The organism is Rathayibacter sp. AY1E3 (genome assembly GCF_002932235.1).
GTDB lineage: Bacteria > Actinomycetota > Actinomycetes > Actinomycetales > Microbacteriaceae > Rathayibacter.
In genome coordinates this window covers 1-52,875 of sequence record NZ_PSVN01000019.1, presented here as the reverse complement: position 1 = coordinate 52,875, position 52,875 = coordinate 1, and the positions used below count along the sequence as shown (strand labels likewise).

Here is a 52,875-nt window from a genome sequence, read left to right as displayed (position 1 = left end):
AGGCCGGGGTATAAAATTGGCATTGAACATAGTGCACGCTGTTGAGTTCTCAAGAATCGGACACATCCCGCCTCCACACCAGAACGGTGCTTCACAACGGAAGTGATCGAAGAATTTGTTGCTTGCGTCATACGCGTCTTCTCGGTAGACTAGGAGAAGTTTCTTTCTCCCTGTCGCCGTGGCAACTTGTATAACTTAGCACATCCGCAGGCCGTGTCAAGTCCGGCTTCTTCGCGATGCCGTCACGCTCATAGGCGCTCCGACGTTGCTCGGTTCAGGACCTGAGTCCTGCGCCGGGCGGCGAAGTTGCTGGATCCGAGGGATCCTGCGAAGGCTTTACATCCGTGCGGCAGACCTGCTCCGAAAAGCTGTCTTGCCGAGTGGATGGTCCCGATTGAGGCCGGGACGTAGGAGCTGCTGCTCTTTCCGTTTCCCTGCGGCCTTTGTGGCGACTCGGAATAAGTTACGCAGCGATCGCGGTGCTGTCAAACGACGGGCCGAAATCGCACATCCCGGGCGTGTCGGGATCAGGGGTCCTCCCCGTCGGCGCCCGGTTCCGCGGGCGGATCCGGGCGCCGAGCCGGCTGCATCGGACCGACGCGGGCACCCGCGCGCGCGGGATCCGACTCCACCGAGTGGAAGGACCCTCCCTGGAAACGACGAGGAGCGCGCGACCGGGATCGCTCCGGTACCGCGCGCTCCTCGAGGGGATGCCGGGACTACGCCCCGATGCCGACCGCCTCGGGGGAGACGTCCGCACCGGGAGCCGAGGGCTCGAGCGCCTCGGCGACGCGCTGCGAGAGCGACGAGTCGACGTTCGCCCAGTACTGGAGCACGCGCTGCCGTAGCTCCGGACGGGTGACCTTCGACACGTGGCCGGCGATGTTCGCGACCAGGCGGGCGCGCGCGTCGTCGTCGAGGACCTCGCGGTAGAGCGTCCCCGCCTGACCGAAGTCGTCGTCCTCCGGGTGGAGGGTCGCCACGGCGCGCGTCAGCTCGCCGTCGGTCTCCCAGCCGGCCGACTCCGCCGCCCGGGCGGGATCGGCGTGGGCGCCGCCCATCGTGTTCGGCGCGTAGACGGGCACCTCGGACTTCTGGAAGTCGAACCGCATGGGGCCGTCCTTCGAGTACGAGTGCACCGGCGACTTCGGCGCGTTCACCGGCAGCTGCGCGTGGTTGGTCCCCACGCGGTAGCGGTGCGCGTCGGCGTAGCTGAAGATGCGCGCGAGGAGCATCTTGTCGGGGCTGGCCGCGATCCCGGGCACGAAGTTCGAGGGGGCGAACGCCGCCTGCTCGATCTGCGCGAAGTAGTTCTCGGGGTTCCTGTCGAGCGTCATGGTGCCGACCTCGATCAGCGGGTAGTCCGCGTGCGGCCAGACCTTGGTGAGGTCGAACGGGTTGAACCGGTAGCTCTTCGCGTCCTCGTACGGCATGACCTGCACGGACAGCGTCCACGAGGGGAAGTCGCCGCGGTCGATGGCGGAGGACAGGTCGCGGAGGTGGAAGTCCGCGTCCTCACCGGCGATCTGGTCGGCCTGCTCCTGGCTCAGGATCTCGACGCCCTGATCGGTCTTGAAGTGGTACTTGACCCAGAAGCGCTCGCCGGCGGCGTTGATCCACTGGTAGGTGTGCGAGCCGAAGCCGTCCATGTGCCGCCACGAGGAGGGGAGGCCGCGGTCGCCCATGAGCCATGTGACCTGGTGGGCCGACTCGGGCGAGAGGGTCCAGAAGTCCCACTGCATGTCGTGGTCGCGCAGGTGGTTGCCGGGCAGGCGCTTCTGCGAGCGGATGAAGTCGGGGAACTTGATGCCGTCGCGGATGAAGAAGACGGGGGTGTTATTGCCGACGAGGTCGTAGTTGCCCTCGCTCGTGTAGAACTTCAGCGCGAAGCCGCGGGGGTCGCGCCAGGTGTCGGGCGAGCCCTGCTCGCCGGCGACCGTGGAGAACCGCGCGAGCATCTCGGTCTCGACTCCGGGCTGGAAGAGCGCGGCACGCGTGTAGGCGCTGACGTCGGCGGTGGTGGTGAAGCGTCCGAAGGCTCCGCCGCCCTTGGCGTGGACGACCCGCTCCGGGATGCGCTCGCGGTTGAACTGGGCCAGCTTCTCGACGAGGTAGTGGTCGTGGAGCGCGAGGGGTCCGTCGGCTCCGACGCTCAGCGAGTGGTCGTCACTCGCGACCGGTGCTCCGGAGTTCGTGGTGGTGAATCGTTCCTCGGTCATGTTCCTCCTGTCGGCGAGGGGCACGGAGCCCGCCGCTGCGGTGTAGCGGATGTCGGTCAGTGGGCCAGGGCCAGGCAGTCGGGGCAGGTGCCCCAGAACGTGACGTCGGCGGTGTCCACGGCGAAGCCGCTCGCGGTCTGCGGATGCAGGCACGGCGCCTCCCCGACGACGCAGTCGACGTCGGCCACGGCCCCGCAGCGCCGGCACACCACGTGGTGGTGGTTGTCGCCGACCCGCAGCTCGAACCGGCGGGGGTGGCCCTCCGGCTCGATGCGGCGGACGATCCCGGCGTCGGTGAACGCCGAGAGCACTCCGTAGACGGCCTGGGCCGAGGCCTCGGGGAGGCCCTCGCGCACTCGGGCCAGGACCGCGTCGACCCCGGAGTGCGGGTGCTCCTCGAGAGCGAGGAGCACCGCGCGCCGGGTGGCGGTGACCTTGAGCCCGGAGGCTCGGAGCCGCTCGTCCACTGTCGTCATGCCGAGGACACTACCCGAGTTGTCTTGAGCGGATCAAAACAACGGGCGGCGTGGCGCGCTCGTCCGGGTGAACGGCCGGGAACGCTCCGGCGGCCACGCGGAGGCTCCGATCAGGCGACCGGACCCTCGACCAGCACGACCTGGGCGGAGCGGGCGGCGCCCGCGGAGTCGGTCCACGAGATCGTCACCGACTCCCCGGGCTCGCGCTGCGCGAGCGAGGCGGACAGCTGGTCGGCCGAGGCGACGGCGACCCCGTCGACCGCGGTGACGACGTCCCCCGCCTCGAGGCCCGCCTGCGCGGCCGGCCCGCCCTCGACGACTCCGCCGATCACGGCGCCGGACTCGGTGGTCGCGAGCGCGCGCGAGGTCGGCGACGCGGTGCCGGAGGAGAGGGAGACGCCGAGGAAGGCCGGATAGCCGATCTCGACGGTGGCCGTGTCGGCGCCCGCCTCGATGGTGGCCACGATGTCCAGGGCCTTCGAGATCGGGATCGCGAAGCCGGTGATGTCGGCCGTTCCGCTGGAGGCGGCGGTGTCCATCCCCACGACGCGGCCGGCGGAGTCGACGAGCGGGCCGCCGGAGTCGCCGGAGACGATGTCTGCGTCCGTCTGGATCAGCCCGGTCAGCGTCTCGGCGGAGATCCCCGACTCGGAGCGGGTGGTGATCTGCTGATCGAGACCGGTGACCGTGCCGGTGGCGGCGACCAGGTCGCCCGTCCCTCCCGCGTTGCCGACGGCGGTCACGGTGTCGCCCACAGCGACCCCGTCCGTGTCGAGCGAGGCGGGGGTGAGGCCGGAGGCGTCCTCCAGCTGCAGGACGGCGACGTCGTTCGTCGCGTCAGTGCCGACGACGCGGGCGGTGTAGCTGCGGCCCGTCGACTCCACCGTGACCGAGATCGCGGTGGCGCCCTCGACGACGTGGTTGTTGGTGAGGATCATGCCGTCCGAGGTGAGGATCATGCCGGTGCCGGCCGAGCGGGCGCCCTGGTAGGTGAGCTCGGAGGTGATCGTGACGACGCCGGCGGTCTGCGCGGTGCTCGCGGCCACGGCGTCGGTCGCGCCGGTGGCCGGCTCGGCGGCGGAGGAGCCGCCCTGCGTCGAGCCGTACGGGGAGGAGCCGCCCTGCGTCGAGCCGCCCTGCGTCGATCCGCCCCAGGAGGGGACGATCACGTACCCGCCGCCGAAGGATCCCCGCGAGCCGCCGGGGTAGACGATCGTGGCGGCGCCGGCCGAGGCGGAGGAGGCCGCCTCGGTGCGGCCGGCGGTGGCGACTCCGCCTGCTGTCACTCCGATCAGCACGGCGAGGCCGAGGCCGCCGGCGATCAGCGCCCGACGACGACGACGACGGTCGTCCGCGCGCAGCGCGCGCACCTCGTCGGCGCCCGTCGCCTCGGTGATGGCGGGCTGGTCGGTGAGCTCTCGCTCGTCGGATTCGTGTCGCTCGTTCATGGTGTCGTCCTCGTGCCGGGGCCGCCCCTGACGGCGACCGGTTCCCATTCCACGCCCGGCCTCCCCGCGCAGCCTGGACGCTGCTTATGCGGTTCCTATGAGCGCTCGCCCCTCTGAATGGTTGTAGCTTCAACCAAAAGCGGGTAGCGTCTCCGCCGTGACCACCTCCTCCCCCGACCTGCTCGCTCCCGACACCGCGATGGGCGCGGTGACCCTCCGCGTCGCCGACCTCGACGGGATGATCGCCTACTACCGCGACGCCGTGACGCTCGAGCTGCTCTCGCACGACGGACCGGTCGCGGTGCTCGGCCGCGGCGGAGTGCCGGCCGTGATCCTCCAGCACGCGCCCGAGCTGGTGCACGCCTCGCCGCGCAGCGCCGGCCTCTTCCACACGGCGATCCTCTTCGAATCGGAGGCGGCGCTCGCCGCGGCCGTGTACAGCGTCGCGACCCGGCACCCCGGCTCGTTCACCGGCAGCTCCGACCACCTGGTCAGCAAGGCCTTCTACTTCGACGACCCCGAGCACAACGGCGTCGAGCTCTACTGGGACCGCGACCGCACGCAGTGGTCGTGGACGCACGGGCGGATCGAGATGAGCACGCTCTTCCTCGACCCGAACGCGTTCCTGCAGGAGCACCTCACCGAGGAGTCGATCGCGCAGCCGCGCCTCGGCGGCGCCTCCGTCGGCCACGTGCACCTGAGCGTGGGCGACGTCGCCACCGCGAAGGAGTTCTACGTCGACCGGCTCGGCTTCGAGACGACGATCGCGTACGGCGGGCAGGCGCTCTTCGTCTCGGCGGGCGGCTACCACCACCACATGGCGATGAACACCTGGAACTCTGCGGGCGCCGGACGCCGGCAGCAGGCCCTCGGCCTCGGACAGGTCGAGATCGTGGTTCCCGGCGCCGACGATCTCGGCGCGCTCGGCGAGCGGCTGACCCGCTCCGGAGTCGCCACCCGCGACGACGGCCGCACCCTCGCCTTCGAGGACCCCTGGGCGAACGCGATCCGCGTCACGACCTCCTGAGCGCCGCCGATCGCGGGGGACCCCCGCGGGTACGATGGTCGCGCGGAAGACCGCACTCCCCCGAGACTCCGGAGAACACGGTGCCCACGATCGTCGTTGAAGTCATGCCCAAGGCCGAGCTGCTCGACCCGCAGGGGAAGGCCGTCGCCGGCGCGCTCGCGCGGCTGGGCCACTCCGCCATCCACGGCGTGCGGGTGGGCAAGCGCTTCGAGATCACCGTCGACGAGGTGACCGACGAGGTGCGCGCCTCGGTGCAGCGCATCGCCGACGAGATGCTCTCGAACTCGGTGATCGAGGACGTCGTCGGGATCCACTACCCGGCGGAGGCCGCCCGATGAGGATCGGCGTCATCACCTTCCCCGGCTCGCTCGACGACCGCGACGCCCAGCGCGCCGTCCGGTTCGCGGGTGCGGAGCCGGTCGCGCTGTGGCACGGCGACCACGACCTCGACGGCGTCGACGCGATCGTCCTGCCCGGCGGCTTCTCCTACGGCGACTACCTGCGCTGCGGCGCCATCGCCTCCCACTCCCCGATCATGCGCGAGGTCGTCGACGCGGCGAACGCCGGGACCCCGGTCCTCGGCATCTGCAACGGCTTCCAGATGCTCACCGAGGCGCACCTGCTGCCCGGCGGCCTGATCGCGAACGACATCGGATCCTTCGTCTGCCGCGACCAGCGCCTGATGGTCGCGAGCACCGAGACCGCCTGGACGAACGGCTTCGAGCCCGGCCAGGAGATCACGATCCCGCTGAAGAACGGCGAGGGCGGCTACATCGCCTCGGCCGACACGCTGCTCGAGCTCGAGGCGGAGGGACGCGTCGTCGTCCGCTACCTCGGCCACAACCCGAACGGCTCCATGAACGACATCGCCGGCATCAGCAACCGCCGCGGCAATGTGGTGGGGCTCATGCCGCACCCGGAGCACGCCGTCGAGGAGGGCTTCGGGCCCGACACGGCCGCCGCGATGCGCTCGGGTGTGGACGGGCTGACCTTCTTCACGTCGGCGCTGAAGTCGCTGCTCGCCTCCGCCTGACGCATCCGGTCCGGCCGGCTCCGCCCGCCCGCGACGCACGAGACCCCCGGTTCCGGCCGGGGGTCTCGTGCGTGATGGGCGATGTTCGCGGGGCCGCTCAGGGACCGGTCAGGACCTCGGGCTCGGGGGTCATCGAGATGGTGGGGATCGAGGCGGTGATCACGGTGCCGTCGGAGCGGCGGGTGCCCTCGATGTCGGACGTGGTCGGCGCGCCGTGCAGGCGGCGGCCCTGGTGCGTGAGCGGGACGCGCACGGGGCTGCCGGCAGCGACGTGCACGCGCTCGTCGCGGACGGTGATCGCGGCGGAGTCGCCGGTCTCGACCGTCAACAGGACCTCGGTCTGCGTCACCTCGACGCGCACGCGCGTGCCGTGGAGGGTGATGCGGAAGGCGAGGCGGTCCCAGTCGTCGGGCAGGCGCGGGTCGAGCGTGATCCGCCCACCGTGGTCGCGCATCCCGCCGAAGCCGTAGACGAGGGCGCTCCAGACGCCGCCCGTCGAGGCGACGTGGATGCCGTCCGCGGTGTTGCGGTGCAGGTCGGCGAGGTCGACGAAGAGCGCCGACAGGAAGTAGTGGCGGGCCAGGTCGCTGTAGCCGACCTCGGCGGCGATGATCGACTGCACGACGGCCGAGAGGGTCGAGTCACCGGTGGTCAGCGCGTCGTAGTACTCGAAGTCGGCGCGCTTCTGCTCGGCGGTGAACTCGTTGCCCTGCAGCAGCAGCGCGAGCACGACGTCGGCCTGCTTGAGCACCTGGAAGCGGTAGATCACCAGCGGGTGGAAGTGCAGCAGCAGCGGGCGCTTGCTCGCGGGGGTGTTCTCGAGGTCCCACAGCTCCTTCTCGAGGAAGGCCGCGTCCTGCGGGTGGATGCCCGCCCGCGCGTCGAAGGGGATGTGCATCTTCTCGGCGGCGCGCGCCCACTCGAGCACCTCGCCCTCGTCGAGAGCGAGGCGGTCGGCCATCCGCTCGTACGCGGCGGGCTCGACGGCCTTCAGCAGCTCGACGGCGCGGGCGGCCGAGCGGAGGTTCGCCCGGGCCATGACGTTCGTGTACAGGTTGTCGTTGACGACGGTCGTGTACTCGTCCGGCCCCGTCACTCCGTGGATGTGGAAGTGGTCGTCGCCGTTGCTGCGCCAGAAGCCCAGATCGGCCCACATCCGCGCGGTCTCGACGAGGATGTCGATCGCTCCGCGGGCGAGGAAGTCGTCGTCGCCCGTGGCACCCACGTACTGCATGAGCGCGTAGGAGATGTCGGCGTCGATGTGGTACTGAGCGGTGCCGGCGGCGTAGTACGCCGACGACTCCTGCCCGTTGATGGTGCGCCAGGGGAACAGCGCGCCGCGCTGGTTGAGCTCGGAGGCGCGCGCGCGGGCCGCCTCGAGCATGTTCTGCCGGAAGCGCAGGGCGTTCCGGGCGACGAGGGGCGCCGTGTAGCTGAGGAACGGGAGGACGTAGACCTCGGTGTCCCAGAAGTAGTGGCCGCCGTAGCCGGAGCCCGAGACGCCCTTGGCCGCGACTCCGCCGCCGTCGGTGCGGGCGGTGGACTGGGCGAGCTGGAAGAGGTTCCAGCGGGTGGCCTGCTGGATCGCGGGCTGGCCGTCCAGCTGCACGTCGGAGCGGGTCCAGAAGTCGTCGAGCCACTCGCGCTGCTTGACGAACTGCTCCTCGACCGGCGTCTCGCGGGCGCGGTCGAGCGTGCGGTCGCAGCGGTCGGCGAGCTCGCGCACGGGCACGCCGCGGGAGGTGTGGTAGGTCAGCGTCTTGACCAGGCGGACCGGCCGGCCGGCCTTGGCCTTCACGCGGTAGACGTGCTTGGCGAGGTCGTCGTCGATCTGGGAGGTCTGGTCCCACTCGTTCTCGGTCTCGAGCTGGTGCTCGGCGCCGCAGGCGACGGTCATCTGGGAGTTGGTGGTCCGGTAGCCGAGGAGGTAGCGGGTGCCGCTGACGCGCTTGAGGCGCGGCTGGAGCACGCGGTCCTCGAACGACTCCGCCTTGCGCGGGTCGAAGCCGGCCCCCTCGCTGCCGGAGGGGGCGTGGTACTCGTCGACGCCGTCCTGGCGGTTGAGGATCTGGCTCGAGATCAGCACGGACGCGTCGTGGTCGAGCATCTCGACCTCGTAGTCGAGGATCGCGAGGTGCCGGTCGGTGAAGGAGACGAGGCGGCGCGAGCGGATCAGGACGCGCTTGCCGGAGGGGGTGCGCCACTCCAGCTCGCGGGTGAGCACGCCGTTCGCGAAGTCGAGGCGGCGCGAGTAGGCGAGGACGTCGGCCTCGCTCAGCACGAAGGGCTCGTCGTCGACGTAGAGGCGGATGATCTTGGCATCCGGCACGTTGACGATGGTCTGGCCGACGCGGGCGAAGCCGAACGCCTCCTCCGCGTGGCGGATGGGCCAGGTCTCGTGGAACCCGTTGATGAAGGTGCCGTAGGCGTAGCCGTCACGCCCCTCCTCCACGTTGCCGCGGAGGCCGAGGTAGCCGTTGCCGGTGGCGAAGAGCGTCTCGGTGCGGCCCTGCAGCTCGGAGGCGAACTCGGTCTCGACGAGGGCCCACTCGTCGATCGGGAAGCGGTTCCGGTCGAGCGGGTCGGAGGTGATGGGGTTCATGCGGCGTCCTCGGGGGCGGGAGCGGTGGGGAGGAAGGGGAGCAGCTCGGCCAGGTCGTCCACGACCAGGTCGGCGCCGTGCTCGAGCAGGGTGTCGGCCCCGACTCCGCGGTCGACGCCGACGACGAGGCCGAATCCGCCCGCGCGGCCTGCCGCGACTCCGGAGTGCGCGTCCTCGAGGACGGCGCACTCGGCGGCCGGGAGGCCGAGGAGCTCGGCCGCGTAGAGGTAGGTGTCGGGCGCGGGCTTGCCGGCGATCGAGCGCTCGGCGGCGAGGAGCCCGTCCACGACGACCTCGAAGCGGTCGCGGAGGCCGGCCGCCTCGAGCACCGGCACGCCGTTGCGGGAGGAGGTGACGACGGCGACCTGCACGCCCGCGGCGATCGCGGCGTCGACGAAGCGGAGCGAGCCCGGGTAGGGAGCGACGCCGGTCTCGGCGAGGGTGCGGTTGAAGGCGTCGTTCTTGCGGTTGCCGAGCCCGCAGACGGTCTCGAGCGACGGGTCGTCCTCGGGCGCGCCCTCGGGGAGGGTGATGCCGCGCGAGGCGAGGAGCGCCCGGACGCCGTCGTACCGCGGGCGTCCGTCGATGTACCGGAAGTAGTCGGCGTCGGTGTAGCCCTCGGCGATCCCGCGCGAGGAGAGGTACTCCGTGAACAGCCGCGACCAGGCCTGCATGTGGACGTCGGCGGTCGGCGTGAGCACGCCGTCGAGGTCGAACAGGAGCGCGCGGACGCCGCGGAGGGCGGAGGCGTCGGGGCGCGTCGGGGATGCAGTCACGGCGGGGAGGACCTCTGATCGGGGGCAGGCGTTCGGCGGTTCCGCCGATGACGGTCGTCCGCCGCGGACTGCAGGTATCGTATACGCCCCCCGGCCGCCGTGTGGAACCGTTTACACGTCCGTCATCTGCGCGCCGCCGGGGGCGTCGATCCGCTCGGGGGCGAGGCGGTGCCGCCCGAGGGGGAGCATGAGCGGAGTGCCCGAGGTCGGGTCGGTGATGATGCGGCTGTCGAGGCCGAACACGGCGAGCACCGTCTCCTCGGTGAGCACCGCGGCCGGGCTGCCGGAGGCGTGCACCGCGCCGTGCGCGATCGCCACGAGGTGGTCGGCGTAGCGGGCGGCCATGTTGAGGTCGTGCAGCACCATCACCACCGTCGTCCCGCGGGTGCGGTTGAGGTCGACAAGCAGGTCGAGCACCTCGATCTGGTGGCTGACGTCGAGGAAGGTGGTCGGCTCGTCCAGCAGCAGCACGTCGGTCTCCTGCGCGAGGGCCATCGCGATCCAGACGCGCTGGCGCTGCCCGCCGCTGAGCTCGTCGACGGAGCGGTCGGCCAGGGCGGCGGTGTCGGTCGCGTCGAGCGCGGTCGCGACGGCCTCGTCGTCGTGCGCGCTCCAGCGGCTCAGCATCCCCTGGTGCGGATGGCGGCCTCGGCCGACGAGATCCGCGACGGTGATGCCCTCCGGGGCGATCGGCGACTGCGGGAGGAGGCCGAGCGTGCGGGCGAGCTGCTTCGCCGGCGTCCGGTGCACGGCCCTGCCGTCGAGCAGCACGGCGCCGGAGCGGGGCGCGAGCAGGCGCGACATCGAGCGCAGGAGCGTCGACTTGCCGCAGGCGTTCGCTCCGACGATCGCGGTGATGCGGCCGGGCGGGACGACGAGGTCGAGGCCGTCGACGACCGTCCGGTCGCCGTAGCCGAGGGTGACCCCCTCGGCCGTCAGGGTGTGCGCGGTGGTCACAGTGAGCCTCCCGCTCTGTTGCTGCGGACGATGAGGTAGACGAGGTACGGCGCCCCGAGGACGCCGGTGACCACTCCGACCGGATAGCGCAGGCCCAGCCCGAACTGCCCGACGAAGTCGGCGACGAGCACGAGCAGCGCGCCGACGAGGGCCGAGGGGATGAGGAGCGACGCGCCGGGCCCGATCAGGCGGGCGGCGATCGGGCCGGAGAGGAAGGCCACGAACGCGATCGGGCCGGCGGCGGCGGTCGCGAAGGCGATCAGCCCGACCGCCGCGACGATCACGACGAGGCGGGTGGCGTTCACGCGGATGCCGAGCGCGGAGGCGGTGTCGTCGCCGAGCTGCGTGGCGGAGAGATCGCGCGAGCGCGAGAGCAGGACGGGAGTGAGGACGACGACCGCGGCGAGGACCGGCACGACCTCGCTCCAGCTCGCGCCGTTGAGGCTCCCGGTGAGCCAGCGGGACGCCTCCTGCAGGTCCCACGCGGCGGCCTGCGAGAGCACGTAGGCGGTGAGGGAGTCGAGCATCGCGGCGACCCCGATGCCGATCAGGATCAGCCGGGTGCCGGCGACTCCGCTGCGGTAGGACAGGGCGTAGACGAGCAGGGCGACCACGAGTCCAGAGACGATCGCGAGGGCCGAGACCTGCGCGGCCCCGAGCGAGAGCGTCACGATCGCGAAGGCCGCGGCGGCGCTCGCCCCGGCGCTGATCCCGATGATGTCGGGGCTGGCGAGCGGGTTGCGGAGCATGGTCTGGAAGCTCACTCCGCCGAGCCCGAAGCACAGGCCCACCAGCAGGGCGAGGACGGCGCGCGGGAGGCGGAGGCGCCCGACGGTGAAGCTCGCGCCCGGCACCTGCTCGCCGAGGATCACGCGCAGCACCTCGTCGGGCGAGTAGACGGTCTGGCCGACCAGCAGGGAGACGGCGAGGACGGCCGCGATCAGGACAGCGAGCACGGCGACGACGACCCGGCGGCGGGCCCCGCGGCGGCGGCGGCCGGCCGCGACGGCGCGGGCGGTGGCGGAGGGCGCCTCGAGCAGCGCGGTCACAGCTCGCGCACCTTCTGGCGGCGGACGATCGCGATGAACACCGGGGCTCCGACCAGCGCGGTGACGATGCCCACGTCGATCTCGCTCGGGCGCGCGACGACGCGGCCGACGATGTCCGCCGCGATCAGGAGCACGGCGCCGGTCACCGCCGAGAACGGCAGCAGCCAGCGGTGGTCCACGCCGACGAGGAGGCGGCAGGCGTGCGGGACGACCAGGCCGACGAAGCCGATGGGCCCGGTGACCGCGGTCGTCGCTCCGCAGAGCACGACCGCGCCCAGGGCGGCCCCGCCGCGCGCGAGGGCGACCCGCTCCCCCAGGCCCGCGGCGAGCTCGTCGCCGAGCGCGAGGGTGTTGAGGCTCTTGGCCGAGAGAACGCAGAGGACGAGGCCGGCCAGGAGGAAGGGGAGCACCTGCGCGATGCTCGCGGACGTGGCGCCGCCCACTCCGCCGATCTGCCAGGAGCGGATGCCGCCCGCGATGTCGGCGCGCGGCAGGACGATCGCGCTGATGACCGAGACGAGCGCGGCCGAGGTGGCGGCGCCGGCCAGGGCGAGCTTGAGCGGAGTCGCGCCGCCGCGCCCGAGCGAACCGACCGTGTAGACGAAGACCGCGGCGACCGCGGCCCCGCCGATCGCGACCCAGACGTAGGCGGCGGAGCTCGTCAGCCCGAAGAAGACGATGCCCGTCACGACCGCGAGCGAGGCTCCGGTGTTCACCCCGAGGATGCCGGGGTCGGCCAGCGGATTGCGGGTCACCCCCTGCATCAGCACGCCGGCGACGCCGAGGGCCGCGCCCGCGATCGCGGCGAGCACGGTGCGCGGGATGCGCTTGGCGACCGCGGCCTGCGCGAATCCGTCCGTGGACCCGCCGAACGCGGCGACCACGTCGCTCCACGCCACCTCCCGCGACCCCACCAGCACCGAGACCACGGCGGCGGCGAGCAGCACGGCCACGGCCGCGACCAGCCAGAGGGCGCGCAGCCGCCTCGGGCGGCGCACGGCGGCGACGCCCGAGGCGGCGGGAGGAGCGGCGAGGGTCACGCGGGTCGGGTCCCGGCTCAGGCGGCCGGAGTGCTCTGCGCGGCCTTGGCGGCGGCCTCGTCGAGCAGGTCCAGGTAGTCGTCGAGGACCCACGAGATCGAGAGCGGCGTCGGGTTGGCGGCGGTGCCGAGCGGGGTGGAGGGCAGGCGCACGATGGCGTCGTCGGCGACCGCGGGGATCTGCGAGAGCAGCGGGTCGGCCTTGAGGGTGCTCACGAGCTCGTCGTCGCCGTAGGTGACGATCACGTCGACGTCGCTGAAGGCGTCGGCCTGCTCGGCGCTCTGCGTGAGCGAGAACTTGTCGGTCGCGGCGGAGGCGGTGGCGATGCTGCCCGGGGTGGCCATGCCGAGATCCTCGAAGAACGCGGGGCGGGTGTCGTGCGAGGTGTAGAAGCTGACCTGGCTGAGGTCCGTCGGGTCGACGTGGGTGAGGAACATCGCCGAGGTGCCGGCCAGCTGCGGGTGCGCGGCGACCTTCTCCTCGATCTCGCCCTCGAGCTCGGTGATCAGGGCGGCGCCCTCGTCGGCCCTGCCCATCGCCTCGCTGTTCAGCGTGATCATGTCGCGCCAGGAGGTGCCCCAGGCGGTCTCGGGGTAGGCGACGACGGGGGCGATCTCGCTCAGGGTGTCGTAGTCCTCCTGCGTGAGGCCGGAGTAGGCGGCGAGGATGACGTCCGGGTCGGTGTCCGAGACGGCCTCGAAGTCGATGCCGTCGGTCTCATCGAAGAGGACGGGGGTCTCGGCGCCGAGCTCGTCGAGCTTCTCGCTCACCCAGGGGAGGAGCCCGTCGCCGTCGTCGTCGCCGAAGTTGGCGGCGGCCATGCCCACGGGGACCACGCCCAGCGCGAGCGGGACCTCGTGGTTGGCCCAGTTGACGGTCGCCACGCGCTCGGGCGCCGACTCGATGGTGGTGGTGCCGAGAGCGTGCTCGATCGTGATCGGCGTGAAGCCGCTGTCTGCGGCGGCGTCGTCTCCGGCGGCCGAGCCGCTGCAGCCGGCGAGGCCGATCGTCAGCGCGGTGGCGGCGAGCAGGGCGAGGGGCGTGGTGGCGCGGAGCATGGGTCCCTTTCGAGAGGCTGTGCGGGAGGCGGCGCAGGGTCCGAGTGGACCGGCACTAAGGACAGCCTAACCAAAGAATGTGCGTGCTCTCAGCCCCGATTCCTCGCCTCCCGAGGTCGGAGGCGCCCCGAGGTGCCGCTCGCGGAGCCCGGAGGCGGCCCCGCCACGGCCGCGGACGTCACGCCGTCGCGAGCCTCTCGACGGTGCGCAGGTTCCGGGTCGTCGTGGTGGAGCGGTAGGCGGATCGGGCGAGGATCCGTGCGACCGGCGTGTCCGTCGAGGAGCCGCGCGGGCAGCGCCAGTAGAGGACACCGGCGCCCCGGGCGACGAGCTCGACCGCCGGATCCGGCTCGCCGATCGCGGCCTGCGCGGCGTCGAGCGCCTCCTCGTCCGAGCCGAAGACGACGTACGGATGCGCCTCCTCGTCGATCCGCGGGAACGGGTAGGCGGCGAGCACCGCGGCGAGCGCCTCCTGCGTCACGAGCACGATCCAGGCGTCGTAGCCGAACCGCTCGGCGAGCGCCGCCTCGAGCGCGGGCTTCAGCTCGGCGGCCGGGCGGTCGGAGTCGAAGGCCGCGTTGCCGCTCGCGAGGACCGTCCGCACCCGGTCCACGCCGATCCCGGCGACCGTCTCGGCGAGCTCGGCGCTGCGGACGGTGCGGCCGTTGACGTTCACTCCGCGGAGGAGGGCGAGGAACCGGGTCATGCGGCCGACGGTAGCGTGACGGCATGGCGCGCGGAAGCGGACGACGACGACCCCGGCGGACCCTCGAGGAGGAGATCCTGCGGGCGAGCGAGCGCGGACCCGGGGCGAGGACGCGGGCGGAGACCGTCCCTCCCTCCGGACGCCGGCTGGTGGCGCCGCCCGCCTCGGGCACCCTGCTCCACGTCGACGTGGACGCGCTGGTGGCGCTCGCCGCGCGGGAGGACCTGCTGATCGCGCTGGAGCGGCGGATCGGCGAGCACGCGGTGGCCGCGACTCCGGTGCTCTCGTGGTGGTCGGCGACTCCGTCGGTCCCGGGCGAGGAGGAGGAGCGCCGGCTCGACGCGCTCGTGCTGCGGACGGTGGAGCTCGGGGCGGGGCCGGCCGAGGACGTGGACTCGCGGCTGGGGGAGCTGGCGCACGAGGGCGGTCTGGACGAGCTGGGCGCCGCGCTGGCGCTGCTCGCCCGGATCCCGGATCCGCCGGCGGCGTTCCAGGATCCGGACGGGTTCCTGCGCGTGACGGTCCCGGAGTCGCCGTTCGAGCGGCGGCTCGAGGTCCTCGCGGAGGCGCAGGGCCGGGCGGGCGAGCTGCTGGTTCTGCTGCGCGACTGCGCGTTCACCGCGACCCTGCCGCGGCGGCGCTCGGCGATCGCGGCGATGAGCGGGCGGATCAGGGCGGCCGCGGACCCGGGGCGCCTCGACTCCCGGCGGCTGGACGAGCTCGCGGAGGCGGTGGACGCGGCGCTCGAGAAGCGGTGGACCGTGCTCTGACGGCGGTCCGCGTTACGGGCGCGCCCGTCGCGGTGACCGTTCGCGCACCGGTTCAGCCCCCGCGCACCCCGGGTGAATAGGCTGGACGGATGCCTCTCACCGGTCTCGACCTCCGCCGCTTCCCCGCCGCCCTGAACGACGAGGGCGGTCCCGATGCCGCCACCACCGCGTGGGCCACCGCGATCAACGCGGGCTTCCACGAGAAGGAGTTCACGCCGGAGAAGCTGCGCGACTGGGCCGAGCACATGGTCGCCGACCAGCGCGTGCTCACCGCGGTCGTCGACTCCTCCGCCCCCGAGGGGCTCGACGGCGCGGGCGTGCCGGTCGGCACCTACGCGGCGTTCCCCGGGGCCCTGCAGGTCGGCGGCGGACGCGAGCTGCCGGCGCACCTCGTCTCGCAGGTGACCGTGCGGCCCACGCACCGGCGCCGCGGCATCCTGCGCGCGATGATCACCGAGGACCTGCGCCTGGCGAAGGAGGCCGGCACCCCGGTCGCCGCGCTCACGGCGAGCGAGGCCTCCATCTACCGCCGGTTCGGCTTCGGCCGCTCGGCCTTCACCCGCTCGATCCGCGTCGACACCGGGCCGCGCTTCGGCCTGCAGACCGAGCCCGCCGGCCGCGTCGAGGTGGTCGCGACGAGCTGGCTGCAGCCGCGCATCCCCGCGGTGTTCGCCGCGTTCCAGGCGTCGACCCCCGGCTCGCTGACCCGCCAGTCGCGCTACGAGGCGAACTCCGTCGGCACCGCGTCCGGCGAGACCACGCCCGGCCTCGACGTCCGCTCGGCCGTCCACCTCGACGAGGAGGGGACGCTCGACGGCTTCGTGACCTACCGCGCGGTCGGGCCCGAGGACGACAAGACCCTCGAGATCGTCGACCTCGTCGCCCCCGGCGCCGACGCCTATCTCGCGCTCTGGGGCTACCTCGGCGCGGTCGACCTCGCCTCCGCGGTGACCTGGGACATGGCGCCGGTGGACGATCCGCTGACCTGGGCGCTCCGCGACGCGCGCGTGGTGCAGGTGAGCCACGTGGGCGACCTGATCTGGTTGCGGATCCTCGACGTCGCCGCCGCGTTCTCGGCCCGGCCGTGGACCGCTGACGGCTCGGTCGTGGTCGAGGTGGCCGACGGGCTCGGGCTCGCCGACGGCCGCTACCGCCTCACCGCCTCGGGCGGCTCCGCCACCGTGGAGCGCACCGGGGACGAGGCCGAGCTCGCGCTGGACGTGGCCGACCTGGGCTCGCTGCTGCTGGGCTCGGTGCGGCCGTCGATCCTGGCGAAGGCCGGGCTGGCGCGCGTCACGGGCGAGGCGGGGCGGATGGACCGCCTGTTCGCGCCGATCGCGACGCCGTACTGCATCTCGTTCTTCTAGGGGGCACCGCCCGCTCGGCTGCAGCGCCCGCCCGGAGGCGTCCGGCTCCCGCGCCGCCGCCGTCCCGCGCACCTCAGCCGCCGCGGACTGCCAGCCGCCTCCGGGCGTCCGCGCATCCCGCGTCGGTCATGCTGGAGGACCCGTCCCCGACACCGGCAGGAGTTCCGCGTGGGTGTATCCGTGATCGTCGACGTCATCGTCGTGCTGAGCCTCATCGGCGCGCTCGTCGACGGTCTGCGGCGCGGCCTGCTCCGGACCCTCGGCGGTCTCGCCGGGATCGTCGCGGGCGCGATCGGCGCCTCGTTCGCCGTGCCCGCCGTCTCGTCGTGGACGGCCGGCAGCGAGTGGCGCCTGCTCGCCGTGATCGGCACCGCCGTGCTGCTGCTGGGCGTCGGCTACGCGATCGGAGCGACGCTCGGCGCGGTCATCGGCCGCGGAGCCGACCGCGTGAAGCTCGGCCTGCTCGACCGGCTCGCGGGCGGCGTCGCCGGCGTCGCGATCTCCGGCCTGGTCTGGATCGCCGTCACCTCGGCCGTCTCCCTCCTCGGCGTCCCCCTCGTCACGACCTCGGTCGCCGGATCGACGGTCATCCGCACGATCGACGACCTCACCCCCTCCCCCGTCCGCGCCTTCCTCGCCCAGCTGCAGTCGACCGTGGTCGACGAGGGCACGTCGTGGGTCGTCGAGGCGCTCGACGCTCCCACCCAGGCGCCCGCGATCCCGGAAGTCTCGACCGACGACCCGGAGGTCGCCGCCGCCACCCGCTCGGTCGTGCGCGTCTCCGGCACGGCCTGGGCCTGTGACGTCGGAGTGACGGGCAGCGGCTTCGTCGTCTCGGACGACCGCGTGATCACCAACGCGCACGTGGTCGGCGGAGTCTCGCAGCCGGTCGTCGAGGCGCCGGGCGAGGCCCCGCGCACCGGCCGGGTCGTCTACCTGGACCCGGCCGCCGACCTCGCCGTGATCGCCGTCGACGGGCTCGACGCCTCTCCGCTCCCGCTCGACGACGCCGTCGCCGCCGGGGACGACGCGGTGGTCGCGGGCTACCCCTTCGGCGGCCCGCTGACCCTCGGCTCGGCCGAGATCTCCTCCGACGCCACGGTCTCGCTGATGGTCGACGGAGCACCGACCTCACGGGAGGTGCTGACCCTCGCCGCCGTCGTCAATCAGGGCAACTCGGGCGGCCCGCTGCTCTCTCTCGAGGGCACCGTGTCGGGCGTCGTCTTCGGCAAGGCCGCCTCCGTCGACAACGTCGGCTACGCCATCCCGCTCTCGGTCCTCACTCCCGTGGTCGAGCAGGCCGCCTCGCTGACGGACGCCGTGGATCCGGGGGCCTGCCGCTCGAAGTGAGCGGTCACGGCAGCGGTCCGTCGACCAGCACGAGGGTGAGGTCGTCGAGCCGCACCGTCTCGGGCCGCGCCGTCTCGAGGTAGGCGGACACGCGCGGATCGACGGGGAAGCGCGCCGACCGCTCGATCGCGATGGCGACGATCCCGGCGGACGACGGATCGGTCGTCACCCGGTCGCCGATGTAGGGCACGTAGACGCCCGAGGACATGCCCTGCGCGAGGACCAGGCCGCCGTCGAGGCCGCGCTCGCGCAGCACGTCGGCCACCCGCGCGATCCCGGTCGGCCGCTCCTGGGCGATCCCCGCCGTGGTGGCGATCGCGATCACGAGGGAGGCGGCCAGCAGCACCGCGCCGGCGCCGCGGGCGAGGGGTGCGGGCAGCACGATCCCGCCGCGCAGCGCCTCCGCGATGCCGATGCCCGCCAGCGCGCAGAGGAGCCACGCCCACGCCGCGTAGTAGTGCGGCAGCGCGACCGAGCTGATCGCCAGGTGGAACACGAGGAGGAGCAGCGTCGCGGCGCCCAGGTAGAGCACCAGCGCGCGGCGCCGCGGAGCGAGCAGGGCCAGCAGGGTCCCGAGGAGCAGCACGGCGAGCGCCGCCGGCCCGATGCCGACGAGCATGAACCAGAGGTTCGCCCACCACGGAGGGAAGACGTACGCGGTCCCGGCGACCTCGATCAGATGGCCGTCGGCGTTGTGCTCGGACTGGAACTCGAGCAGGTACCGGACCGCCTCGACCGGGTGCACCGGCAGGTAGGCGAGCACCCCGGTGACGACGAACGCGACGGAGAGGGCGAGGCCGCCCCGCAGAGCCCGGGCCCTGCTCCCCGACCACAGCAGCGGCAGCAGGAGCACGGGCGCGAGGACCGCGGTGGTCAGCTTCGAGGTGACCGACAGCGCCAGCAGCGCACCGGCCAGTGCGATCAGCCAGCCGCTCCGCCTACCCGGCGAGGCGCGCGACCAGGTCCACGCCGCCGCCATCGCCGCGACGGCGAAGAGCACCATGAACGGCTCCAGGAGCGCGAGGCGGTCGATCCGGGTGCCGGCGCCCACGGCGGTGCGCGGGAGGAGGAGGAACAGGCCGGCCGGGACGAGCGCGAGCGTCGGGCCGAGCTCGCGCCGGAACCAGAGCCAGAGCGCCACCCCGGTGAGGAACGCGGCCGCGCCGGCGGCGATCCTGCCCGCGAGCAGCCCCTCGCCGAGCAGCACCTGCGCGAGCCCGATCAGGTACTTCGCCGTCGGCGGATGCTCGAGGTTCGCGCTCACGTCGCCGTGCAGGTAGTCCCACCCCGCGGCGAGGTACACGGGCTCGTCCGACGAGATGTTCGCCGCTCCGAGGTTCCCGAAGCACTGGTAGAGCCCCCACAGCACGGTCCCGATCAGAGCCGCCCGCTTCACCCGCCCGATCCTAGGCGCCGGTGCCCGCACCGCTCCACCGGAGGGCCCGGGCCGCGGCGACCGCGGCGGGTAGGATCGACGCGCATCCCGTCCCCCTCCCCTGGAGCCTCCAGCACATGGCAGACAGCCGCACCGCCGTTCCCGACACCACTGCGAACGCGGAGGCGACGCCCGAGCGGGAGCAGCCCTACGCGGCCCTCGGACTCAAGCCCGACGAGTACGCGGGCATCCGCGAGATCCTCGGCCGCCGCCCCACGAGCGGCGAGCTCGCGATGTACTCGGTGATGTGGAGCGAGCACTGCTCCTACAAGTCGTCGAAGATGTACCTCCGCCAGTTCGGGCAGAAGGTCTCCCCCGCCATGAAGAAGAACCTCATGGTCGGCATGGGCGAGAACGCCGGAGTGGTCGACGTCGGCGAGGGCTGGGCCGTCACCTTCAAGATCGAGAGCCACAACCACCCGAGCTACATCGAGCCCTTCCAGGGTGCGGCGACGGGGGTCGGCGGCATCGTCCGCGACATCATCTCGATGGGCGCCCGGCCGGTCGCGGTCATGGACGCGCTGCGCTTCGGGGCGATCGACGACCCCGACACCGCGCGCGTGGTGCACGGCGTCGTGGCCGGCATCTCCTTCTACGGCAACTGCCTCGGCCTGCCGAACATCGGCGGCGAGACCTACTTCGACTCGGTCTACCAGGGCAACCCGCTCGTCAACGCGCTGGGCGTCGGCGTCCTCCGCCACGAGGACCTGCACCTCGCGAACGCCCGCGGCGTCGGCAACAAGGTCGTGCTGTTCGGGGCGCGCACCGGAGGCGACGGCATCGGCGGCGCGTCGATCCTCGCCTCCGACACCTTCGCCGACGGCGGACCGACCAAGCGCCCCGCGGTGCAGGTCGGCGACCCGTTCGCCGAGAAGGTGCTCATCGAGTGCTGCCTCGAGCTGTTCCGCAAGGACCTCGTCGAGGGCATCCAGGACCTGGGCGCCGCGGGCATCTCGTGCGCCACGTCGGAGCTGGCCTCCAACGGCGACGGCGGCATGTTCATCGAGCTCGACTCGGTGCTGCTGCGCGACCCGTCGCTCACGGCGGAGGAGATCCTCATGTCGGAGTCGCAGGAGCGGATGATGGCCGTCGTCACGCCCGAGAAGCTCGACGCGTTCCTCGAGGTCGTCGGCAAGTGGGACGTCGAGACCAGCGTGCTCGGCGAGGTCACCGACTCCGGCCGCCTCATCATCAACTGGCACGGCGAGGAGATCGTCAACGTCGACCCGCGCACCGTCGCGGTCGACGGCCCGGTCTACGAGCGCCCGATCGAGTACCCCTCCTGGCTCGACGCGCTGCAGGCCGACTCCTCCTCCCGCCTGCCCCGCTCGACCGGCGGCGACGCGCTGCGAGCCGAGACCCTGGCGCTGCTGGGCTCGGCGAACCTCGCCGACAAGAGCTGGATCACCTCGCAGTACGACCGCTACGTGCTCGGCAACACCGCGCTCAGCTACCCCGACGACGGCGGCATGGTCCGCGTCGACGAGGAGTCGGGCCTCGGCTTCGCGGTCGCGACCGACGCGAACGGGCGCTGGTGCCAGCTCGACCCGGCGCAGGGCGCCCGCCTGGCGCTGGCCGAGGCGTTCCGCAACGTCGCCGTCACTGGAGCGACCCCGGTCGCCGTCTCGGACTGCCTCAACTTCGGCAGCCCCGAGAACCCCGAGGTGATGTGGCAGTTCCGCGAGGCCGTGGGCGCGCTCGCCGACGCCTGCCTCGAGCTCGAGATCCCCGTCACCGGCGGCAACGTCTCGTTCTACAACCAGACCGGCGACGTGCCGATCTTCCCGACCCCGGTCGTCGGCGTCCTCGGCGTGATCGACGACGTCGCGCGCCGCATCCCCTCCGGCTGGCAGGACGAGGGCGACAACCTCTACCTCCTCGGCACCACCCGCGACGAGCTCGACGGCTCCGCGTGGGCCGGCACCATCCACGACCACCTCGGCGGGCTGCCCCCGCAGCTCGACCTGGCCGCCGAGCGCGCGCTGGCCGAGCTGATCTCGGCGGGCGCGAAGGAGTCGCTCATCGCCTCCGCCCACGACCTCGCCGACGGCGGGCTCGTGGTGGCGCTGGCCGAGTCGGCGCTGCGCTTCGGCGTCGGGGCGCGCATCTGGCTCGACGAGCTGATGGAGCGCGACGGCGTCGACGCGACGGCCGCGCTGTTCTCGGAGTCGACCGGCCGCGTGCTCGTGTCGGTGCCGCGCGAGGACGACGTGAAGTTCCGCGGGCTCTGCGAGGGCCGGGGCTACCCGGTGCTGCGCATCGGCGTGACCGACGCGGCGACCCCCGCGGTCGAGGTGCAGGGTCTCTTCACGCTGCCGCTGGACGAGCTGCGCTCGGTGAACGGCGCTGTACTGCCGCGCCACTTCGGCTGAGCCTCCGGGCGATCCGAGTCCGCAGGAGTCGCGGTGGTCGAGCTGGACCACCGCGACTTCTGCGGTACCGGCTCCGCTCCGGAGTTACGTGATTACGGAATCTTTGCAATAGTGGAGGCATGACCTCCTCCCGAGACCTCGCCGGCGAGGTCGACGAGCTCCGAGCGCGGCTGGACCGCCTCGAGCGCGCCGACACCCCCGCCGCGCCCGCCGCCGACGATCCGCTCTGGGCCCTGACCGCTCTCCGCGAGCGCCTGCCCTCTCCCGGCGGAGTCGTCTTCGCCGGCTCGGTCGCCACTCCGGCCGGCCCCGTCGAGTGGCAGTACGGCCTCAGCACCGACGCGTTCTTCGAGCGCGACTGGGGAGCGAGCCCTGGGCCGACCGCGCTCGCCGCGCTGGGCAGCCCCGTGCGCCTGCGGTTCCTGCAGGCGGTGGCCGGCGGAGTCGAGACCGTCGCGCAGCTCGCCGAGAGCGAGGGCGCGGGTACCACCGGACAGATCTACCACCACGTCAACCAGCTGGTCGCCGCCGGCTGGCTGGAGGCGCGCGGCCGCGGCCGCTACGGCGTTCCGCCGGAGCGGCTCGTCCCCCTGCTCGTGATCCTGCTCGCCTCCGGAGGACCCCGATGACCCGCCGCCGCCTCGCCCTCGCCGCCGCCTCCGCCGCGGCCGTCGTCCTGCTCGGCGGAGTGCTGCTCCGCCCCTCCGCTCCCACCCTCTCGACCGAGGCGACGGGCGACGCCGAGATCGCCGAGTGGCTCCGGACCGACGTCGGAGACGGGGCGCGGAACCACCTCGTCGCCGCCGTGATCACGCCCGACGGCGTGCGCTACGGCGGACTCGGAGCCGACGAGCGGACCGAGGTCGAGATCGGATCGGTCACCAAGACGATGACCGCGCTCCTCCTCGCCCGGAGCGTCGCCGACGGGACCGTCGGGCTCGAGGACCCCGCCGCCGAGCACGCCGACGTCGGCGGCTTCACCGGGACGCTCGAGGAGCTGGCGACCCACCGCTCCGGCCTGCCGCGCCTCCCCACCGGTGTCGGCGACCTCGCCTCGACGCTGTTCGCCCAGCTGCGCGGCACGGACCCCTACGCGGGCTGGTCGGCCGACGACGTCCTCCGGCAGGCCGCCGAGGCGGACCAGGGCGAGCACGTGCACGCCTACTCGAACCTCGGTGCGGCGGTGCTGGGCCAGACGCTCGCCCGCGCCGAGGGCCGCGACTACGCCGACCTCCTCCGCGAGCGCGTCCTCGATCCGCTCGGGATGACCGCGACCTCCGTCCCGGAGACCGCTGACGCCCTCCCCGCCGACGCGCCGACCGGCTTCTCGGCGAGCGGGCGGTCCGTCGACGCGTGGACGATGGCGGGCTACGCGCCGGCGGGCGGCGTCCGCTCCACGGCGGCGGACATGGCCCGCTACGCGCAGGCCCTCCTCACCGACGACCCCGCGCTGGGCGTGCCCGCCGCGAGCGTCCTGGATCCCCGGTTCGACGCCGACGGGGCGCGGATCGGCCTCGGCTGGTTCACCTCGGAGTCGGAGGACGGCGGATCCGTCACCTGGCACAACGGAGGGACCTCCGGCTACTCGACGATGCTCGCGATGGACCGGGAGCGCGGCGTTGCCGTGTTCGTCAACGGGGACACGGCGAGCTCGGTCGACGAGCTCGGCCTGCGCCTGCTGGAGCGCGCCGGGGAGGAGTCGTGATGATCGCTTCGATCCTCGTCCTGCTCGTCGTCGCGTTCACCGTCGGCCGCTTCGCCCTGGGGAGCATCCCCCGGCGCCGGGCGGCCGGGCTCCTCGACCGCGACCGCGTCCGGACGCTCGCCCGTGGCGTCGAGGCCGTCGCCGTGCTGCTGCTCGGGCGGGCGCTCGTCGACTGGTCGGCGCTGACGCTGCTCCCCTGGGCCGCGCTGGTGGCTCTCACCGCGGCCGGGGCGGCCGGCGCCGTGCTGCGCTGGGGCGGGCTGCCGTGGTTCGAGGACCCGGCGCGCCGCCGCTCGCGGACGACCGGGCTCGCGGCGACCGTCGCCGTGTCGGCGGTCCTGATCGGCGTCCTGGGCTGAGCGCCGCGCACGTGCCGTCGGATCCGCGCCTTCCGCGGTGGTCGCGTGCTGCTGCGAGGCGGGAGGAGTGGCGGCGGCGGAAGCGGCGTCAGCCGGTCTGCGCGGGGAGGTCGTCGGGCTCGGCGTTGTCGAGGACGCGGCCGTTCTGGTCGCCGACGCTCAGGACGGTCGCCGGGCGGAGGTTGAGGGTGTCGCCGCCGTAGAGGCTGTCGATGTCGACGCCGTCGCGGCGCACCGAGTTCAGCGCGGAGAGGTAGTCGGAGCTGATGCAGAACCGGTCCGCGATCCGCTCGCTGATGTCGCCCGCTGCCACCAGGTAGGAGGCCGGGGCGCCGTCGGAGGCGGTGCTCGCCGTCCCGGTCGCGCCGACGCGGGTGCCGCGGTCGCGCACGCGCTCGAGGTCGACGCCGTCGAGCGTCCCCTCGTCGAGCGCCTGGACGACGCACTCGCCCGAGACGTCCTCGACGGGTGCGGGAGTGGTCGAGACGCTCGGCACCGGCCGCGGCGTGGACTCGGCTCCGGCGGCGGGCGGTGCGGTGGAGGCGGTCGGCTCGGCGGGTGGGGCGGCGGGGCTCGTCGCCTCCGCCGTGCAGCCGGCGAGCAGGACCACGGCGGAGAGGGCGATCACGAGGCGCTGCGTCGTCCGGACCATTCCGCGACTCTAACCCGGCACCCGGGCGGCCGGGCGCCACCGCGCCCAGCGGGCTGCGGGCGATCCGGTCGAGGCCGCTGGACCCGGCCGACGCGCAGGCCCGAGGCGGGGCGCGGGGTGGCCCCTGGACGGCGCGCCCCCGATTGACCTCCCCCGTCGATCGCACCCATGCCGAGCACCTGTTGGACACGCGGCCCGAACCGGAGTCGACTGGGACCATGCAGTACACGCACCTCGGCCGCACCGGCCTGTCCGTCTCCCGCACCGTCCTCGGCACCATGAACTTCGGCATGCAGACCGAGGAGTCCGACTCGTTCGCGATCATGGACCGCGCGCACGAGCTCGGCGTCAACTTCTTCGACACGGCCAACGTGTACGGAGGCGAGGCCGGCCGCGGTGCCACCGAGGAGATCGTGGGCCGCTGGTTCGCGCAGGGCGGCGAGCGCCGCGAGCGCACCGTCCTCGCGACCAAGGTCTTCGGCGACATGGGCGAGTTCGCCGCTCCCGGAGCCGAGCGCGGCCGCGACTCCTGGCCCAACGGCGGCCGCCTCTCGGCGCTCACCCTGCGCCGCGCGCTCGACGAGAGCCTCCGCCGCCTGCAGACGGACCACATCGACCTCTACCAGTTCCACCACGTCGACCGGACGACGCCCTGGGACGAGATCTGGCAGGCGATGGAGGTCGCCGTCCAGCAGGGCAAGGTCCTCTACGTCGGCTCCAGCAACTTCGCCGGCTGGCACCTCGCCCAGGCGCAGGAGGCGGCGCGCGCCCGCCGCTTCACCGGCCTCGCCTCCGAGCAGTCGATCTACAACCTGCTCGTCCGCGACGTCGAGCGCGAGGTCCTGCCCGCCGCGCTGCACTACGGGCTCGGCGTCATCCCCTGGTCGCCGCTGCAGGGCGGACTGCTGGGCGGCGTGCTCGAGAAGACCGCGGAGGGCGGGCGCCGCTCCTCCGAGCGCACCCTCGCCGCGATCGAGGAGCACCGCCCCGCCCTGGAGCAGTGGGAGGCGTTCGCCCGCGAGCGCGGCGAGGCGCCCGGCGAGCTGGCGCTGGCGTGGCTCCTCCACCAGCCCGCCGTCACCGGTCCGATCACCGGGCCGCGGACGCTCGAGCAGCTCGAGAGCGCCGTCGCCGCCGTCGACATCACCCTCGACTCGGAGGCCCTCGCGCGCCTCGACGAGATCTTCCCCGGCCACCGGACCGCCCCCGAGGACTACGCCTGGTGACCACCCACCCCACTGCGAAGGAGCATTCATGAAGCAGCGCACTCTCGGCGACGTCCAGGTCGGCGCGATCGGACTCGGCGGCATGCCGATGTCGATCGAGGGCCGCCCGGACCGCGAGCGCTCGATCGCCACGATCCACGCCGCCCTCGACGCCGGCGTGACCCTGATCGACACGGCCGACGCCTACCACCTCGCCACCCAGGACGACCTCGGCCACAACGAGCTGCTGATCGCGGAGGCGCTGCGCAGCTACGGCGGCGACACCTCCGCCGTGCTCGTCGCCACCAAGGGCGGCCACCTGCGCCGCGAGCCCGGCCCCTGGGACCAGGACGGCCGCCCCGAGTACCTCAAGGAGGCGGCTCGCGCGTCCGCGAAGCGCCTCGGCGTCGACGCCATCGGCCTCTACCAGTACCACCGGCCCGACCCGGCGGTCCCCTACGCCGACTCGATCGGAGCGCTGGCCGAGCTGCTCGACGAGGGCGTCGTCCTCCGCGCGGGCATCTCGAACGCCGACCCGGACCAGATCCGCGAGGCGCACGGCATCCTCGGCGAGCGCCTGGTCTCGGTGCAGAACCAGTTCTCGCCGTCGTTCCGCTCCAGCGAGCCGGAGCTCGAGCTCTGCGCCGAGCTGGGACTGGCGTTCCTGCCGTGGAGCCCGCTCGGCGGCATCTCCTCGGCGGGCGAGCTCGGCTCGCGCTACTCCGCGTTCGCGGCGGTCGCCGAGGCCCGCGGCGTGACGCCGCAGGTCGTCTGCCTCGCCTGGGAGCTGGCGAAGGCCCCGGTCGTGCTGCCGATCCCGGGCGCCTCCCGCCCCGAGAGCATCCGCGACTCCGCCACGGCGGCCGACCTGGAGCTCACGGCCGAGGAGCTGGCGTCGCTCGACTGAGCCCGTTCATGACGGAGGAGGGATCCGGTCGAGGCACCGGTCCGACGCGGATCGCGGGATCTCGGCGCTGGTCCCTCCTCCGTCGCGAGCACGATCCCGCTCAGACCGCGTCCTGCAGCGGCTGCGGGAGGGCCGAGACGAACGCGCGGGCCGCGGCGCTCGGCCGCTCCGGCACCGCCACCATCGTCCGCCACACCAGGAGCGGATCGGCGAGCGCCACCGCCCGCAGCCCGGCCGGGCGCTTCTCGGCGAAGTGCGCCGGCACGACCGCGATCCCCATGCCGTACTCGACCAGGTCGAGCAGCGTGTGCACGTCGTTCACCTCGAGCTCGACCTCGAACGCGAGGCCGTGCGCCGCGAACGCCCGCGCCGCGAGGTGACTCGCCGCCCAGTGCTCCTGCAGCCCCACGATCGTCTCGCCCGCCAGGTCCGGGATGCGGCAGCCGATGCGGCTCGCGAGCGGGTGACCCGGGCGCACGAGCACCGCGAAGCCCTCGCTCGCCAGCGGCATCGTCCGCACGCCGCCCGGCACGGCTCCGATGTCGGCGACCAGCGCCAGGTCGAGGCGGCCGGCGGCGACGGAGTCGAGCAGCGTGCCGGACCCCTCGTGGATCAGCCGGAGCGCGACTCCCGGGTGCTGCTCGCGGAAGGTCGCGAGCTCGCGCGGCAGATGCACGCCGCCGAGGCACTCCTCCGTGCCGACCGCGAGGCTCCCGCGGAGCACCCCCTGCACGGCGAGAACCGCGTCGCGGGCGGCGAGCGCGCTGGCGACCGATCGCTCCGACTCCGCGAGCATCGCCCGACCGGCCGGCGTCAGCTCGACCCGGCGCGTGCTGCGGGTGAAGAGGGGGCTGCCCAGCTCGCTCTCGAGCGCGCGGATCGACGCCGAGAGGCCCGACTGCGAGATCTGCAGGGCGCTCGCGGCGCGGGTGAAGTGCTGCTCCTTCGCGACGGCGAGGAAGTGTTCGAGCTGACGCAGTTCCATGGGTCCATCCTCGTCGCGCGGGCGGAGGAGCGGGGACCGGACCAGACACTCTCCAGCGGCCGCTCGGCCTGCCTGTGCGGAGCCGGCCGTCGGGTACGGCGGCGGCCGTCGCGAGAGCCGGCCCGGCTCAGGCGTCGGCGGACGAGATCGCGAGGACGATCGCCGTCAGCGTCGCCCGGAGGCGCTCGAGCGACTCGGGCTCCGACTCGTCCTCGAGGATCGACTGCTTCACCGCGTCGTCGTAGCCCGCCACCAGCAGGCGCACGGCGGTCGTCGGCTCGAGGGAGAACTCGCGGCGCACCTGGCGCAGCGCCCCGTGCACGATCTGCACGAGCGAGGCGTCGAAGCCGGCGCGGAAGTCGCGGTACTGCGGAGCGATCCGCGGGTCGCGCAGCGCGAGCAGCTCGAACTCCGACTCGACCACGCACCAGCGGCGGTTGTCGGTGGCAGGACCCTGGAGGAAGTCGAGGATGACCACGGCCAGCGTCTCCGCCGTCAGCGGCTCGTCGACCGAGACGACGCGCGGGATCGTGCGGTCCATCTGCTCGACGAGGGCCGTCACCCGGGCGCCGTTCTCCCGCTCCATGAGCGCGAAGAACAGCTCCTCCTTGCTGGAGAAGTTGGAGTAGAAGGCGCCGCGCGAGAACCCGGCGCGCTCGCAGATCTGCTCGACGGACGCGCTGTGCACGCCGGTCTCGGCGAAGACGTCGTAGGCCGCGTCGAGCAGGCGCTCGCGGGTGCGGCCGCGGCGGGAGGTCTCGGGAGGGGTGGAGTCGATCGCCGTCATCACCAGCCTCCTGCCCGCCCTGTCAACACCTTCGACGCCGTTCACCCTATCCGATACATTCACGTATCGAATACGGTCCTGTATCGGATACGCTCGTGTATCGGAGCCCGGCTCCGCCCTGGTACAGAGACGTATCGCCATCCTCCCCACCCATCGTCAGGAGACCGCGTGTCGTCGCTGCTCTACCGTCTCGGTCGTCGCGTGTACCGCGCCCACCGCCTCGTCGCCGTCCTGTGGCTGCTGATCGTGGTGGCGGGCGGAGGAGGAGCGCTGCTGCTCAACCAGGGCACCGACAACACGTTCTCCATCCCGGGCACGCAGTCGCAGACCGCCCTGGACCAGCTCGAGCGCACCTTCCCCCAGGTCAGCGGCACGTCCGCGCGGTACGTGGTCGTCGCGCCCGACGGAGGCAGCGTCCAGGACGCCGACGTGAAGGGCCCCGTCAGTGACGCGGTCGCCGCGCTCGGCGACGTCGACGAGGTCGCGGCCGTCACGGACCCCTACTCCGACAGCGTCTCCGGCACGATCTCCGACGCCGGGAACGCCCTCGTCATCACCGCGCAGATGGACGGCTCCGCCACCACCACGAGCCCCGAGAGCCGCGACGCGCTGAAGGCCGAGGCGACGACCCTCCAGGACGCGCTGCCCGCCGGCTCCGTGGTCTCGCTCGGCGGCGACCTCTTCGCCCAGAACCTCCCCGGCGTGACCATCACGGAGGCGATCGGCCTCGTGGTCGCCCTCGTCGTCCTCGTGCTCACCTTCGGCTCGTTCCTGGCCGCCGGCATGCCGCTGGTCACCGCGCTGCTCGGCGTCGCCCTCTCGATGTCGGCCATCTTCATCGCCACCCGCTTCGCCTCGATCTCCTCGACCACGCCGCTCCTGGCGCTGATGCTGGGCCTGGCGGTCGGCATCGACTACGCCCTCTTCATCATCAGCCGCCACCAGGACCAGCTGAAGCAGGGCATGGACCCGGAGGAGTCGACCGCGCGGGCGACCGCGACCGCGGGCTCCGCCGTCGTCTTCGCGGGCCTGACCGTGATCATCGCGCTCGTCGGCCTCTCGGTCGCGGGCATCCCGTTCCTCACCACGATGGGCGTCGCAGCGGCGGGCGGAGTCGCGATCGCCGTGGTCATCGCGCTCACCCTGACCCCCGCCCTCCTCGGCTTCGCCGGCGCGCGGCTGCGCCCGAAGGAGCGCCGCGCGAAGAAGAAGGCCGCGAAGGCCGCCGCCGCCGCGGGCACCCACGTCGACACCGAGGCGCACGAGGAGGCGGCGACCGCCTCCCCCGGCGGCCACGTGCACGCCGAGGTCCCGCGCGGGTTCTTCCGCGGCTGGGTCCGGGTCGTCACGCGCTTCCCGATCGTGACGATCATCGCGGTGATCGGCGTGCTCGGCGTCGCGAGCATCCCGGCGCTCAGCCTCCGCCTCGCCCTGCCGGACGCCGGCTACCAGGCCGAGGGCACTCCCGCGCGCACCACCTACGACCTGCTCGCCGAGAACTTCGGCGCCGGCTACAACGGCCCGCTCATCGTCACCGGCACGATCATCGGCTCGACCGATCCGCTCGGCCTGATGGACGACCTCAAGGGCGAGATCGAGAAGCTCGACGGAGTCGCCTCGGTGCCGCTCGCGACGCCCAACGAGACCGCCGACACCGGGATCATCCAGGTGATCCCCGAGGGCGGCCCCGACTCCGAGGCCACCAAGGCGCTGGTCGCCGAGATCCGCGACAAGCACGACTACTTCCAGCAGGAGTACGGCGTCGACCTCGCGGTGACCGGCCAGACCGCGGTCGGGATCGACATCTCGGACACTCTCGCCAAGGCCCTGCTGCCGTTCGGCCTGCTCGTCGTGGGCCTGTCGCTGGTGCTGCTGACGATGGTGTTCCGCTCGCTCTGGGTGCCGATCAAGGCGACGCTGGGCTACCTGCTGTCGGTCGGTGCGTCCTTCGGCGCCGTGGCGGCGGTGTTCGAATGGGGATGGTTCTCGGACGCTCTGCACGTCGACAAGACGGGCCCGATCATCAGCTTCATGCCGATCATCCTGATGGGCGTGCTCTTCGGCCTCGCGATGGACTACGAGGTGTTCCTGGTCTCGCGGATGCGCGAGGACTACGTGCACGGGAGGCCGGCGCGCGCCGCCGTCGAGTCGGGCTTCGTCGGCTCGGCCAAGGTGGTCACGGCCGCCGCGGTCATCATGTTCTCGGTCTTCGCCGCCTTCGTGCCGGAGGGGGACACCAACATCAAGCCGATCGCGCTCGGGCTCGCCGTGGGCGTCTTCGTCGACGCGTTCATCGTGCGGATGACGCTGGTGCCCGCCGTGCTGCACCTGCTCGGCGACCGCGCCTGGCACATGCCGCGCTGGCTCGACCGCATCCTCCCGTCCTTCGACGTCGAGGGCGAGGGCCTCACGAAGGAGCTCGCGCTGGCCGACTGGCCGGAGCCCGGATCCACGGACGTGATAGCGGCCGAGGACCTCCGCCTCGACGGACCCGACGGTCCCGTCTACAGCGGCGTCTCGCTGCGGGTCGCTCCCGGCTCCTCCCTCGTGGTCCACGGGCCGCACCGCTCCGGCCGCACCGCGCTGCTGCTGAGCATCGCCGGTCGGCTCGCCCCCGACTCCGGGCGCCTGAAGGTCGCGGGCCTGGTCGTGCCGATCCGCTCCGCCGCCGTGCGCGGCCGGGTCGGGCTGGTGCGCCTCGCCGGAGCCGCCGACCCCGTCGCCGACGTCCGGTCGGCCCTGGAGTCGGCTCCGCCGATCCTGGTGCTCGACGACCTCGACACGGTCACCGACCCGCAGCTGCGCGGCGCGATCCGGGCCGAGCTCGACGCCGCCCGCGCCGCCGACGACGCGTTCACCGTGGTCGCCTCCTCCGTCGACGCCGAGGCGCTCGACGACCTCCTCCCCTCCGACCGCGGCGTGCTCGCGGTCTCGCCCGCGGCCGAGCGCCGCGCGATCGCAAAGGTCCTCTGACAGATGGCTCTCCTCTCCCTCGAACGCCCCCGCGGCGTCAAGAAGGTGTCCTGGCTGACCCTTCTCGGGATCGTCCTGGTCCCCCTCGTCATCGGCGGCCTCCTGGTGTGGGCGCTGTGGAACCCGACCGAGCGACTCGACACGATCACGGCCGCCGTGGTCAACGAGGACACCCCGGTCGAGATCAACGGGCAGACCGTGCCGCTCGGGCGCCAGCTCGCGGCCGGCCTGGTGACGGGCGGCACCGACTCCGCGAGCTCGGACGCCCCCTCCTCCACCCCCTCGGCGAGCGCGACGCCGTCCGCGAGCACGACCCCGGTGCCCAACGTCTCCGGCTCGGACTCGACGGGCAACTTCACCTGGGTCCTCACGGACAAGGACGACGCCGCCAAGGGCCTCGCCGACGGCAGCTACGCGACCGTCGTGACGATCCCCTCGTCCTTCTCCGCCGCCGCCACCTCGTACTCCGGCGACGCCGCGGAGGCGACGAAGGCGACCATCGACATCGCCACCAGCGAGAAGGCCAAGCTCGTCGACGACGCCATCTCGGCCACCGTGACCAGCACCGCCACGTCGCTGCTCAACACGCAGCTGACCACGGCCTACCTCGAGAACGTCTACGTCGGCTTCAACACCCTCAACGAGCAGATCGGCCAGGCGGCCGAGGGCGCGGGCACGCTCGCCGACGGCGCCGACCAGCTCGGCACCGGCGCCTCCACCCTCGCCGACGGCACCAGCAGCCTCGCCGACGGGATCGACGAGCTCGCCACCGGCGCCTCCTCGCTCTCGGACGGCGTCGGGCAGATCGGCACCGGAGCCTCGTCCCTCGCCGACGGCGTGGGGCAGCTGGGCACCGGAGCCTCCGACCTCTCCGGCGGAGTCGCGCAGCTGGCCACCGGTGCGCGCGGCCTCTCCGGCGGAGTGGGACAGCTCGCGACGGGCGCCCGCGACTCGGCGACCAAGACGACCGCGCTGCAGGGCGGCGCCTCCGACCTGGCCGACGGGCTCGACCAGCTGAGGGAGGGAGTGGTGAGGACCGGCGACGGGACCCAGCAGGTCGCCGCCCTCAGCGCCGGCGCCGCCGCCGCCACTGCGGGGACCTTCGAGGCGCTCAGCGCCGCGCTCGAGGGCTGCGAGACGACGCAGTGCCTCGCCGCGCGCGCCGTCATCGCCTCGGCGGGCGGACCCACCGGCGCGACCACCCTCGCCACGACGACCGCGGGAGCCGTCGCCGGGATCGACGCGGGCATCCGCCTCGGCGGCGACGGGCAGCCCTCGCTGATCGACGCGGTCGGGCAGTCCGCCACCGGCGCGCGCACTCTCTCGGGGGGCATCGGACAGCTGTCCGGCGGCCTGACGCAGCTCGCGGACGGCGCGGACGACGCCGCGGACGGAGCGTCCCAGCTCGCCGACGGCCTCGACACCACGGCGGCCGGGTCCGCGCAGCTCGCGACCGGCGCCACCACCGCCGCGGCCGGCGCCCGCGACCTCGCGACCGGCGCGACCACCGCCGCGGGCGGTGCCGCCGACCTCGCCGCGGGAGCCTCCTCCGCCGCCGACGGAGCCGACCAGCTCGCCGACGGCGCGAGCGGGGTCTCGGACGGCGCCGTGCAGCTCGCCGACGGCACCCGCACGCTCGCGACCGGCCTCGACGCCGCGGTCGCGCAGCTCCCGACCTACACCGAGTCGGAGTCGACGAACCTCGCCGACGTCGTCTCGGACCCGGTCGAGAACGCGAGCAGCGCGACCGACCTGTTCGGAGCCTCCAGCGTCCCGTTCTTCGCGACGATCGCCCTCTGGCTCGGCGCCCTCGCGACGTTCCTGGTGCTCGCGGCGTTCTCGCACCGTGCACTCTCCTCGACCCGCTCCTCCGCGGCGCTCGCCCTCTCCTCCTACGTGCCGGCGCTCGTGATCGGCGTGGTGCAGGGACTCGCGGTCGCGATCGTGATGAGCGGCGTCGCGGGCCTGGAGCCGGGCCGCTGGGTCGGCTTCGCCCTCCTGGCGATGCTCACCGGCGCCTCGTTCGCCGCGGTGAACCAGGGGCTGGTCGCCCTGCTCGGAGGGATCGGCCGCTTCCTCGCGATGGTCGCGGCGGTGATCGCGCTCGGCGCGGGCATCATCTCGACGGTCCCCGGGCTGTTCGACGACGTGCTCGGGTTCCTGCCGCTCTCGGCGGCGCAGAACGCGCTGTCCGGAGTGGTCGAGGGCACCGACGGCACGGCCGGCGCCGTCGTCGGCCTGGTGATCTGGCTGCTGTTCGGGCTGCTGCTCACCGTCGCCGCGATCGCCCGTCGCCGGGTCGTCTCGGTCCGCGCCCTGCACCGCACCGCGGAGGCGTAGGCCGCGCCTCGCGCCACTCCTCCCCCGAACCGGGGACGGGTGGCGCGAGGATCGCGCCACCGACGCGCCTCTCCGGGCGACCGGTCCCGGCCGGGGCTAGCCTGACGCGATGGAGTCGGAACCGATGGCGATCCGGACGCGACGGGTGTACGGCCCGTCGGTCCTGCGACGCCTCCGCGCCCTCCTCCTGCGGCTCCTCGGCGCCGGCCTCGCGGCCGTGCTCATCCCGTTCGCCGTCCTCGCGGACCGCCGCGGCGTCCTCGACGAGTCGGTGCTCGCGCTCGGGCTCCTCGCCCTCACCGTCGTCATCGGACTGGCCTCGGCGGTCTCGCTCTTCGTCGTCTCCCCCACCCGCGTGATGACGACCGAGACGCAGGTCGTGCTGATGCGCGGCCGCCGCCGCCGCGAGCAGTGGCCCCGCCGGTCGGTCCGCTTCCTCGAGTCCGCCGACGGCGACGGCTTCGTCGCCTGGTGCCGCGGAGACGGAGTCGAGGTCCGCTGCGGCCACTTCCGCCCGGAGGACCTCGCCGCCCTGCTCGCCGACCTCGGCGCCGCCGCCCGCGTCCGCGACGCCCTGCCGCCCGCTCTGGCCGGGCCCGCCTCGGCCGTCCGCTTCCGGCCGCACCGCGCTCCGCTCCAGCGCCGGGCGGTCGCCCTGGTCGTCGTCGCCACGGAGGCGTTCGCCGCCGGCGTCCTGGCCGTCGCCCTCGCGGGATCCCCGTCGGGCGACCGCGCGCAGATCGCGCTGGGGGCGGTCGTCGTGGCGCTCTCCCTCCCGCTCGGGCTGGTCGCCGCGCGGCTGGCGCTGCGGCCCGGGCTGCCGGGCTCGATCGTGGTGTCGGAGTCGGCCATCCAGATCGACGGGCTGATCTTCCCGCTCGAGGCTCTGCGCTCGGTCGTCGCCTCGAGCCCGACGGGGAGCCGGAGCCTCCGCCTGACCCTCACCGAGACGAACGGCCGCATCACGGAGGTCCCCCTCGGGCTGCGGGTGCCGACGCTGCGGCGCGACCAGCTCTTCCCCGACTACCCGCTGCTGCTCGGCGTGCTGCGCGAGCGCACGGCGGGGCTGCTGCGGATCGAGGGCTGAGGCTCAGTCCTCGGCGCCGTCGGCGATGCGCTGGTGGTGGTGGATGACCTCGGCGACGATGAACCCGAGGAACTTCTCGGCGAACGCCGGGTCGAGGTGCGACTCCTCGGCGAGCGCCCGCAGCCGCGCGATCTGGCGCGCCTCGCGCTCGAGGTCCGCGGCGGGCAGCCCGTGCGCGGCCTTCAGCCGGCCGACCTTCTGCGTGAACTTGAAGCGCTCGGCGAGCAGGTGGATCAGCGCCGCGTCGATGTTGTCGATGCTCTGACGGATCTGCACGAGCTCGGCCCGCGCCAGGGACTCCTCGTGCGACGGCTCCTCGTGCGACAGCTCCTCGGTCATGCCCCGACCCTAACGGACCGCCCCCGGACACGACGACGGCCCCTGCCCGGAGTCCGGGAGGGGCCGTCGAGAGGGCCCGGTCAGTCGACCAGGTTGATCTGCACGGGGATGTTGCCGCGGGTGGCGTTGGAGTACGGGCAGAGCTGGTGCGCCGCATCGGCCACCTTCTGCGCGTCCTCGGAGCTCGCCTTCGGCACGTAGACGTCGAGCTCGACCGAGAGGCCGAAGCCGTCGGAGTCGTTCTTCCCGATCGAGACGCTGGCCGAGACGGCCGCGTCGGTCGTGTCGATCTTCAGCTGGCGACCGGCTCCGTGCAGGGCGCTGAGGAAGCAGGCGGAGTAGCCGGCCGCGAACAGCTGCTCGGGGTTGGTCCCCTCGCCGGAGCCGCCGAGCTCCTGCGGGGCGCGGGTGTCGAGGTCGAGACGGTCGTCCTCGGTGCGGACGTGGCCGTCGCGTCCTCCACCGGAGGCGTGGGCGATGGCGGTGTAGAGAGCATCCATCCCCCCATCCCACCACTCGGCCGCCGTGAGTCGGGTGAACGCGGGATGCACGTCCGTGCGTTCTCCCGGGAATCCCCCTCGGGAACGCTCCGGGGAGCGTCAAGCCCCTCCCCCTCGGCGCCCTCCGGGTGTGCGGTGGAGGGACACCGACCCCGACCGGCGCGAGCCGGAGAACGGACACGAGCATGCGAGCACTCACCTGGCAGGGCATCGAGAAGGTCTCGGTCGAGACCGTCCCCGACCCCCGCATCCAGCAGCCGACCGACGCGATCGTCCGGATCACCTCGACCGCGATCTGCGGCTCCGACCTGCACCTCTACCGCCTCCTCGGGCCCTACATCGACCGCGGGGACGTGCTCGGCCACGAGCCCATGGGCGTCGTCGAGGAGGTGGGCTCCGGAGTCACCACCCTGAAGCCCGGCGACCGGGTCGTCGTGCCCTTCACCATCGCCTGCGGCGAGTGCTTCATGTGCCGCCGAGGGCTGCAGTCGCAGTGCGAGACGACGCAGGTCACCGAGTACGGCTCGGGAGCGGCGCTCTTCGGCTACACGAAGATGTACGGCCAGGTCCCCGGCGGGCAGGCCGAGCTGCTCCGCGTGCCGCTGGCCGACTACAACACGATCGTCGTCGGCACGGACCTGCCGGACGAGCGCTACCTCTTCCTCAGCGACATCGTGCCCACCGCCTGGCAGGGCGTGGAGTACGCGCAGGTGCCCGACGGCGGGACCCTGGTCGTCTTCGGACTCGGCCCGGTCGGCCAGTTCGCGGCGCGGATCGGCGCCCACCGCGGCTACCGCGTCCTCGCCGTGGAGCCCGTCGCCGAGCGGCGCGCGATGGCCGAGCGGTACGGCGTGGAGACGTTCGACCTGTCCGACGACATCGCCGCGCAGCTGCGCGACCTCACGGACGGGCGCGGCCCCGACTCCGTCGTCGACGCGGTCGGCATGGAGGCGCACGGCTCGCCTGTCGGCTCGTTCGCGCAGTCGATGGCGGGGCTCCTGCCCGACCCGATCGCCCGCAAGGCGATGGACACGGTCGGCGTCGACCGCCTCGCCGCAGTGCACGCCTCCCTCGACCTGGTGCGCCGCGGCGGCACCGTGTCGCTGAGCGGGGTCTACGGCGGAGAGGCCGACCCGATGCCGCTGAAGTCGATGTTCGACAAGCAGGTGACGGTGCGGATGGGCCAGTGCAACGTGAAGCGCTGGATCGACGACCTGCTGCCGCTGGTGGAGGACTCCTCCGATCCGCTCGGCGTGATGGACCTCGTGACCCACCGGGCGCCGCTCGAGGACGCTCCGGCCCTCTACGAGACCTTCCAGAAGAAGGAGGACGGCTGCATCAAGGTCGTCCTGCACCCCTAGCCGGGGAACAGCGAAGGCGGCGCCCCCCGAGGGGAGCGCCGCCTTCGCGGTACTGCCGAGACCTACTTGAAGACGTCCTTGACGTCCTCGCCGGCCTTCTTGGCCGAGGCCGCGGCCTGGTCCTTCTGGCCTTCGGCCTTCAGGCTGTCGTCGTTCTTGTGGTCGCCCAGGGCTTCCTTCGCCTTGCCGGCGATGTCCTGAGCGGCGTTCTTGATCTTGTCATCGAGCCCCATGGTGGTGCCTCCTTCGCTGATCGTTGGCACGACCGTAGGACCGGGAACTGCCCGCTTCCTGGGAGCGGGAAGGGGCTTGCCCGGGTGCCCGCTGGACTGCGATGATTCGCGCCCTCGACCGGTGCCGGCCGGTCGAGGGCGCGGGATCAGGTCGCCGGGGTGGCGGACTCGGACGGAGCGGACTGCGAGGGCGCGTTCGTGGGCGTCTGCGACGATCCGTCGTCGGCGCTGGTGGGCACCGCGCTCCCCGACTGGTACGGCGTCTGGGCGTCGCCGGTGCAGCCGGCCAGCAGGCCGATCGTCAGGGCGGAGGCGCCGAGCGCCCCGAGGACCCGTGCGGCGCTCACTTGCCCGTCACCGCGTCCTTGACGGCCCCCACTGCCTTCTCGACGATGTTCGGCTTCGGGTCGGTGCCGTAGAGGCGCTCGTCCGGCTGCGTGGGCGGAGGCATCGGGACGTTGCCGCCGGGCTCCGCGACACGGTAGCTGAACTCTCCCTTGCCGTCCGGGGTCGGGCCCGAGGCCCAGCTGCCCTCGGAGGCCGCTGCTCCGTCCGAGAAGTTGATGTACTCGTACGACACGGAGCGCTCCTCCTTCGAGATCGGGAAGTTCGAGGGCACGGGCAGGTCCTCCCGGCCCTCCGCGCGCAGCTCGGCGGCCGCCGCGATCCACTGGTTCTGGTGCATGGTGTCGCGGGCCAGGAGGAACGACAGGAGGTCGCGCACGCCGTGGTCGTCGGTCATGTGGTAGAGCCGGGCGACCTGGAGCCGGCCCTGCATCTCCGCGTTCGCGTTGGCGGTGAAGTCGGCCAGCAGGTTGCCGCTGGCGGTGATGTAGGAGCCCTGCCACGGGTTGCCCATGCTGTCGACGGGGCGCGCGCCGGCGCCGGCCACGATGGCGTGCTGCACGTCGGAGCCGCCGATGACCGCCGCGAGCACGGGGTCCTTCTTCATCGCGTCCTCGGACTGCTCGACCGGGGCCTTCTCGAGCAGCTGGGCGATCATCACGGCGATCATCTCGACGTGGCCGAACTCCTCGGCGCCGATGCCGAAGAGCAGGTCCCGGTACTTGCCCGGGTCGTGGGCGTTCCAGGCCTGGAAGCCGTACTGCATCGCCACGGTGATCTCGCCGTACTGGCCGCCGAGCACCTCCTGGAAGCGGCGGGCGAAGACCGCGTCGGGCTTCGAGGGCGTGGACGTGAACTGGAGTTCCTGACGGTGGAAGAACATGACTGGTTGCCTTTCCGGGGTAGCCGGGCGGATCCGGGTGCGGACGTCCGATGTCTGTCCTCTCGACGGTAGGGAGCCCTGTTCGCGGGTCAGAAGGGGCTTGACGAGGCGGCGGAGCAGTCGATCCACGGGCCCTCTGCGACCCGCCCTCGTGGGCGCGGGATGGTAGCCCCATCGGGGGGTCAGCCGCTATGCCCTTCCCGGTACTCGAGGGCCCGAACAGACTGGCGACGCCGGCACGCATTCATTCCCCACTCGATCCTGGAAGGGACAGACGATGTCGAACATCGATCCCGCTTCACCTCCGTTCGGAGACGGCGCCGCGAACTTCGGCGCGACCGAGACCCCCATCGACAGCGGGGCGCACGTCGCCTCCACGGACACCTCCTCCGGCTCCTCCTCGGGCGGCACGGCCGACTCCGCGAAGGAGAAGGCGAGCGCCGCCGCGGGCACCGCCAAGGACCAGGCCGGCGCCGTCGCCGGCGACGCCAAGCAGGCCGCGAGCGAAGTGCTCTCGACCGGCAAGGACGAGGCCGCCAACGTGGTCCAGGAGGCCAAGGTCCAGGTCAAGGACCTCTACGACCAGAGCCGCACCCAGCTCACCGAGCAGGCCCACGCCCAGAAGGAGAACGCCGCCAAGGGCGCCCGCGCCTTCAGTGACGACCTGACCGCGCTGGCCAACGGCGAGGGCGGCAGCGACAACGCCGCCGCGAAGCTCGTCTCCCAGGCAGCCACCCGCGTGCAGGGTGTGGCCTCGTGGCTCGAGAACCGCGACCCGTCCGAGCTCCTCGACGACGTCCGCGCGTTCGCCCGCCGCCGCCCGGGTGCCTTCATCCTCATCGCCGCGGCGACGGGACTCGTCGGCGGGCGCCTCATCCGCGCCCTGACCGCCGAGGCGAAGGACGAGAAGGAGGCGACGAGCACCCGCACCGACGGGCCCGAGTTCGACGCCCCCGCCTCGACCACCGCGTACTCCGACGCCTCCGCGTACGACGCGCCCGTCGCGTCCGCCTACGGCACCGTCGGATCGAGCTCCCTCGAGCGCGACTACGCGCCGACCGAGCCCGTCGCCGACCCGCTCGACGGCGGCTTCCCGAACGGCGGCCGGCTGTGACCGACCCGACGGGCGTCCACCGCTCGACGGAGACGCCCGACCAGCGGGCCGGGTCGACGTCGCTGGGCGATCTGCTCGGCGAGGTCTCGCGCGACCTCTCCACCCTGATCCGCCAGGAGATGGCCCTCGCCAAGGCCGAGCTCAAGGAGTCCGCCGGCAAGGCGGGCAAGGGAGCGGGCCTCCTCGGCGGGGCGGGGTACGCCGCGCTGATGGCCGTGCTCTTCCTCTCGATCGCCCTCTGGTGGGGCCTGGGCACTCTGATCGGCAACGGCTGGTCCGGAGTGGTCGTGGCCGTCATCTGGGCGATCGTGGCCGCGATCCTCTACGCGGTGGGCCGCAAGAGCCTGAAGCAGGTCGACGGCGCTCCCGAGACGGTCGACTCCCTCAAGAAGATTCCCGACACCCTCAAGCCGAACGGGGCAGGACGATGACGTACGACGCAGGACAGAACAAGACACCCGAGGAGATCCGGGCGGACATCGAGCGCACGCGCCTCGAGCTCGGCGGAGACGTCGACGCGCTGGCCGAGAAGGTCAGCCCGTCCGCCATCGCGCAGCGTCAGACCGACAAGGTCAAGTCGGCCGTGGGCTCCGTCCGCGACCGCGTGATGGGCTCGGCGCACGACGCCTCCGACTCGCTCTCGAGCGGTGCGGGCTCGGCCAAGGCCAAGGCCAAGGGCAACCCGTTCGCCGTGGGGCTCATCGCCCTCGGCGCCGGACTCCTCGTCGCCTCGCTCATCCCCGCTTCCAGCAAGGAGAAGGAGGCGGCGAGCCGCGTCAAGGAGCAGGCCCAGCCGGTCGTCGACAAGGTGACCGACGCGGCCAAGGAGGCGGCGAGCGAGCTCCGCGAGCCCGCGCAGCAGGCCTTCGCCTCCGTCAAGGAGACCGCGACCGACGCCGCGCAGAACGTCAAGGAGGCGGGCACCTCCGCCACCGACGACGTGAAGGACTCGGCCCGCGAGGCCAAGCACGCCGTCCAGGAGGACGTGCAGCACTGATGCGTCGGCGCTGACAGGGCGGCGGGCCTCCGGGCCCGCCGCCCTTCGTCGTGCCGCCGGGAATACACCGCCGCCCGCGCTCCTTGCCCTCCGTATGCGATCGATCGTCTACTCCCGCACCGGTGACTCCTCCGTCCTCTCCCTCGTCGACCGGGAGGAGCGGGCGCCGGGCGCCGGCGAGGTCCGCGTCCGCGTCCTGGCGTCGGGCGTGAATCCGACCGACTGGAAGGCACGCGCCGACGGCGACCTCGCGTTCGACGAGGTCGTCCCGAACCAGGACGGCGCCGGTGTCGTCGAGGCGGTCGGCGAGGGCGTCGAGGGCCTGACCGTCGGCGACCGGGTCTGGATGTACCTCTCCGCGCACCGCCGCCCCACCGGCACCGCGCAGGAGTCGGCGGTGCTCGCCACCGAGCACGTCGTGCGCCTGCCCGAGGGCGTCGGCACCGACGTCGCCGCGAGCCTCGGCGTCCCCGCGATGACCGCCCACCGCGCCCTCACCGTGCACGAGCACGGCCCCTCCCGCCTCGCGCCCGGCGCCCTCGCCGGCCGCACCGTCCTGGTCCAGGGCGGCGCCGGAGCCGTCGGGCACGCCGCGATCCAGCTCGCGGTCTGGGCCGGGGCGACCGTCATCGCGACGGTGAGCAGCGACTCCAAGGAGCGGCTCGCCCGTGCGGCCGGCGCGCAGCACGTGCTGCAGTACCCGGACGACGCGCTCGCCGACCGGATCCGCGAGCTCGCCCCCGAGGGCGTCCAGCACGTGGTCGAGGTCGCCCCGGCTCAGAACGCCGCGCTCGACGTCGAGGTGCTCGCCAACCACGGCAGCATCGGGTACTACGCGAACAACAACGGCGACGAGTTCGTCGTGCCGATCGTCGCGAGCTTCGCGAAGAACGCCCGGTGGCAGGGCCTGCTGCTCTACACGGTGGGCGAAGAGGCGCTGCAGGCCGCGGCCGAGGACATCACCGCGGCGCTCGCCGACGGCGCGCTCCCGGTGGGCGAGGAGGCGGGCCTCCCGCTGACCTGGTTCCCGCTCGAGGAGACCGCGGCCGCCCACGACGCGGTCGAGCAGGGAGCGACGGGCAAGGTGCTCATCCGCGTCGCCGACTGACCGGGAGGGCTCGCCTCCGATCGACGACCGGCCGGATCATCCCCGGAGCGGGGGTGAGCCCGGGACGGTCGAGCGGTCGGCCAGGCCGGCCACGAGCTCGGCGAGCGCCTCCTCGGCCGTGCGGGTCGGCGCCCAGCCGAGCTCGGCGCGGGCGCGCTCGGTCGACATCACCGGGACGTTGCCCGCGATGTCGAGCCAGCCCGCGTCGGTGCGCTGCAGGCGCAGGTGCCAGGTCGCGGTGACGACGGAGCGGAGCAGCCCGAACGGCACCGTGACCAGGCGGGCGCCGAAGGCGTGCGCCAGCCGCTCCGGAGTGAGGACCGGCTCGGCCGCGATGTTGAAGGCCCCGCCGGCGCGCCGGTCGAGCGCGCGCCAGAAGGCGTCGGCCACGTCGTCGGCGTGCACGCCCTGGAAGACGATGCTCCGCGGCAGCGGCAGGACCGGGATCCGGACCGCCTTCAGCCACCGCGTCGGGTAGTGGGGACCGGCGAAGAGCCCGGCGATCTCCGTCGCCGCTCCGCGCTGGAAGACGAGCCCCGGGCGCAGGCGCGTGACGACGATCTCGGGGTGCCGCTCCTCGAAGGCGTCGAGCTGCCGCTCGTTCGCGGCCTTGTGGCGGCTGTAGGTCGAGGTGTGCAGGCCGCCCGTGGGCCAGTCCTCGGTCACCCGGATCGACTTCGGCGCCGCGCTGTAGGCACCCACGGACGAGGCGACGGCGACCTGGCCGACTCCCGCGGCGGCAACTGCCTCAAGCACGGCCGCGGTGCCTCCGACGTCGACCAGCCGCTGGAACGGCTCGTCGTGGCTGGGCTGCAGCGCCCAGGCGAGGTGCACGACGGCGTCGACGCCGGCGAAGGCCTCGCGGAGCCGCCGCGGGGCGACGCTCGACGCGAGGTCGATCTCGACCCAGCGCACGTCGCGGTACTCCTCCGAGCGGAGCCGAGGGGCCCGGCGGGCGATGCCCACGATCTCCTCCACCCCGGCTTCGCCGTGCAGGCGCCGCAGCAGCGCCGTCCCCAGGTTGCCGGTCGCCCCGACGATCGCGATCCGCATGGCGTCATCCCTCCGGGAGCGGCGTACGCCGACCCCCTCCTCCGACGCTAGGCAGGGGCGCCGCCGCGGAGGAGCCGCTTGACAGCGGGCACGACGGGACGCTCGCCGGCGGCCGGCGGGGTGAACGCTCCTCCCCAGGGTGGATGCGGCCTAGACCACGGCGGGAGCGGGCGCATCCCCCCGCGCGGCCGGCCGCCGATCCCTAGCCTGGGACGATGCTGCCGACACCGCCCCGCCGCGTCCTCCCCGTGCGACACGAGGTCGAGGGCGTCACGCTGCGGACGGTCGACACCGGTCCGGCCGGAGCGGGCGCGGTGTTCGTCCTGATCCACGGGATCGGGATGTCGCACCACACCTTCTCGCCGCTCGCCGCCCGCCTGAAGCGGCACGGCCGGATGATCGGCGTCGACCTCGCCGGCTTCGGCGCGAATGCGCGCCCGCGGCGGAGGATCGGCCTCGAGGACCACGCGCGGCAGGTCGAGCAGGTCCTCCGCGGACTGGGCGTCTCGCGCGCGGTCGTCGTCGGGCACTCGATGGGGTCGCAGGTGGCGGTCGAGCTGGGGCTGCGCGCGCCCGGCCTGGTCGACGGCGCGGTGCTCATCGGGCCGGTGGTGGATCCGCAGCGGCCCGGAGCGGTCCGCCAGGGGCTCGCGCTGCTGCGGGACTGCCTCGGCGAGCCGGTGGGCGTCGACGCGATCCTGCTGGCCGACTACCTGCGCGGCGGCCTGCGCTGGTACCTGCGCCAGCTGCCCGAGATGCTGCGGCATCCGGTGCAGGAGCGCGTCGCCCGGCTGGAGGTGCCGGTCCTCGTCGCCCGCGGCCTCGACGATCCGATCGCCACCCGTGACTGGTGCGAGCGGCTCACGGCCCACGCGCGCGAGGGGCGGCTCGTCGAGTTCGCCGGCTCGCGCCACGTCGTCCCCCGCACCGAGCCCGGAGCGCTCGCCCGCGAGATCCTCCGCTTCGCCGCCGCGCTCGGCGAGAGGCCCGCCGCCCCGCTGCCCCTCCGGTCGGAGCCGGCGGCATGAGCCGGCTCCGGCGCCTGGTCCGCGACGCCGTCTGGTGGATCCGCGACTACGCCTACGCCGTCGCCTGGCAGGTGCGCGGCGTCCTCTCGCGCCGCGCCCCGGACGACTACCTCGACGGCGACCGGCGGCCCGTCGTGGTCCTCCCGGGGATCTGGGAGACCTGGTCCTTCCTCCGCCCGATCATCGATCCGCTGCACGAGCGCGGGCACCCTCTCCACGTGCTGACGAGCCTCGGCCGCAACGGCCGCCCGGTCGCCCGGACAGCCGAGGACGTGGCCGCCTACCTCGCCGAGCACGGGCTCCGCGACGTGGTGATCGTCGCCCACAGCAAGGGCGGACTGATCGGCAAGTACGTGATGACCGAGCTCGACCCGGACGGCCGGGTCGACCGGATGGTCGCCGTGGCGACCCCGTTCGGCGGCTCCCGCTACGCGCCCTACCTGGTCCTCCGGAGCCTGCGCGCCTTCTCGCCGCGCGACGCCACGACCCTGCTGCTGTCGAGCCGCTCCGGAGCGAACGCGCGGATCACCTCCGTGTTCGGCCTCTTCGATCCGCACATCCCCGAGGGCAGCATGCTCGAGGGCGCGGTCAACGTCCGGATCGAGACCGGCGGGCACTTCCGCATCCTGAGCGACCCCGAGACGCTCACCGCGGTCGTCACGGCGGTCTCGGCGGAGGAGCGCGCCGACGGAGAGGCGCCCTGACGACGGCGGAACCCCTGACGACTCCGTAGCAACCCGCGTCGCCGCGGCGGAACCCCCTGGCGCCTCCGGCCCGCGAGGCGGAGCGTGGAGTCATGCCCGCCTCCTCCACCGGCCCGACCGAGCTCCTCCTCGTCCGCCACGGCGAGAGCCTCGCCAACATCGCGGCGAGCGCCGCCGAGGCCTCGGGGGCGCACGAGATCGCCGTCGACCGCCGCGACCCCGACGTCGAGCTCTCCCCCGCCGGCGAGGAGCAGGCCCGCGCGCTCGGCCGCAGGCTGGCCGAGGAGGCGCGGCCCGCCTCCGCCTGGACGTCGCCCTACCGCCGCGCCTCCGCCACCGCGCGTCTCGCCCTCGGCGAGGCCGGCATCGACCTGCGGCTTCGCCCCGACGAGCGCCTGCGCGACCGCGACCTCGGCGTCACCGACCGCCTCACCTCCGCCGGCGTGCGGGCCCGGATGCCCGAGGAGGCGGCGCGGCGCGAGTGGCTCGGCAAGTTCTACTACCGGCCGCCGGGAGGCGAGGCCTGGACGGACCTCGCACTCCGCGTCCGCGCCTTCGTCGACCACCTCGCCGTCGCCGCGCCTCCCGGGCCGGCGATCCTCTTCTGCCACGACGCGGTCGTCCTCGTCCTCCGCTACGTCCTCGAGGGCCTCTCCGAGCACGAGCTGCTCGACATCGGCGCCTCGACGCCCGTCGCCAACGGCTCCGTCACCCGTCTCGTCCGCGACGGCGACGCGTGGCGCCTCGAGCTCTTCAACCGCACGTCCCACCTCGAGCGCTCCGGCGCACCCGTCACCCGGCACGACGACCGCGCGGCCGGAGAAGGAGACCCTCATGAGTGACCTCGTCTCCAGCGCCCTGCTCGAGCAGCGCTGGCCCCTCCCGGAGCCCGGAGGCTCGAAGCACTCCCGCGGCGACGTGGTCGTCGTCGGCGGCGCCCGCAAGACGCCCGGCGCCGCGATCCTCGCGGGGATCGCCGCGCTGCGGACCGGCGCGGGTCGCATCACGCTCTGCGTCGCCGAGTCGGTCGCGTCGGCCACCGCGGTCGCCCTGCCGGAGTGCGGAGTGGTCCCGCTCGCGGAAACGCGCACCGGCTCCGTCTCGGGCCGCGGGCTCGACGTCCTGGCCGGCGAACTCTCCTCCGCCGACGTCGCCCTGATCGGACCCGGCCTGGACGACCCGCGCGCGACCGCCGCGACCCTCCGTGCCCTCGCTCCGCTCCTCGACGACGTGCCGGCCGTGCACCTCGACGCCTTCCCGCTCGGAGTCCTGCCCGGGCAGCGCCGTCTCGCGCGGAGGCTCGCGGGCAGGCTCCTGCTGACCCCGAACTCGGAGGAGGCGTCCCGCCTCCTCGGCGAGGAGGTCGACGACGTCGAGCGGGCCGCCCTCGCTGTCGCCGAGCGCTACGGCGCGGTGGTGAGCCTGTTCAACGCGATCGCCTCGCCCGACGGCGACGCGGTGCGGATCGAGGGCGAGCACCCCGGGCTGGCCACCGCGGGCAGCGGCGACGTGCTCGCCGGAGCGACGGCGGGCCTGCGCGGGCGCGGCGTCGATCCGATGGGCGCGGCCGCGTGGGGCGCATTCCTGCACACGGAGGCGGACTCGCGCCTCTCCGCGCGGATCGGCCCGGCCGGGTACCTCGCGAGCGAGATCCCGGGGGAGTTCCCGCGCGTGCTGGCGGGCTGAGCGGCGCGGGTGCGCTGAGGACGGCAGTCGTTCCGAGGCGGGCCGGCGGTGCGAGCGCCCCGGACCGAGCCGGCGGCGTGAGCGGCGGCGATCACCGTGACCGCGGCGTCGACCTCAGTGCGCGACGTCGGCGACCGAGAACGCCACTCCCGGCGTGATCAGGATCGAGGTCTCGCGGGGCTCGCCCTCGCCCTGGTTCACCGTGATCCAGCGCGACGCGGAGCCGTCCAGGGCGCGGTCGATGCTCTCGCGCACCTCCGCGGCCGACGTCTCGCTCAGGCTGAACGGCGCTCCGCCGTAGATGATCTCGACGCGCTTCACAGCATGCTCTCCTCGCTCTGACGGGCGGTCCCGTGGGGCTCCTCGCTGATCCGCAGCCCGTGCGCCGTGTGCGAGTCGGCGAGCAGCTGTCGGATCCAGTCCGGGTTGATGTTCGGGGCACGGCCGCCGTGGTACTTGAAGCGCAACGGGATGGCGGGGTGCAGCCAGATCGAGGTGCGTCCGTCGCCGACCGCCTGCGAGTCCTTCCACGAGAAGTAGAAGGACTCGTTGCGCGCGAGCTTCGAGCCGATCACGATCTGCAGGTGCGCCAGCAGACGGTCGTCGAAGTCGGCCTCGAGGGTCGAGTCGTAGATCAGTCGCCCCATCAGGCGGTTCTCCGTTCGGGAAGTCGCCCGTCCGCGAAGGATCGGGCGGAGTCGTGAGTGTCGATCCTACCGGCGCCCCGGATGCTCACCAGGAGTCGTCCTCGCCGTGGAAGTGCGGGATCTCGGTGTCGACGGCGGAGAGGGGCCCGGCGTCGCCGTCCTCCTCGGCCACGGGGTGCGAGACGCCCAGGCGGGCCGTCTCGCGGGTGAAGCGCTCGACGAGCTCCTCGTCGAGCAGCTCCTCGGCTCCGTCGTCCTCGGACTCCGAGAACAGCTGGCTCGCCGGTCCGATCAGCAGCGCCGCCCGTCCGGGCCGGCCGGACTCCTGGCGGATCGGGATGTCGACCGTGATCGACCCCTTGGTGAGCGCCAGCGCCTCCGCGTAGGCCAGCAGTGACCGCGCGATGGCGGTACCCGTCAGCACGGAGCTGCCGGCGTAGTGGATGCGTTCCATGCCTCCTTCCTACTCCTCGGGCGGCCGCCCGGTCAGCGGTTGCGCAGTCGAGGCGGGGAGCGCTAGCGCCGCGTCGATCCGGCGGTCGAGCGCGTCGCGGACGGCCGGCCACTCGGCCGCGAGGATCGAGTGGACGGCCGTGTCGCGCCACGAGCCGTCGGCCCGGCGCTGGTCGTGGCGGAGCACCCCCTCGAACACGGCGCCGAGGCGGAGGATCGCGGCCCGCGAGCGCGCGTTCACCGCATCCGCCTGGAGCTTCACCCGCTCGTAGCCGCTGTCGAAGGCGAGCCCGAGCACCAGCCGCTTCGCCTCCGGGTTCACGACGGTGCCCCACGTCTCGGGCGCGTAGGCCGTCCAGCCGAGGTGGGCAGCCTCGCGCGTCTCGTCGAAGTCGGCCAGCGAGGTCGTGCCGACGACGCGCCCCTCCTGCAGCACGGCGAACGGCAGGCCCGTGCCCCAGGGGTAGTAGCGGTCGACGAAGGCGCGGAACTCCTCCGGGGTGCCGGGGAGGCCGGCGGGTCCTCCTCCGTAGCCGCCGGCGAACACCTCCGGATGCCCGATCGCCCGCCCGAGCGGCTCGACGTGGTCGGCGGCGAGCGGCTCGAGGACGATCGAGCGGCCGACGAGCGTGACGGGACCGGGGCGGCGGGGACTGCTCATGCGATCAGTGTGGGGCACCGTGCCAGCATGGCTCCATGAGCACCGCCGCGCTGTTCGAGTCCGCCGCCGCCGCCCTCGTCGGCCTGCTCGCGCAGGTGCGGGACGACCAGTGGGAGCAGCCGGGGCTCGGCATCTGGGACGTCCGCGGCCTCGCGGGCCACGCGTCGCGGGCGGTGCTGACGGTCGAGGCGTACCTCCTCGCTCCGGAGCCGCCCGAGCCGACCATCGAGGACGCGCTCGACTACTACGCCGCGCTGGCCGGGAACGTCGCCGACCCCGCGGCGGTGGCGCGGCGCGGGGTCGAGGCGGGGCTGCTGCTCGGCGACAGGCCGGCTCAGGCGCTGGCGGAGGCGGCGGGCCGCGCGGTCGAGCTGGTCGCCGCCCAGCGTCCCGGCCGCCTCGTCGCCGTGGGCGGCCACGCGATCGAGCTGGACGAGTACCTCCGGACCCGACTGCTCGAGCTGGTCGTGCACACGCTCGACCTCTCGCGGGCCACCGGGATCCCGCACGTGCTGCCCGCCGAAGCCGTCGAGGCGTGCTGCGCGCTGACCGGTGGGCTGGCCGCTCGAGCCGGACGCGGCGAGGAGCTCCTGCTCGCGCTGAGCGGGCGGGAGCCCCTCGCCGCGGGGTTCTCGGTGGTGTGAGGGCGCCGGCCCTCCGGCTGCGGGTTCTGCGCGGTGCCGGTCCTCAGGCCACGGCGAGAGCGGCGACCGGCGACACCTTCGTGGCGCGGCGGGCGGGCAGCACGGCCGAGACGACCGTGATCACGACACCGACCACGAGCACCGCCACCAGGATCGGCACCGGGACGGTCGGCGGGATCAGTCCGATGCCCGGCAGCGAGCCGAACACCGAGATCGCGCCGCACCAGCCGTAGACGATCCCGAGCACGATGCCGAGCACCGCGGCAGCGATGATCATCTGCGCCGCCTCGAGCACCACCATCGACCGCACCTGCGAGCCGGTGAAGCCGAGCGCGCGGAGCAGGCCCAGCTCGCGCCGGCGCTGCAGCACGCTGAGCGACAGCGTGTTGACCATCCCGACGGCGGCCAGGACGACCGAGAAGCCGAGCAGGACGCTCATCACCGCGGTGCTCACCTGGATGAACTGCTCGAACGCCGCGATCACCTCGGGGTTCGTCTCACCCGAGCGCTCCATGATCGTGCCGAAGGTGGCGGCGGCGACCGCGAACATCGTGACCAGCGACACTCCGATGACCAGTCCGATGACGGCGCGGGCGCTGCGCGCCGGATTGCGGACGGCGTTGGCGGACGCCAGTCGGGCGACGGGGCCCCGGCCGAAGGCGCGGCCCACGAGGGCCGTGAGCGGAGGGAGCAGGACGGGCGCCCCGAGGATCACGCCGGTGAAGGACGCCATGCCTCCGACGAGCCCGAGCAGGACGCCGCCGGGGTTGGCGAGCCCGAGGACCACGCCGGCGGCGAGTAGCAGCGCGCCGATCACGACGAAGACGATCGCGGTGACGTTGCGGGCGGTGCGGCCGCGCAGCTCCTCGTAGCGGGGCTCGGCGGAGGATCCGGCGGCCTGCGACGGCGCGACCGCGAGCACGCGGCGCGATCCGGACCACGAGGCGATGACCGTCGAGGCGACCACGGCGATCAGCGGCAGCACGAGGCCGGGCGAGACGAGCGGGTAGTCGAAGCGGGGCAGGGTGCCGCTCCGGATGGCGAGCTCCGCGGCGAGCGCCACGAGAGCGACGCCGGCGACCAGGCCGATCGCCGCTCCGAGGAGCCCCTGCAGGAGGCCCGTGCGGACGATCCCGCTGCGCAGCGACCGGCCGGAGGCGCCGAGCAGGCGCAGCAGGGCGATCTCGCGGGTGCGCCCGGCGATGACGGTCGAGACCGCGTTGGCCGTGACGATCCCGCCCACGAACACCGCGATGCCGAAGAAGACGGCGCCGACCATCCCGAGCATGAGGGCGACCTGGCCGATGCCGTCGATCCCCGCTGCCGCGAAGGCCGCGACCATGTCGGCGATGACCTGCACCAGCACGGCGCCGAACGCCGCGGCGAGTGCGGCGACGGTGACGATGGCGCCCCCGCCCTGGCTCGAGCCCGTGCGCACGCCGCTCACGCCGCGCCCTCCATCGTGAGCATCGCGCGCGAGATCTCCTCGGCGCTCATCCCGCGGCGGTCGTCGACGACGGCCCCGTCGCGGAGGAAGACGATGCGGTCGGCGTAGGCCGCCGCGATCGGGTCGTGGGTGACCATGGCGATCGACTGGCCGTACTCGCGGGTGGAGGCCCGGAGCAGGCTGAGGACCTCGCGGCCGGTGCGCGAGTCCAGGTTGCCGGTGGGCTCGTCGGCGAAGATCAGCTGCGGCCGGGTGGCGAGGGCGCGGGCGATCGCCACGCGCTGCTGCTGCCCGCCCGAGAGCTCATGGGGCCGGTGCGTGAGGCGCTCGCGAAGCCCGAGGGACTCGATCAGCCGGGCGATCCACTGCTCCTCGTCGCCGGTCACGGAGCGGCCGTCGAGCTCGAACGGGAGGCGGATGTTTCCGCGCACGTCGAGCGTGGGGACGAGGTTGAAGGCCTGGAAGACGAAGCCGACGCTGCGGCGGCGGAGCACGGTCAGCTCGGCGTCGCTCATCGAGGTGATCTCGGCGTCCCCGAGGAACACGCGGCCGGAGGAGGCGGTGTCAAGGCCGGCGAGGACGTGCATGAGCGTCGACTTGCCGGATCCGCTGGGGCCCATCACCGCGGTGAACTCGCCCCGCTCGATCGAGAGCGTGACGTCGTCGAGGGCGACGACGGGCGGCGTGCTGCCGTAGAGCTTGCGCACGCCCTCGACGCGCGCCACGACGGAGGAGGTCTGGTTCTGCATGTCCTCGACGCTACGGAGGCACCCGTGTCGCCGGCGTCGTCCGCAGTGGCTCGCGGCGTCATCCCTCCGGCGGACCCGCGGTGGTCCTGCGGGGTCAGCGGGGCCGGAGCCCCGCCCGGCGGAGGGCGAGGGCCGCCAGCGCGGCGGTGACGGCGGGGTCACCGGTCCGCCAGCCCGCGGCGGCCTCCGGGTGCGCGGCGAGGATGTCGCGGGGGGACGCCTGGGTGAGCGCGCGCAGGGCCAGCAGCTCGGTTCCGCCGCCGGTCGAGCCGAGGGCGCGCAGCTCGGCGGTCCGGCGGGCGAAGCGGAGCCGGGGCCGGAGCCAGAGCACGGCCAGGAGCAGGAGCGGGAGGCCCCCGACGGCGAGCCCGGCGACCACGGCCAGGGCGCTCGCGAGCTGCTGCTGGTCGCGTCCGGCGGCGGCCAGCACGGAGCCGGCCCCGCTCGCCTCGTCGAACGGCGCGCGCACGGCGTCGCCGAGCAGGGGGATGCCGCCGAGGGTGGTCCCGGCGTCGCTCATGGTCGAGCCGAAGCCGCTGCCGGCGCTCTCGAGCCGCCGGCCGATCTCGGCCAGGCCGGCGATCAGCGAGCCGACCGCGATCCCCGCGGCGATCGCCACGACGGCCACGCCGAGAGCGAGGGCGTCGGCCAGGATCTGCCGCGCGCGGACGGCCGGGAGGTCGGCGTAGATCTGCATGCGCCGATTATCCGGCGCGCTCGGCGGCGGGCGTGTTCACAACGGAGGGAGGATTCGTCCAGAGGGCTCCGGATCCGCGTCACTCCGCGAGGTCACCGAGGTTCTTCCTCCGTTGTGACCACGTCGGCCGCCTCCGAGAGGGCTGCCCGGCCCGGCTCCTCGCCGCCTCTAGTCGAGCAGGTCGTGCAGCACGACGACCTGCTCGCGCTCCGGGCCGACGCCGATCGCCGAGAACCGGGCGCCGCTCATCGCCTCGAGCGCGCGCACGTAGTCCTGCGCGGTCTGCGGCAGATCCGAGAACTCGCGGCAGCCGGAGATGTCCTCCTGCCAGCCGGGGAACTCCTCGTAGATCGGCTTCGCGTGGTGGAAGTCGCTCTGCGAGACCGGGACCTCGTCGTGGCGCACGCCGTCGACGTCGTAGGCGACGCAGACGGGGATGGCCTCGAGGCCCGAGAGCACGTCGAGCTTGGTGAGGACGAAGTCGGTGACCCCGTTGATCCGCGCCGAGTATCGGGCGATCGGGGCGTCGTACCAGCCGCAGCGGCGCGGGCGGCCGGTCGTGGTGCCGAACTCGAAGCCCTGCCGGCGGAGGTACTCGCCCCACTCGTCGAAGAGCTCGGTCGGGAACGGTCCGGCGCCGACGCGGGTCGTGTACGCCTTGATGACCGCGATGACGCGGTCGATGCGGTTCGGCGCGACTCCGGAGCCGGTGGCCGCTCCTCCCGAGGTCGCGTTGGAGGAGGTGACGAACGGGTAGGTGCCGTGGTCGACGTCGAGCATCGTGGCCTGGCCGGCCTCGAACAGCACCGTCCTGCCGGCGTCGAGCGCCTGCGAGAGGATCAGCGACGTGTCGGCGACCATCGGGCGGAGGCGCTCGGTGTACTGCAGCAGGTCCTCCAGCACCTGCTCGACCAGGATCGCGCGGCGGTTGTAGACCTTCACCAGCAGGTGGTTCTTCTGGTCGAGGGCGCCCTCGACCTTCTGACGGAGGATGTTCTCGTCGAAGAGGTCCTGGATGCGGATGCCGACGCGGTTGATCTTGTCGGCGTACGCCGGGCCGATGCCGCGGCCGGTGGTGCCGATCTGGCGCTTGCCGAGAAAGCGCTCCGTCACCTTGTCGAGGGTGCGGTGGTAGCTGGTGATGACGTGCGCGTTGGCGCTGACGAGCAGCTTCGACACGTCGACGCCGCGCGCGCTCAGCGCCTCGAGCTCGTGGAACAGCACCTCGATGTCGACGACGACGCCGTTCGCGATGACCGGGACGACGCCCGGGGTGAGGATGCCGGAGGGGAGCAGGTGCAGGGCGTACTTCTCGTCGCCCACCACGACGGTGTGCCCGGCGTTGTTGCCGCCGTTGAACTTCACGACGTAGTCGACGCGGCTGCCGAGGAGGTCGGTGGCGCGTCCCTTGCCCTCGTCGCCCCACTGGGCGCCGGTGATGACGATTGCTGGCATGGCGTGTCCTTCTCGACGGGAGGGGGGGCCGAGGCGATCGGAGCGGCGGTGGCGGCTCCGAGTGCGACGACGGCGAGGAGGCTTGC

53 protein-coding genes are annotated in these 52,875 nt (G+C 73.4%); 25 read left to right on the top strand and 28 right to left on the bottom strand.

The window, feature by feature from the left end; all coding sequences use genetic code 11:
* Positions 1 to 719: 719 nt before the first annotated feature.
* From C5C53_RS14200 to C5C53_RS17325, 3 genes are all read right to left on the bottom strand, one after another.
* On the bottom strand, positions 720 to 2,219 hold the full coding sequence (locus C5C53_RS14200) for a catalase (RefSeq protein WP_104267820.1): 1,500 nt from the start codon (positions 2,217 to 2,219) through the stop codon (positions 720 to 722).
* A gap of 56 nt (positions 2,220 to 2,275) precedes the next feature.
* The gene (locus C5C53_RS14195; RefSeq protein WP_104222735.1) at positions 2,276 to 2,695 is read right to left on the bottom strand and encodes a Fur family transcriptional regulator; all 420 of its coding nucleotides are present in this window, start codon (positions 2,693 to 2,695) and stop codon (positions 2,276 to 2,278) included.
* Between the two features lie 110 nt (positions 2,696 to 2,805).
* Positions 2,806 to 4,143 carry a S1C family serine protease gene (locus C5C53_RS17325; protein WP_146084678.1) on the bottom strand — a complete coding sequence of 446 codons (1,338 nt, stop codon included), beginning with the start codon at positions 4,141 to 4,143 and terminating at the stop codon, positions 2,806 to 2,808.
* Positions 4,144 to 4,342: 199 nt separating this feature from the next.
* Between C5C53_RS17325 and C5C53_RS14185 the strand changes: the two genes are divergently transcribed.
* The 3 genes from C5C53_RS14185 to purQ all read left to right on the top strand — a co-directional run bounded on the left by C5C53_RS14185 (position 4,343) and on the right by purQ (position 6,203).
* On the top strand, positions 4,343 to 5,170 hold the full coding sequence (locus C5C53_RS14185; protein ID WP_104267823.1) for a VOC family protein: 828 nt from the start codon (positions 4,343 to 4,345) through the stop codon (positions 5,168 to 5,170).
* Positions 5,171 to 5,250: 80 nt separating this feature from the next.
* Entirely contained in the window at positions 5,251 to 5,508 is a 258-nt protein-coding gene (purS, locus tag C5C53_RS14180) for a phosphoribosylformylglycinamidine synthase subunit PurS (RefSeq protein ID WP_104267819.1), read from the top strand.
* Positions 5,505 to 6,203, top strand: coding sequence for a phosphoribosylformylglycinamidine synthase subunit PurQ (gene purQ / locus C5C53_RS14175; protein WP_104222737.1), 699 nt, complete (start codon positions 5,505 to 5,507; stop codon positions 6,201 to 6,203). Before purS ends, purQ begins: the two co-directional genes overlap by 4 nt.
* A 97-nt stretch (positions 6,204 to 6,300) precedes the next feature.
* Here purQ and C5C53_RS14170 read toward each other — a convergent pair whose 3' ends face one another.
* The 7 genes from C5C53_RS14170 to C5C53_RS14140 form a co-directional block, all read right to left on the bottom strand.
* A complete protein-coding gene (locus C5C53_RS14170) occupies positions 6,301 to 8,805 on the bottom strand; it encodes a glycoside hydrolase family 65 protein (protein WP_104222738.1) in 2,505 nt (834 codons plus the stop codon).
* Complete coding sequence (locus tag C5C53_RS14165; protein ID WP_104222739.1) at positions 8,802 to 9,581, bottom strand: HAD family phosphatase; 780 nt, start codon at positions 9,579 to 9,581, stop codon at positions 8,802 to 8,804. Before C5C53_RS14165 ends, C5C53_RS14170 begins: the two co-directional genes overlap by 4 nt.
* Before the next feature lie 111 nt (positions 9,582 to 9,692).
* On the bottom strand, positions 9,693 to 10,538 hold the full coding sequence (locus tag C5C53_RS14160) for an ABC transporter ATP-binding protein (RefSeq protein WP_104267818.1): 846 nt from the start codon (positions 10,536 to 10,538) through the stop codon (positions 9,693 to 9,695).
* Positions 10,535 to 11,587, bottom strand: a complete 1,053-nt coding sequence (locus C5C53_RS14155) for an iron chelate uptake ABC transporter family permease subunit (protein WP_258075433.1) — start codon at positions 11,585 to 11,587, stop codon at positions 10,535 to 10,537. Before C5C53_RS14155 ends, C5C53_RS14160 begins: the two co-directional genes overlap by 4 nt.
* Positions 11,584 to 12,627, bottom strand: a complete 1,044-nt coding sequence (locus C5C53_RS14150) for an iron ABC transporter permease (protein WP_104234258.1) — start codon at positions 12,625 to 12,627, stop codon at positions 11,584 to 11,586. Before C5C53_RS14150 ends, C5C53_RS14155 begins: the two co-directional genes overlap by 4 nt.
* A 17-nt stretch (positions 12,628 to 12,644) precedes the next feature.
* Complete coding sequence (locus C5C53_RS14145) at positions 12,645 to 13,685, bottom strand: iron-siderophore ABC transporter substrate-binding protein (protein WP_104262643.1); 1,041 nt, start codon at positions 13,683 to 13,685, stop codon at positions 12,645 to 12,647.
* A 178-nt stretch (positions 13,686 to 13,863) separates the two neighbouring features.
* Positions 13,864 to 14,391, bottom strand: a complete 528-nt coding sequence (locus tag C5C53_RS14140) for a DUF1697 domain-containing protein (protein WP_104267817.1) — start codon at positions 14,389 to 14,391, stop codon at positions 13,864 to 13,866.
* Positions 14,392 to 14,414: 23 nt separating this feature from the next.
* On the opposite strand from C5C53_RS14140, the gene C5C53_RS14135 reads away from it, so the two are divergent.
* The 3 genes from C5C53_RS14135 (at position 14,415) to C5C53_RS14125 (ending at position 17,878) form a co-directional block, all read left to right on the top strand.
* Positions 14,415 to 15,161, top strand: a complete 747-nt coding sequence (locus C5C53_RS14135; RefSeq protein WP_104267816.1) for a DUF2254 family protein — start codon at positions 14,415 to 14,417, stop codon at positions 15,159 to 15,161.
* An 89-nt stretch (positions 15,162 to 15,250) separates the two neighbouring features.
* A complete protein-coding gene (locus tag C5C53_RS14130) occupies positions 15,251 to 16,528 on the top strand; it encodes a GNAT family N-acetyltransferase (protein WP_104262640.1) in 1,278 nt (425 codons plus the stop codon).
* Positions 16,529 to 16,696: 168 nt separating this feature from the next.
* Positions 16,697 to 17,878: a MarP family serine protease gene (locus C5C53_RS14125; protein WP_104267815.1), complete on the top strand. Its 1,182-nt coding sequence runs from the start codon at positions 16,697 to 16,699 to the stop codon at positions 17,876 to 17,878.
* A 4-nt stretch (positions 17,879 to 17,882) separates the two neighbouring features.
* On the opposite strand, the gene C5C53_RS14120 is transcribed toward C5C53_RS14125, so the two are convergent.
* A complete protein-coding gene (locus C5C53_RS14120) occupies positions 17,883 to 19,274 on the bottom strand; it encodes a glycosyltransferase family 39 protein (RefSeq protein ID WP_181127775.1) in 1,392 nt (463 codons plus the stop codon).
* Positions 19,275 to 19,390: 116 nt separating this feature from the next.
* Between C5C53_RS14120 and purL the strand changes: the two genes are divergently transcribed.
* The 4 genes from purL (at position 19,391) to C5C53_RS14100 (ending at position 23,749) form a co-directional block, all read left to right on the top strand.
* Entirely contained in the window at positions 19,391 to 21,685 is a 2,295-nt protein-coding gene (purL, locus tag C5C53_RS14115) for a phosphoribosylformylglycinamidine synthase subunit PurL (RefSeq protein WP_104267813.1), read from the top strand.
* Positions 21,686 to 21,804: 119 nt separating this feature from the next.
* Complete coding sequence (locus C5C53_RS14110) at positions 21,805 to 22,314, top strand: helix-turn-helix transcriptional regulator (RefSeq protein ID WP_104222749.1); 510 nt, start codon at positions 21,805 to 21,807, stop codon at positions 22,312 to 22,314.
* A complete protein-coding gene (locus C5C53_RS14105) occupies positions 22,311 to 23,390 on the top strand; it encodes a serine hydrolase (RefSeq protein ID WP_104267812.1) in 1,080 nt (359 codons plus the stop codon). Before C5C53_RS14110 ends, C5C53_RS14105 begins: the two co-directional genes overlap by 4 nt.
* Positions 23,390 to 23,749 (top strand): hypothetical protein, encoded by a 360-nt coding sequence (locus tag C5C53_RS14100; protein WP_104267811.1) that lies wholly within the window; start codon positions 23,390 to 23,392, stop codon positions 23,747 to 23,749. Before C5C53_RS14105 ends, C5C53_RS14100 begins: the two co-directional genes overlap by 1 nt.
* Positions 23,750 to 23,837: 88 nt before the next feature.
* Here the strand turns inward: C5C53_RS14100 and C5C53_RS14095 are convergent, their stop codons facing one another.
* A complete protein-coding gene (locus tag C5C53_RS14095; protein ID WP_104267810.1) occupies positions 23,838 to 24,401 on the bottom strand; it encodes a hypothetical protein in 564 nt (187 codons plus the stop codon).
* Positions 24,402 to 24,619: 218 nt separating this feature from the next.
* On the opposite strand from C5C53_RS14095, the gene C5C53_RS14090 reads away from it, so the two are divergent.
* Entirely contained in the window at positions 24,620 to 25,627 is a 1,008-nt protein-coding gene (locus C5C53_RS14090; protein ID WP_104267809.1) for an aldo/keto reductase, read from the top strand.
* A gap of 28 nt (positions 25,628 to 25,655) precedes the next feature.
* On the top strand, positions 25,656 to 26,513 hold the full coding sequence (locus C5C53_RS14085) for an aldo/keto reductase (protein WP_104267808.1): 858 nt from the start codon (positions 25,656 to 25,658) through the stop codon (positions 26,511 to 26,513).
* A gap of 100 nt (positions 26,514 to 26,613) precedes the next feature.
* Here C5C53_RS14085 and C5C53_RS14080 read toward each other — a convergent pair whose 3' ends face one another.
* Both C5C53_RS14080 and C5C53_RS14075 read right to left on the bottom strand, forming a co-directional pair.
* Positions 26,614 to 27,498, bottom strand: a complete 885-nt coding sequence (locus tag C5C53_RS14080) for a LysR family transcriptional regulator (protein WP_104267807.1) — start codon at positions 27,496 to 27,498, stop codon at positions 26,614 to 26,616.
* 127 nt (positions 27,499 to 27,625) lie between these two features.
* A complete protein-coding gene (locus C5C53_RS14075; protein ID WP_181127774.1) occupies positions 27,626 to 28,285 on the bottom strand; it encodes a TetR/AcrR family transcriptional regulator in 660 nt (219 codons plus the stop codon).
* A gap of 168 nt (positions 28,286 to 28,453) precedes the next feature.
* On the opposite strand from C5C53_RS14075, the gene C5C53_RS14070 reads away from it, so the two are divergent.
* From C5C53_RS14070 to C5C53_RS14060, 3 genes are all read left to right on the top strand, one after another.
* Positions 28,454 to 31,258, top strand: a complete 2,805-nt coding sequence (locus C5C53_RS14070) for an MMPL family transporter (RefSeq protein ID WP_104250664.1) — start codon at positions 28,454 to 28,456, stop codon at positions 31,256 to 31,258.
* A gap of 3 nt (positions 31,259 to 31,261) precedes the next feature.
* Positions 31,262 to 33,598, top strand: a complete 2,337-nt coding sequence (locus C5C53_RS14065; protein WP_104222758.1) for a YhgE/Pip domain-containing protein — start codon at positions 31,262 to 31,264, stop codon at positions 33,596 to 33,598.
* Positions 33,599 to 33,707: 109 nt separating this feature from the next.
* Positions 33,708 to 34,685, top strand: a complete 978-nt coding sequence (locus C5C53_RS14060) for a hypothetical protein (protein ID WP_146076942.1) — start codon at positions 33,708 to 33,710, stop codon at positions 34,683 to 34,685.
* A 3-nt stretch (positions 34,686 to 34,688) separates the two neighbouring features.
* Here the strand turns inward: C5C53_RS14060 and C5C53_RS14055 are convergent, their stop codons facing one another.
* The gene (locus C5C53_RS14055) at positions 34,689 to 35,024 is read right to left on the bottom strand and encodes a chorismate mutase (RefSeq protein ID WP_104222760.1); all 336 of its coding nucleotides are present in this window, start codon (positions 35,022 to 35,024) and stop codon (positions 34,689 to 34,691) included.
* A gap of 80 nt (positions 35,025 to 35,104) precedes the next feature.
* A complete protein-coding gene (locus C5C53_RS14050; RefSeq protein WP_104222761.1) occupies positions 35,105 to 35,524 on the bottom strand; it encodes an organic hydroperoxide resistance protein in 420 nt (139 codons plus the stop codon).
* A gap of 185 nt (positions 35,525 to 35,709) precedes the next feature.
* On the opposite strand from C5C53_RS14050, the gene C5C53_RS14045 reads away from it, so the two are divergent.
* The gene (locus C5C53_RS14045) at positions 35,710 to 36,885 is read left to right on the top strand and encodes a zinc-dependent alcohol dehydrogenase (RefSeq protein WP_104222762.1); all 1,176 of its coding nucleotides are present in this window, start codon (positions 35,710 to 35,712) and stop codon (positions 36,883 to 36,885) included.
* A 62-nt stretch (positions 36,886 to 36,947) separates the two neighbouring features.
* On the opposite strand, the gene C5C53_RS14040 is transcribed toward C5C53_RS14045, so the two are convergent.
* The 3 genes from C5C53_RS14040 to C5C53_RS14030 all read right to left on the bottom strand — a co-directional run bounded on the left by C5C53_RS14040 (position 36,948) and on the right by C5C53_RS14030 (position 38,346).
* Positions 36,948 to 37,118: a CsbD family protein gene (locus tag C5C53_RS14040; protein ID WP_104222763.1), complete on the bottom strand. Its 171-nt coding sequence runs from the start codon at positions 37,116 to 37,118 to the stop codon at positions 36,948 to 36,950.
* 146 nt (positions 37,119 to 37,264) lie between these two features.
* Entirely contained in the window at positions 37,265 to 37,465 is a 201-nt protein-coding gene (locus C5C53_RS14035) for a hypothetical protein (protein WP_104222764.1), read from the bottom strand.
* Positions 37,462 to 38,346 carry a manganese catalase family protein gene (locus tag C5C53_RS14030; RefSeq protein ID WP_104222765.1) on the bottom strand — a complete coding sequence of 295 codons (885 nt, stop codon included), beginning with the start codon at positions 38,344 to 38,346 and terminating at the stop codon, positions 37,462 to 37,464. Before C5C53_RS14030 ends, C5C53_RS14035 begins: the two co-directional genes overlap by 4 nt.
* Positions 38,347 to 38,623: 277 nt before the next feature.
* Here C5C53_RS14030 and C5C53_RS14025 point away from each other — a divergent pair, with 277 nt between their 5' ends.
* From C5C53_RS14025 to C5C53_RS14010, 4 genes are all read left to right on the top strand, one after another.
* Entirely contained in the window at positions 38,624 to 39,460 is an 837-nt protein-coding gene (locus C5C53_RS14025) for a hypothetical protein (protein WP_104225698.1), read from the top strand.
* Positions 39,457 to 39,891 (top strand): phage holin family protein, encoded by a 435-nt coding sequence (locus C5C53_RS14020; RefSeq protein WP_104222767.1) that lies wholly within the window; start codon positions 39,457 to 39,459, stop codon positions 39,889 to 39,891. Before C5C53_RS14025 ends, C5C53_RS14020 begins: the two co-directional genes overlap by 4 nt.
* Positions 39,888 to 40,457 carry a DUF3618 domain-containing protein gene (locus C5C53_RS14015; protein ID WP_104267805.1) on the top strand — a complete coding sequence of 190 codons (570 nt, stop codon included), beginning with the start codon at positions 39,888 to 39,890 and terminating at the stop codon, positions 40,455 to 40,457. Before C5C53_RS14020 ends, C5C53_RS14015 begins: the two co-directional genes overlap by 4 nt.
* 94 nt (positions 40,458 to 40,551) lie before the next feature.
* Positions 40,552 to 41,565 (top strand): NADPH:quinone reductase, encoded by a 1,014-nt coding sequence (locus C5C53_RS14010; RefSeq protein WP_104234273.1) that lies wholly within the window; start codon positions 40,552 to 40,554, stop codon positions 41,563 to 41,565.
* A gap of 36 nt (positions 41,566 to 41,601) precedes the next feature.
* Here C5C53_RS14010 and C5C53_RS14005 read toward each other — a convergent pair whose 3' ends face one another.
* A complete protein-coding gene (locus C5C53_RS14005; RefSeq protein ID WP_104222770.1) occupies positions 41,602 to 42,618 on the bottom strand; it encodes an NAD-dependent epimerase/dehydratase family protein in 1,017 nt (338 codons plus the stop codon).
* Between the two features lie 215 nt (positions 42,619 to 42,833).
* Here C5C53_RS14005 and C5C53_RS14000 point away from each other — a divergent pair, with 215 nt between their 5' ends.
* From C5C53_RS14000 to C5C53_RS13985, 4 genes are all read left to right on the top strand, one after another.
* Positions 42,834 to 43,646 carry an alpha/beta fold hydrolase gene (locus tag C5C53_RS14000; RefSeq protein WP_104267804.1) on the top strand — a complete coding sequence of 271 codons (813 nt, stop codon included), beginning with the start codon at positions 42,834 to 42,836 and terminating at the stop codon, positions 43,644 to 43,646.
* Complete coding sequence (locus tag C5C53_RS13995; RefSeq protein ID WP_104239324.1) at positions 43,643 to 44,350, top strand: triacylglycerol lipase; 708 nt, start codon at positions 43,643 to 43,645, stop codon at positions 44,348 to 44,350. The genes C5C53_RS14000 and C5C53_RS13995 overlap by 4 nt, the downstream gene beginning before the upstream one ends.
* Before the next feature lie 92 nt (positions 44,351 to 44,442).
* On the top strand, positions 44,443 to 45,192 hold the full coding sequence (locus tag C5C53_RS13990; protein WP_104267803.1) for a histidine phosphatase family protein: 750 nt from the start codon (positions 44,443 to 44,445) through the stop codon (positions 45,190 to 45,192).
* Entirely contained in the window at positions 45,185 to 46,036 is an 852-nt protein-coding gene (locus C5C53_RS13985; protein WP_104267802.1) for an NAD(P)H-hydrate dehydratase, read from the top strand. The genes C5C53_RS13990 and C5C53_RS13985 overlap by 8 nt, the downstream gene beginning before the upstream one ends.
* A gap of 114 nt (positions 46,037 to 46,150) precedes the next feature.
* Here C5C53_RS13985 and C5C53_RS13980 read toward each other — a convergent pair whose 3' ends face one another.
* The 4 genes from C5C53_RS13980 to C5C53_RS13965 form a co-directional block, all read right to left on the bottom strand.
* The gene (locus C5C53_RS13980) at positions 46,151 to 46,357 is read right to left on the bottom strand and encodes a hypothetical protein (RefSeq protein ID WP_104222775.1); all 207 of its coding nucleotides are present in this window, start codon (positions 46,355 to 46,357) and stop codon (positions 46,151 to 46,153) included.
* Positions 46,354 to 46,683, bottom strand: a complete 330-nt coding sequence (locus tag C5C53_RS13975) for an ATP-dependent DNA ligase (RefSeq protein WP_104222776.1) — start codon at positions 46,681 to 46,683, stop codon at positions 46,354 to 46,356. The genes C5C53_RS13980 and C5C53_RS13975 overlap by 4 nt, the downstream gene beginning before the upstream one ends.
* An 85-nt stretch (positions 46,684 to 46,768) precedes the next feature.
* Positions 46,769 to 47,137: a hypothetical protein gene (locus C5C53_RS13970; protein ID WP_104250672.1), complete on the bottom strand. Its 369-nt coding sequence runs from the start codon at positions 47,135 to 47,137 to the stop codon at positions 46,769 to 46,771.
* A gap of 9 nt (positions 47,138 to 47,146) precedes the next feature.
* Complete coding sequence (locus tag C5C53_RS13965; RefSeq protein WP_104267801.1) at positions 47,147 to 47,797, bottom strand: GNAT family N-acetyltransferase; 651 nt, start codon at positions 47,795 to 47,797, stop codon at positions 47,147 to 47,149.
* A 35-nt stretch (positions 47,798 to 47,832) separates the two neighbouring features.
* On the opposite strand from C5C53_RS13965, the gene C5C53_RS13960 reads away from it, so the two are divergent.
* Positions 47,833 to 48,441 (top strand): maleylpyruvate isomerase N-terminal domain-containing protein, encoded by a 609-nt coding sequence (locus C5C53_RS13960; RefSeq protein WP_104267800.1) that lies wholly within the window; start codon positions 47,833 to 47,835, stop codon positions 48,439 to 48,441.
* Positions 48,442 to 48,484: 43 nt separating this feature from the next.
* Here the strand turns inward: C5C53_RS13960 and C5C53_RS13955 are convergent, their stop codons facing one another.
* The 4 genes from C5C53_RS13955 to C5C53_RS13940 all read right to left on the bottom strand — a co-directional run bounded on the left by C5C53_RS13955 (position 48,485) and on the right by C5C53_RS13940 (position 52,789).
* Complete coding sequence (locus C5C53_RS13955) at positions 48,485 to 49,888, bottom strand: FtsX-like permease family protein (protein ID WP_258075432.1); 1,404 nt, start codon at positions 49,886 to 49,888, stop codon at positions 48,485 to 48,487.
* Positions 49,885 to 50,637 (bottom strand): ABC transporter ATP-binding protein, encoded by a 753-nt coding sequence (locus C5C53_RS13950; protein ID WP_104222781.1) that lies wholly within the window; start codon positions 50,635 to 50,637, stop codon positions 49,885 to 49,887. Before C5C53_RS13950 ends, C5C53_RS13955 begins: the two co-directional genes overlap by 4 nt.
* A 94-nt stretch (positions 50,638 to 50,731) precedes the next feature.
* Positions 50,732 to 51,334: a hypothetical protein gene (locus tag C5C53_RS13945; RefSeq protein WP_104225708.1), complete on the bottom strand. Its 603-nt coding sequence runs from the start codon at positions 51,332 to 51,334 to the stop codon at positions 50,732 to 50,734.
* A 168-nt stretch (positions 51,335 to 51,502) separates the two neighbouring features.
* On the bottom strand, positions 51,503 to 52,789 hold the full coding sequence (locus C5C53_RS13940) for an adenylosuccinate synthase (RefSeq protein ID WP_104267799.1): 1,287 nt from the start codon (positions 52,787 to 52,789) through the stop codon (positions 51,503 to 51,505).
* Positions 52,790 to 52,875: the final 86 nt, after the last annotated feature.

What these genes read in the sequence shown, in the direction of transcription:
- C5C53_RS14200 (WP_104267820.1), bottom strand. Translation starts at nt 2,219, where the DNA reads ATGACCGAGGAACGATTCACCACCACGAACTCCGGAGCACCGGTCGCG.
- C5C53_RS14195 (WP_104222735.1), bottom strand. Translation starts at nt 2,695, where the DNA reads ATGACGACAGTGGACGAGCGGCTCCGAGCCTCCGGGCTCAAGGTCACC.
- C5C53_RS17325 (WP_146084678.1), bottom strand. Translation starts at nt 4,143, where the DNA reads ATGAACGAGCGACACGAATCCGACGAGCGAGAGCTCACCGACCAGCCC.
- C5C53_RS14185 (WP_104267823.1), top strand. Translation starts at nt 4,343, where the DNA reads ATGGGCGCGGTGACCCTCCGCGTCGCCGACCTCGACGGGATGATCGCC.
- purQ (WP_104222737.1), top strand. Translation starts at nt 5,505, where the DNA reads ATGAGGATCGGCGTCATCACCTTCCCCGGCTCGCTCGACGACCGCGAC.
- C5C53_RS14170 (WP_104222738.1), bottom strand. Translation starts at nt 8,805, where the DNA reads ATGAACCCCATCACCTCCGACCCGCTCGACCGGAACCGCTTCCCGATC.
- C5C53_RS14145 (WP_104262643.1), bottom strand. Translation starts at nt 13,685, where the DNA reads ATGCTCCGCGCCACCACGCCCCTCGCCCTGCTCGCCGCCACCGCGCTG.
- C5C53_RS14140 (WP_104267817.1), bottom strand. Translation starts at nt 14,391, where the DNA reads ATGACCCGGTTCCTCGCCCTCCTCCGCGGAGTGAACGTCAACGGCCGC.
- C5C53_RS14135 (WP_104267816.1), top strand. Translation starts at nt 14,415, where the DNA reads ATGGCGCGCGGAAGCGGACGACGACGACCCCGGCGGACCCTCGAGGAG.
- C5C53_RS14130 (WP_104262640.1), top strand. Translation starts at nt 15,251, where the DNA reads ATGCCTCTCACCGGTCTCGACCTCCGCCGCTTCCCCGCCGCCCTGAAC.
- purL (WP_104267813.1), top strand. Translation starts at nt 19,391, where the DNA reads ATGGCAGACAGCCGCACCGCCGTTCCCGACACCACTGCGAACGCGGAG.
- C5C53_RS14110 (WP_104222749.1), top strand. Translation starts at nt 21,805, where the DNA reads ATGACCTCCTCCCGAGACCTCGCCGGCGAGGTCGACGAGCTCCGAGCG.
- C5C53_RS14105 (WP_104267812.1), top strand. Translation starts at nt 22,311, where the DNA reads ATGACCCGCCGCCGCCTCGCCCTCGCCGCCGCCTCCGCCGCGGCCGTC.
- C5C53_RS14100 (WP_104267811.1), top strand. Translation starts at nt 23,390, where the DNA reads ATGATCGCTTCGATCCTCGTCCTGCTCGTCGTCGCGTTCACCGTCGGC.
- C5C53_RS14095 (WP_104267810.1), bottom strand. Translation starts at nt 24,401, where the DNA reads ATGGTCCGGACGACGCAGCGCCTCGTGATCGCCCTCTCCGCCGTGGTC.
- C5C53_RS14090 (WP_104267809.1), top strand. Translation starts at nt 24,620, where the DNA reads ATGCAGTACACGCACCTCGGCCGCACCGGCCTGTCCGTCTCCCGCACC.
- C5C53_RS14085 (WP_104267808.1), top strand. Translation starts at nt 25,656, where the DNA reads ATGAAGCAGCGCACTCTCGGCGACGTCCAGGTCGGCGCGATCGGACTC.
- C5C53_RS14080 (WP_104267807.1), bottom strand. Translation starts at nt 27,498, where the DNA reads ATGGAACTGCGTCAGCTCGAACACTTCCTCGCCGTCGCGAAGGAGCAG.
- C5C53_RS14075 (WP_181127774.1), bottom strand. Translation starts at nt 28,285, where the DNA reads ATGACGGCGATCGACTCCACCCCTCCCGAGACCTCCCGCCGCGGCCGC.
- C5C53_RS14065 (WP_104222758.1), top strand. Translation starts at nt 31,262, where the DNA reads ATGGCTCTCCTCTCCCTCGAACGCCCCCGCGGCGTCAAGAAGGTGTCC.
- C5C53_RS14060 (WP_146076942.1), top strand. Translation starts at nt 33,708, where the DNA reads ATGGAGTCGGAACCGATGGCGATCCGGACGCGACGGGTGTACGGCCCG.
- C5C53_RS14055 (WP_104222760.1), bottom strand. Translation starts at nt 35,024, where the DNA reads ATGACCGAGGAGCTGTCGCACGAGGAGCCGTCGCACGAGGAGTCCCTG.
- C5C53_RS14050 (WP_104222761.1), bottom strand. Translation starts at nt 35,524, where the DNA reads ATGGATGCTCTCTACACCGCCATCGCCCACGCCTCCGGTGGAGGACGC.
- C5C53_RS14045 (WP_104222762.1), top strand. Translation starts at nt 35,710, where the DNA reads ATGCGAGCACTCACCTGGCAGGGCATCGAGAAGGTCTCGGTCGAGACC.
- C5C53_RS14040 (WP_104222763.1), bottom strand. Translation starts at nt 37,118, where the DNA reads ATGGGGCTCGATGACAAGATCAAGAACGCCGCTCAGGACATCGCCGGC.
- C5C53_RS14030 (WP_104222765.1), bottom strand. Translation starts at nt 38,346, where the DNA reads ATGTTCTTCCACCGTCAGGAACTCCAGTTCACGTCCACGCCCTCGAAG.
- C5C53_RS14025 (WP_104225698.1), top strand. Translation starts at nt 38,624, where the DNA reads ATGTCGAACATCGATCCCGCTTCACCTCCGTTCGGAGACGGCGCCGCG.
- C5C53_RS14015 (WP_104267805.1), top strand. Translation starts at nt 39,888, where the DNA reads ATGACGTACGACGCAGGACAGAACAAGACACCCGAGGAGATCCGGGCG.
- C5C53_RS14010 (WP_104234273.1), top strand. Translation starts at nt 40,552, where the DNA reads ATGCGATCGATCGTCTACTCCCGCACCGGTGACTCCTCCGTCCTCTCC.
- C5C53_RS14005 (WP_104222770.1), bottom strand. Translation starts at nt 42,618, where the DNA reads ATGCGGATCGCGATCGTCGGGGCGACCGGCAACCTGGGGACGGCGCTG.
- C5C53_RS14000 (WP_104267804.1), top strand. Translation starts at nt 42,834, where the DNA reads ATGCTGCCGACACCGCCCCGCCGCGTCCTCCCCGTGCGACACGAGGTC.
- C5C53_RS13995 (WP_104239324.1), top strand. Translation starts at nt 43,643, where the DNA reads ATGAGCCGGCTCCGGCGCCTGGTCCGCGACGCCGTCTGGTGGATCCGC.
- C5C53_RS13990 (WP_104267803.1), top strand. Translation starts at nt 44,443, where the DNA reads ATGCCCGCCTCCTCCACCGGCCCGACCGAGCTCCTCCTCGTCCGCCAC.
- C5C53_RS13985 (WP_104267802.1), top strand. Translation starts at nt 45,185, where the DNA reads ATGAGTGACCTCGTCTCCAGCGCCCTGCTCGAGCAGCGCTGGCCCCTC.
- C5C53_RS13975 (WP_104222776.1), bottom strand. Translation starts at nt 46,683, where the DNA reads ATGGGGCGACTGATCTACGACTCGACCCTCGAGGCCGACTTCGACGAC.
- C5C53_RS13970 (WP_104250672.1), bottom strand. Translation starts at nt 47,137, where the DNA reads ATGGAACGCATCCACTACGCCGGCAGCTCCGTGCTGACGGGTACCGCC.
- C5C53_RS13965 (WP_104267801.1), bottom strand. Translation starts at nt 47,797, where the DNA reads ATGAGCAGTCCCCGCCGCCCCGGTCCCGTCACGCTCGTCGGCCGCTCG.
- C5C53_RS13960 (WP_104267800.1), top strand. Translation starts at nt 47,833, where the DNA reads ATGAGCACCGCCGCGCTGTTCGAGTCCGCCGCCGCCGCCCTCGTCGGC.
- C5C53_RS13950 (WP_104222781.1), bottom strand. Translation starts at nt 50,637, where the DNA reads ATGCAGAACCAGACCTCCTCCGTCGTGGCGCGCGTCGAGGGCGTGCGC.
- C5C53_RS13945 (WP_104225708.1), bottom strand. Translation starts at nt 51,334, where the DNA reads ATGCAGATCTACGCCGACCTCCCGGCCGTCCGCGCGCGGCAGATCCTG.
- C5C53_RS13940 (WP_104267799.1), bottom strand. Translation starts at nt 52,789, where the DNA reads ATGCCAGCAATCGTCATCACCGGCGCCCAGTGGGGCGACGAGGGCAAG.